Annotated in this window: 56 protein-coding genes (1 of these 56 running past the window's edge); 31 read left to right on the top strand and 25 right to left on the bottom strand. The window is 59.3% G+C overall.

All coding sequences use genetic code 11. The annotated features are described in order from the left end of the window. Positions 1–241: the 3' portion of a flagellar biosynthesis protein FliQ gene (gene fliQ, locus VBE63_RS07635; RefSeq protein WP_323682416.1), read on the top strand. Its footprint begins 29 nt before the window's first position; the window shows 241 of its 270 coding nt (coding positions 30–270); its start codon lies beyond the left edge, outside the window; its stop codon occupies positions 239–241. A 15-nt stretch (positions 242–256) separates the two neighbouring features. Further along, positions 257–1045 carry a flagellar biosynthetic protein FliR gene (gene fliR, locus VBE63_RS07630; RefSeq protein ID WP_323682415.1) on the top strand — a complete coding sequence of 263 codons (789 nt, stop codon included), beginning with the start codon at positions 257–259 and terminating at the stop codon, positions 1043–1045. 85 nt (positions 1046–1130) lie between these two features. Here the strand turns inward: fliR and flgL are convergent, their stop codons facing one another. The 12 genes from flgL to flgB all read right to left on the bottom strand — a co-directional run bounded on the left by flgL (position 1131) and on the right by flgB (position 14967). Next, positions 1131–2963, bottom strand: a complete 1833-nt coding sequence (flgL, locus tag VBE63_RS07625; protein WP_323682414.1) for a flagellar hook-associated protein FlgL — start codon at positions 2961–2963, stop codon at positions 1131–1133. Positions 2964–2981: 18 nt separating this feature from the next. Continuing rightward, the gene (gene flgK, locus VBE63_RS07620; RefSeq protein ID WP_323682413.1) at positions 2982–5000 is read right to left on the bottom strand and encodes a flagellar hook-associated protein FlgK; all 2019 of its coding nucleotides are present in this window, start codon (positions 4998–5000) and stop codon (positions 2982–2984) included. Positions 5001–5184: 184 nt separating this feature from the next. Further along, complete coding sequence (gene flgJ, locus VBE63_RS07615; RefSeq protein WP_323682412.1) at positions 5185–6651, bottom strand: flagellar assembly peptidoglycan hydrolase FlgJ; 1467 nt, start codon at positions 6649–6651, stop codon at positions 5185–5187. A 91-nt stretch (positions 6652–6742) separates the two neighbouring features. Next, a complete protein-coding gene (locus VBE63_RS07610) occupies positions 6743–7783 on the bottom strand; it encodes a CsgG/HfaB family protein (protein WP_323682411.1) in 1041 nt (346 codons plus the stop codon). A gap of 481 nt (positions 7784–8264) precedes the next feature. Then, the gene (locus VBE63_RS07605; RefSeq protein ID WP_323682410.1) at positions 8265–9419 is read right to left on the bottom strand and encodes a flagellar basal body P-ring protein FlgI; all 1155 of its coding nucleotides are present in this window, start codon (positions 9417–9419) and stop codon (positions 8265–8267) included. 30 nt (positions 9420–9449) lie between these two features. Beyond that, a complete protein-coding gene (locus tag VBE63_RS07600; RefSeq protein WP_323682409.1) occupies positions 9450–10151 on the bottom strand; it encodes a flagellar basal body L-ring protein FlgH in 702 nt (233 codons plus the stop codon). After that, the gene (gene flgG / locus VBE63_RS07595; protein WP_323682408.1) at positions 10152–10931 is read right to left on the bottom strand and encodes a flagellar basal-body rod protein FlgG; all 780 of its coding nucleotides are present in this window, start codon (positions 10929–10931) and stop codon (positions 10152–10154) included. A gap of 157 nt (positions 10932–11088) precedes the next feature. After that, the gene (locus VBE63_RS07590) at positions 11089–11847 is read right to left on the bottom strand and encodes a flagellar basal body rod protein FlgF (protein WP_323682407.1); all 759 of its coding nucleotides are present in this window, start codon (positions 11845–11847) and stop codon (positions 11089–11091) included. 109 nt (positions 11848–11956) lie between these two features. Next, on the bottom strand, positions 11957–13300 hold the full coding sequence (gene flgE, locus VBE63_RS07585) for a flagellar hook protein FlgE (RefSeq protein WP_323682406.1): 1344 nt from the start codon (positions 13298–13300) through the stop codon (positions 11957–11959). Between the two features lie 62 nt (positions 13301–13362). Then, positions 13363–14004 carry a flagellar hook assembly protein FlgD gene (locus VBE63_RS07580; protein WP_323682425.1) on the bottom strand — a complete coding sequence of 214 codons (642 nt, stop codon included), beginning with the start codon at positions 14002–14004 and terminating at the stop codon, positions 13363–13365. Between the two features lie 49 nt (positions 14005–14053). Next, positions 14054–14461 carry a flagellar basal body rod protein FlgC gene (flgC, locus tag VBE63_RS07575; protein WP_323682404.1) on the bottom strand — a complete coding sequence of 136 codons (408 nt, stop codon included), beginning with the start codon at positions 14459–14461 and terminating at the stop codon, positions 14054–14056. Positions 14462–14529: 68 nt separating this feature from the next. Then, on the bottom strand, positions 14530–14967 hold the full coding sequence (gene flgB, locus VBE63_RS07570; protein WP_323682403.1) for a flagellar basal body rod protein FlgB: 438 nt from the start codon (positions 14965–14967) through the stop codon (positions 14530–14532). Between the two features lie 300 nt (positions 14968–15267). On the opposite strand from flgB, the gene flgA reads away from it, so the two are divergent. The 20 genes from flgA to VBE63_RS07470 all read left to right on the top strand — a co-directional run bounded on the left by flgA (position 15268) and on the right by VBE63_RS07470 (position 35318). Further along, positions 15268–15936, top strand: coding sequence for a flagellar basal body P-ring formation chaperone FlgA (gene flgA / locus VBE63_RS07565; RefSeq protein ID WP_323682402.1), 669 nt, complete (start codon positions 15268–15270; stop codon positions 15934–15936). A 64-nt stretch (positions 15937–16000) separates the two neighbouring features. Next, a complete protein-coding gene (locus VBE63_RS07560; protein WP_323682401.1) occupies positions 16001–16282 on the top strand; it encodes a flagellar biosynthesis anti-sigma factor FlgM in 282 nt (93 codons plus the stop codon). A gap of 5 nt (positions 16283–16287) precedes the next feature. After that, the gene (locus tag VBE63_RS07555; RefSeq protein ID WP_323682400.1) at positions 16288–16737 is read left to right on the top strand and encodes a flagella synthesis protein FlgN; all 450 of its coding nucleotides are present in this window, start codon (positions 16288–16290) and stop codon (positions 16735–16737) included. A gap of 360 nt (positions 16738–17097) precedes the next feature. After that, positions 17098–17937, top strand: a complete 840-nt coding sequence (locus VBE63_RS07550) for a CheR family methyltransferase (RefSeq protein ID WP_323682424.1) — start codon at positions 17098–17100, stop codon at positions 17935–17937. A gap of 89 nt (positions 17938–18026) precedes the next feature. Beyond that, positions 18027–19091 (top strand): chemotaxis response regulator protein-glutamate methylesterase, encoded by a 1065-nt coding sequence (locus VBE63_RS07545; RefSeq protein ID WP_323682399.1) that lies wholly within the window; start codon positions 18027–18029, stop codon positions 19089–19091. A 46-nt stretch (positions 19092–19137) separates the two neighbouring features. Next, the gene (locus tag VBE63_RS07540; RefSeq protein ID WP_323682398.1) at positions 19138–20853 is read left to right on the top strand and encodes a methyl-accepting chemotaxis protein; all 1716 of its coding nucleotides are present in this window, start codon (positions 19138–19140) and stop codon (positions 20851–20853) included. A 37-nt stretch (positions 20854–20890) separates the two neighbouring features. Then, positions 20891–21280 carry a chemotaxis response regulator CheY gene (gene cheY, locus VBE63_RS07535; RefSeq protein WP_323682397.1) on the top strand — a complete coding sequence of 130 codons (390 nt, stop codon included), beginning with the start codon at positions 20891–20893 and terminating at the stop codon, positions 21278–21280. Positions 21281–21319: 39 nt separating this feature from the next. Next, positions 21320–21985: a protein phosphatase CheZ gene (gene cheZ / locus VBE63_RS07530; RefSeq protein WP_323682396.1), complete on the top strand. Its 666-nt coding sequence runs from the start codon at positions 21320–21322 to the stop codon at positions 21983–21985. 107 nt (positions 21986–22092) lie between these two features. Continuing rightward, positions 22093–23259 (top strand): flagellar biosynthesis protein FlhB, encoded by a 1167-nt coding sequence (gene flhB / locus VBE63_RS07525; protein WP_323682395.1) that lies wholly within the window; start codon positions 22093–22095, stop codon positions 23257–23259. A gap of 50 nt (positions 23260–23309) precedes the next feature. Continuing rightward, positions 23310–25337: a flagellar biosynthesis protein FlhA gene (gene flhA / locus VBE63_RS07520; RefSeq protein WP_323682423.1), complete on the top strand. Its 2028-nt coding sequence runs from the start codon at positions 23310–23312 to the stop codon at positions 25335–25337. Between the two features lie 51 nt (positions 25338–25388). Beyond that, the gene (locus VBE63_RS07515) at positions 25389–25826 is read left to right on the top strand and encodes a flagellar protein FlhE (protein ID WP_323682394.1); all 438 of its coding nucleotides are present in this window, start codon (positions 25389–25391) and stop codon (positions 25824–25826) included. A 108-nt stretch (positions 25827–25934) separates the two neighbouring features. Beyond that, positions 25935–26648, top strand: a complete 714-nt coding sequence (locus VBE63_RS07510; RefSeq protein WP_323682393.1) for an RNA polymerase sigma factor FliA — start codon at positions 25935–25937, stop codon at positions 26646–26648. Between the two features lie 30 nt (positions 26649–26678). Next, entirely contained in the window at positions 26679–27497 is an 819-nt protein-coding gene (locus tag VBE63_RS07505; protein WP_323682392.1) for a motility protein A, read from the top strand. Continuing rightward, positions 27490–28200, top strand: coding sequence for an OmpA/MotB family protein (locus tag VBE63_RS07500; protein ID WP_323682391.1), 711 nt, complete (start codon positions 27490–27492; stop codon positions 28198–28200). The genes VBE63_RS07505 and VBE63_RS07500 overlap by 8 nt, the downstream gene beginning before the upstream one ends. Before the next feature lie 45 nt (positions 28201–28245). Beyond that, positions 28246–30138: a methyl-accepting chemotaxis protein gene (locus tag VBE63_RS07495; protein ID WP_323682390.1), complete on the top strand. Its 1893-nt coding sequence runs from the start codon at positions 28246–28248 to the stop codon at positions 30136–30138. Positions 30139–30141: 3 nt separating this feature from the next. Further along, on the top strand, positions 30142–30471 hold the full coding sequence (gene flhD / locus VBE63_RS07490) for a flagellar transcriptional regulator FlhD (RefSeq protein ID WP_323682389.1): 330 nt from the start codon (positions 30142–30144) through the stop codon (positions 30469–30471). A gap of 3 nt (positions 30472–30474) precedes the next feature. Then, positions 30475–31023, top strand: a complete 549-nt coding sequence (flhC, locus tag VBE63_RS07485) for a flagellar transcriptional regulator FlhC (protein WP_323682388.1) — start codon at positions 30475–30477, stop codon at positions 31021–31023. 210 nt (positions 31024–31233) lie between these two features. Beyond that, the gene (cheA, locus tag VBE63_RS07480; protein ID WP_323682387.1) at positions 31234–33411 is read left to right on the top strand and encodes a chemotaxis protein CheA; all 2178 of its coding nucleotides are present in this window, start codon (positions 31234–31236) and stop codon (positions 33409–33411) included. Continuing rightward, complete coding sequence (locus VBE63_RS07475; protein ID WP_323682386.1) at positions 33408–33920, top strand: chemotaxis protein CheW; 513 nt, start codon at positions 33408–33410, stop codon at positions 33918–33920. The genes cheA and VBE63_RS07475 overlap by 4 nt, the downstream gene beginning before the upstream one ends. 111 nt (positions 33921–34031) lie before the next feature. Further along, entirely contained in the window at positions 34032–35318 is a 1287-nt protein-coding gene (locus VBE63_RS07470) for a methyl-accepting chemotaxis protein (protein ID WP_323682385.1), read from the top strand. Here the strand turns inward: VBE63_RS07470 and VBE63_RS07465 are convergent. The 7 genes from VBE63_RS07465 to VBE63_RS07435 all read right to left on the bottom strand — a co-directional run bounded on the left by VBE63_RS07465 (position 35315) and on the right by VBE63_RS07435 (position 41445). Continuing rightward, on the bottom strand, positions 35315–35602 hold the full coding sequence (locus VBE63_RS07465) for an EscU/YscU/HrcU family type III secretion system export apparatus switch protein (RefSeq protein ID WP_323682384.1): 288 nt from the start codon (positions 35600–35602) through the stop codon (positions 35315–35317). The genes VBE63_RS07470 and VBE63_RS07465 overlap by 4 nt on opposite strands. Then, on the bottom strand, positions 35599–36966 hold the full coding sequence (locus VBE63_RS07460; protein ID WP_323682383.1) for a flagellar hook-length control protein FliK: 1368 nt from the start codon (positions 36964–36966) through the stop codon (positions 35599–35601). Before VBE63_RS07460 ends, VBE63_RS07465 begins: the two co-directional genes overlap by 4 nt. Continuing rightward, on the bottom strand, positions 36963–37382 hold the full coding sequence (locus tag VBE63_RS07455; RefSeq protein ID WP_323682382.1) for a flagellar protein FliT: 420 nt from the start codon (positions 37380–37382) through the stop codon (positions 36963–36965). Before VBE63_RS07455 ends, VBE63_RS07460 begins: the two co-directional genes overlap by 4 nt. Positions 37383–37388: 6 nt before the next feature. Next, positions 37389–37817: a flagellar export chaperone FliS gene (fliS, locus tag VBE63_RS07450; protein ID WP_323682381.1), complete on the bottom strand. Its 429-nt coding sequence runs from the start codon at positions 37815–37817 to the stop codon at positions 37389–37391. Positions 37818–37854: 37 nt separating this feature from the next. Next, on the bottom strand, positions 37855–39252 hold the full coding sequence (fliD, locus tag VBE63_RS07445) for a flagellar filament capping protein FliD (RefSeq protein ID WP_323682380.1): 1398 nt from the start codon (positions 39250–39252) through the stop codon (positions 37855–37857). Between the two features lie 203 nt (positions 39253–39455). Continuing rightward, positions 39456–41138, bottom strand: a complete 1683-nt coding sequence (locus VBE63_RS07440; protein WP_323682379.1) for an HD domain-containing phosphohydrolase — start codon at positions 41136–41138, stop codon at positions 39456–39458. A 79-nt stretch (positions 41139–41217) separates the two neighbouring features. Continuing rightward, on the bottom strand, positions 41218–41445 hold the full coding sequence (locus VBE63_RS07435; protein ID WP_323682378.1) for a DUF2835 family protein: 228 nt from the start codon (positions 41443–41445) through the stop codon (positions 41218–41220). 210 nt (positions 41446–41655) lie between these two features. Between VBE63_RS07435 and VBE63_RS07430 the strand changes: the two genes are divergently transcribed. Both VBE63_RS07430 and VBE63_RS07425 read left to right on the top strand, forming a co-directional pair. Continuing rightward, complete coding sequence (locus tag VBE63_RS07430) at positions 41656–43380, top strand: methyl-accepting chemotaxis protein (protein ID WP_323682377.1); 1725 nt, start codon at positions 41656–41658, stop codon at positions 43378–43380. A 59-nt stretch (positions 43381–43439) separates the two neighbouring features. After that, positions 43440–44177, top strand: a complete 738-nt coding sequence (locus VBE63_RS07425; RefSeq protein WP_323682422.1) for a putative metalloprotease CJM1_0395 family protein — start codon at positions 43440–43442, stop codon at positions 44175–44177. 73 nt (positions 44178–44250) lie between these two features. Here the strand turns inward: VBE63_RS07425 and VBE63_RS07420 are convergent, their stop codons facing one another. Next, a complete protein-coding gene (locus tag VBE63_RS07420) occupies positions 44251–44880 on the bottom strand; it encodes a cell division protein ZipA C-terminal FtsZ-binding domain-containing protein (RefSeq protein ID WP_323682376.1) in 630 nt (209 codons plus the stop codon). A 264-nt stretch (positions 44881–45144) separates the two neighbouring features. Here VBE63_RS07420 and VBE63_RS07415 point away from each other — a divergent pair, with 264 nt between their 5' ends. Further along, a complete protein-coding gene (locus VBE63_RS07415; protein WP_323682375.1) occupies positions 45145–46143 on the top strand; it encodes a GNAT family N-acetyltransferase in 999 nt (332 codons plus the stop codon). A gap of 193 nt (positions 46144–46336) precedes the next feature. Further along, positions 46337–46660 (top strand): MarR family transcriptional regulator, encoded by a 324-nt coding sequence (locus VBE63_RS07410; protein WP_323682374.1) that lies wholly within the window; start codon positions 46337–46339, stop codon positions 46658–46660. A 69-nt stretch (positions 46661–46729) separates the two neighbouring features. On the opposite strand, the gene VBE63_RS07405 is transcribed toward VBE63_RS07410, so the two are convergent. Next, positions 46730–47662: an exopolyphosphatase gene (locus VBE63_RS07405; protein WP_323682373.1), complete on the bottom strand. Its 933-nt coding sequence runs from the start codon at positions 47660–47662 to the stop codon at positions 46730–46732. Positions 47663–47949: 287 nt separating this feature from the next. Here VBE63_RS07405 and VBE63_RS07400 point away from each other — a divergent pair, with 287 nt between their 5' ends. The 3 genes from VBE63_RS07400 (at position 47950) to VBE63_RS07390 (ending at position 49575) form a co-directional block, all read left to right on the top strand. Beyond that, on the top strand, positions 47950–48876 hold the full coding sequence (locus tag VBE63_RS07400; protein ID WP_323682372.1) for a glutathione S-transferase family protein: 927 nt from the start codon (positions 47950–47952) through the stop codon (positions 48874–48876). A gap of 110 nt (positions 48877–48986) precedes the next feature. Beyond that, positions 48987–49271, top strand: coding sequence for a BrnT family toxin (locus VBE63_RS07395; protein ID WP_323682371.1), 285 nt, complete (start codon positions 48987–48989; stop codon positions 49269–49271). After that, positions 49264–49575: a CopG family antitoxin gene (locus tag VBE63_RS07390; RefSeq protein ID WP_323682369.1), complete on the top strand. Its 312-nt coding sequence runs from the start codon at positions 49264–49266 to the stop codon at positions 49573–49575. Before VBE63_RS07395 ends, VBE63_RS07390 begins: the two co-directional genes overlap by 8 nt. Here the strand turns inward: VBE63_RS07390 and VBE63_RS07385 are convergent. From VBE63_RS07385 to VBE63_RS07370, 4 genes are all read right to left on the bottom strand, one after another. Beyond that, positions 49560–50723 carry a hypothetical protein gene (locus VBE63_RS07385; RefSeq protein ID WP_323682368.1) on the bottom strand — a complete coding sequence of 388 codons (1164 nt, stop codon included), beginning with the start codon at positions 50721–50723 and terminating at the stop codon, positions 49560–49562. The genes VBE63_RS07390 and VBE63_RS07385 overlap by 16 nt on opposite strands. Positions 50724–50812: 89 nt before the next feature. Continuing rightward, a complete protein-coding gene (locus VBE63_RS07380) occupies positions 50813–52246 on the bottom strand; it encodes a sensor domain-containing diguanylate cyclase (RefSeq protein WP_323682367.1) in 1434 nt (477 codons plus the stop codon). After that, entirely contained in the window at positions 52236–52691 is a 456-nt protein-coding gene (locus VBE63_RS07375; protein WP_323682366.1) for a YfiR/HmsC family protein, read from the bottom strand. Before VBE63_RS07375 ends, VBE63_RS07380 begins: the two co-directional genes overlap by 11 nt. Positions 52692–52822: 131 nt before the next feature. Next, entirely contained in the window at positions 52823–54886 is a 2064-nt protein-coding gene (locus VBE63_RS07370) for a TonB-dependent receptor (RefSeq protein ID WP_323682365.1), read from the bottom strand. A 272-nt stretch (positions 54887–55158) separates the two neighbouring features. Between VBE63_RS07370 and VBE63_RS07365 the strand changes: the two genes are divergently transcribed. Together VBE63_RS07365 and VBE63_RS07360 are read left to right on the top strand one after the other, a co-directional pair. Then, positions 55159–56151, top strand: coding sequence for a DNA ligase (locus tag VBE63_RS07365; RefSeq protein ID WP_323682364.1), 993 nt, complete (start codon positions 55159–55161; stop codon positions 56149–56151). Between the two features lie 280 nt (positions 56152–56431). After that, entirely contained in the window at positions 56432–57421 is a 990-nt protein-coding gene (locus VBE63_RS07360) for an adenosine kinase (protein ID WP_323682362.1), read from the top strand. Positions 57422–57671 lie beyond the last annotated feature (250 nt).

Raw genomic sequence — 57671 nt, 5'->3', positions numbered from 1 at the left:
CGCTCAAGGCATGCGCGTTGCGCTGTTCTTAGCCGGCCCGGTGCTGCTCTCAGCGCTGACCACCGGCCTTTTGATCAGCCTGTTCCAGGCCGCAACGCAGATCAACGAGATGACCCTGACCTTTATCCCGAAGGTCTTGGTCATCTTCTTCGTGCTGACCTTGGCCGGCCCCTGGTTGTTGCAACTGATCACCACCTTTACGCGCAAGCTCTTTACCGAGATTCCTTTGCTCGTCACATAAGCGCGATAAACCGCTATGATCGAGGTCAGCTTTGATCAGTTGCAGACCTGGCTGGCCATGTTTCTCTGGCCCTTTACGCGCATCACGGCGTTTTTTGCCGCATCACCGCTCTGGGGACATTCGACGGTGCCCAATCAGGTCAAGGTCGGGCTAGCCGCACTCATCACCATCGTCATTACTCCTGCCCTGCCCCCTCTGCCGCCCGTGCCCGTGATGTCTTGGGCTGGCTTAGGGATCATCGTTGAGCAGATCATCATTGGCGTGGCCATCGGCATGGTGATGCAATTCACCTTCGGCATCGTTCAGGCCGCTGGGGCCTTTATCGGACTCAAGATGGGGCTCGCCTTTGCCAACTTTTTTGACCCTGGCAGTGGCACCAACATCGCGGTGCTCTCGCGCATCCTATTTACCATCGCGCTGATCATGTTTTTGGCCCTCAATGGCCATTTGATCGCACTCGAGATCCTCGCCACCAGTTTCCAGACCTTACCCATTGGCTTAGGGGGCTTTAACCCAAATGCCTTTGAGCTCCTAGCGCGTTACAGTGGCGTCGTCTTTACCAGCGGCATGCTGCTAGCGCTGCCGGTCCTTGCACCCTTAGTGATTGTCAGCATTGGCCTCGGCATCCTGAACCGCGCTTCACCACAGTTGACGGTGTTCTCAATCGGCTTCCCGACCTCGCTGATCTTCGGGCTCGTGCTTTTGATGGTGATGATGGGGCACTACGGTGGATTTCTCGAGCGCATCTTCACCCATGCGCTCAGCATGCAACAGCGGTTGCTGGATACGCTCGCGCCGCTCTAGCCATCCATCAGCCGATCGAGTAGACAAGCAAGTAGACACAATCAGCTAGCCAACCAGCTAGCTAGCCAATCAATTATCCGATCAATCAGCGCATGAAGTCGAACAAGGACATCCCCTGGATATCGACAAAGGCCCGTTGGGCGGCTTGCAGACCGACCTGACGCAGACTGTACTCGGTGACCGCCGCACCATAGTCGAGGTCGACCAGATCCGACATCACTTGATCGTAGTTGAGCATCCGATTGCTGCTGACCGTATCCACCAGATCCAGCTCATTCAGACGAGCCCCCACCGATGCGCGTTGAGTGAGGATATTGTCTAAGCTGTTATCCAGCTCGCGCATCGCCGTGTTGATGGTGTTCGTGATATGCGCACGGGTGTCGGGGGAGCCTTCCCGGTCAAGCTCAAGGACGTCAATCGCATCCTTAAAGGTCTTGAACAGATCCTGATTCGCGGCTGGATCATCAGCGGGGCGGAGTTGGATCTGATCGCCAATTTCGGGCTCGCCTTCAAGGCCAACCGTAATACCAGCAAAATTCAGAACCTCGCCGGATTCATAGTCCTTTGGGCCGAGGAGTTCAGTGGCAGCGTTTGTAAAACTGACAGGAGGATCGCTACTAGCAGCATTTGTCAGTTCAAACGTAAAATCACTCGGCAGGCCCTCAGCAAAGTTGATGACCAAATCAGAACCATCGCCGTTCGCGCTGTTATCGAAGACGCTTAAGATCTCATCGGCTTCTTCCAATGCTGAAATGAGTGCTTCTGGAGTCGTATAAGTACCGCTGACAAAATTCGTTAAACTACCTGAAGAAACACTTACAGCTCCATCGACGAGCAAACTACTCGCGTCGACGCCTTCAACTTTCACGGCTGTGATCTGGATCGCATTAGTGAAAGCGACTGTCTCATTAGGAGTCGCATTCGTATCCGTCAGCGCAAAGGTGAAATCCTTCGCTACATCGTCAACGAAAGTGACGACAAGTTCAGAACCATCACCTGCACTGCTTCTATCGACAACGTTCTCAATCTCAGCCGCGACTTTGAGCGCATTGATCAGGGCGTCGGAATCCGCGAAAGAACCGCCCGTGAAGCCCGTTAATTCCCCCTCGGACACATCTATCGTATTGCCAGCCGAAAGCAAAGCACTCGCGTCTACAACAAGCTGACCAAATTTCAGCGTGAATGCCTCGCCAAAATTGGGGTCACTGGCATTGACGCGGTTTGGGCCGGAAAAAGTGACCGTGCCCTCATTACGCAGATAACCGGCTTGGGTACCAATCTCGTCGATAGCCTCCGCGCTCAGCCCGACCTTCTCTGCCCGAGCCACATAAACAGTTCCACCCGAAACACTCTGAAAGAGCGTCTTGCCATTGTCCGTGATAGGCATCAGCCGTTCGGAATCGACGCGTTGTTCGCGCACCTGATCATCGCCCCGGTAATCGATGCGTGCGATACCGGGACCGTCCGTATTACGGAAAAAGGGCGGCGCTTCGTCTTGGTAGCCACCAAACAGATAGTGATTGTTGCCATCGGTCGAGTTGGCTTGACCGATCAGAGTTTCGTACAGACCGCGCAGCTCGGAGGCAATCGACTTCCGGTCCGAGTCGCTCAGGATCTCGCTGGCAGCTTGGACCAGCAGGGTTTTGCCTCGGATGATTAGATCACTGGAGCCGCTCAGCACACTTTCGGTCTGGGACAGCGCATTTCTGGCGCTCACGCGCGAATCAGTATTCTGCTGCGTCGCTGTTTGGGCTTGCGACACACGCACTGCGCGCGAGGCGTCCTGGGGGTCGTCAGCCGGCGTCATCACGCGGCGACCACTGGCAATCTGTTGTCCGACCTTGAGGAACTGGCTCTGTTGCCGATTCATCGACGACAGGCTCTGCTGATACATGGTGACGGTGCTGATGCGCATCATGGCGAATAAACCTTATGATTAGTTGCGCAGGCCGAGGATGGTATCGAACAGCGTTGAAGCGGTATCGATCACTCGCGCATTGGCAGCGTAATATTGTTGGAAGCGGATGAGATTCGCGGCTTCTTCGTCGAGGTTGACGCCTGATTCCGACTGCTGCAGCGCTTCGAGTTGTTCAGTGATGCCCATGCTTGCGTCAAGATTCACCTGAACGATATTAGCCCGATTGCCGACATCGGAGACCATACCGGCATAGGCTTGTGTGAGTGTTGCGCGACCACCAACCAACTCCTCGGTCTGCAGGTTCTGCAGAGCCAGCGCGTTGCGGTTGTCGCCAGGGCCGGAGGCAGCCTCTTCGATTCTTAGCCTGGTATCTAGATCACCCGACCCTGGCAGACGATCGATCCTAAAACTGACACCGTCAACGGTGATGACGTCACCTGGTGCGAGCACAGCATCACCATCATCAGCAGAATTGCGGATCACGTTGTTGTCTACTTGACGTGTCTCACCATTCACCTGAACCTCGGTTGGAACCGTTAAAGAGGCAGGAGGAGGATCAGTAAATGTCAGCACACCCGCGTCGGAAAGCGACAGCTCATAAGCCGATGCACTGGCGGCAAAGGCATCGTCAAAGGCCCCATCGGCTGCAGTGAAGACTTGGGCATTCATGTCCCCACTGCTGGTGACGAACAGACCAGCCGCAACCTTATCCAAGTCGCTGATAACCGTTTCCATGCCACCGGCAGCGCGTCGCACTGGCTGTACTTCAAAGCGATCCCGATCAGCGAGGTTGTTAGCATCGTCAAAGGTGAGCACAACGCCGCCAAAGCTCAAGGTTGCCTCCGTGCCGTCGCCATTGGGGTCGGCGTAGCTCCATTCACTTGCTTCGAGCACTTGTCCGTTGTCTTTCCGTATTACCTCAAATCCATTTTCAAGGTCACTCGGGTCCGTCACCCGAACTGTATAATCCGTCGCCCGCAACTGGGCAAGATTAGGCTCGTCGAAACGGGCATCGGTAATCTCCGCCGTTCCGCTGTTGCGATCATTCGCGTAGGCGATGGGCTGGCCGATATTGAAAAAGTCCCCGCCTTGATCACCATTAAGGTCACGCCCTAGTCGATGCTGATCGTTGAAGCCGATCACGAGCGAGGCGGCGAGTTGGCCGATCTGGTTCTGCGTTTTATCCAGCGTCTCGCTGCGGAAGGCCATGAGCCCGCCGAGGGTGCCGCCGGTGATCAAGGATTCGTCGATCGGGATGAGGCTCGCGTTGGCGCGTTGGCTATCCTGATAAGCCAGCACGGTGCGTTGTGGATCGGTGGGTGAGTCGACCGCGTGTAATTTGAAGACACTGGTGCCTGTGACCAGTTGCTGCCCATTGGGCAGGCTGAGGTTATAGGTCTTGCCATCCTGGATGTTGAGCCGAACGTCCATGCGTTCGTTGATCTGCTTGATGACGTGATCACGTTGATCGAGCAGCCCGTTCGGCTCTCTCCCTAGGCTCGCGCGGACCTTGGAAATCTCGCCATTCAGTCTCCCAAGCTGCTCGGTGAGCGTGTTGATTTGGATGACTTCGTCTCGAATCTGGCCGTTGACACCATCCTGCATGTCCTTCAAATAGCCGTCGAAGGCGCGGAACTGGGAGGTCATGATGTCCGCGGTGCCGAGCATGCCCTGGCGCGTGGCGGGATCAGCAGGGCCTGCGGCGAGGTCTTGGATGCTGGAGAAGAAATTCTGCATCAGCGGCGAGAGCCCAGCCTCGCGGTCTGCCAGCAGATTATTGATCTGGCTCACCTCTTTCTGGTAAGCCTCTAGGCTGCGGGTGTTGCCGAGCGAGTCATTGAGCTGGTTGGCGACGAATTGATTGAACTGACGCTGAATATCCGTGACCTGCACACCACCGGAGACCCCGTTGTTGGCAAGCTGGGTGATCTCCCGATTGTAACCGGGTGTATAGACGTTGCTGATGTTGTTGCTCGTGGTCCTGAGGGCGGTCTGCGCCGCATTCAGGCCCGTGAGCGCGATGGAATAGATGCTCATAGTCTTCTCTTCCCGACCCCTGTTCTTCCCGACCGCGTTGACCCAAGCCCGGTCACTTAAGTTGATAACAAAAGATATCGGCAGAACCACGCCAAGCTTGAGGCGCTGTCGCGACTGGCTGCAGGGCGGCCGACTGAACGCGCAAGCTCAAGAGCGACGACCAAATCCGCCCGCTGCGCCAGACTTAAAAGCCTGGGATCAGCGGCGAGCGCTTGGCCTGTGCGGCCTCGGCGACCTCGCCATCAAAATGCCCCATGATCTTGATCAGTTTGTCAGCATAGGCCGGGTCCGTTGCATAACCACCAGCCTGTAAGGCGCGCGCCGCCTGGGCCGCATTCGGCGCCGTACTCACTGCTGCGTAGCGCGGGCTGCGGCTGATGAGGCGGCCATAGTCGATGAAGGCGGCTTCGTAGGAGTCGTAGACGCGAAACTGGTCCCTGATGCGCGTGCGTTGTCCGTTGAAGTACTCGTGGGTGGTGACCTCGGCGGTTGGCCCCTGCCACTGGCTGCCGGCCTTGATGCCGAACAGGTTGTGACTATTGCGGCCGTCGGCGGTGCGGATCTGATGCCGGCCCCAGCCGGTCTCCAACGCGGCTTGCGCCAGGATCAGCTCAGCGGGTACGCCGGTGCGGCGACTCGCGGCCTCTGCAGGCGCCAACAGTGGCTGCAAGAAGGCTTGCACATGCGCGGGCTGATCCCGCACATCAACAGCGGTGATCGCGCTCAGGCGCGTCGGGCGTGGGTCGAGGGAGCCACTCAAGGCATCGAGCAGCCCCCCCGGCGAAGGCGCCCAGTAATCGGCTGAGCTGCCGGTTGCCTGGTTGCTGGCCAGGGTGCCGGCCCGATTGCTGGCGCTTTGGTCGCTAACCCTATCCTGATCGCTGAGCAGATCACCCGAGTGTTGCGCTTGCGCCTTGCCAATCAGCGGGCCGGTCGAGCGGCCACCCCAGGCCTCCAGAAAAGACGCCTCGGTGCCGGCACGCTCTGCCTCGATGATCTCGCCATCACGACCCGCAACATCCGCTGTTGGCGCTGGATTGACCGTTGCAGTCGGCGCGAAAAGCGCAAAGCGGCCGCCTGCTGTTGGCACCTGGGCAGCAACCCGGGGCTGCGTCTCGGCCATTGGCCGATGCGGATCATCACTGACTGCTGCCGGACTCTCTGGCGCTGAACGCGCTGTGCTTGGTTTCGCTGCTGACTTGACGACTTCAGCGGGGGCACTGCGCTCAATCGGCGTCTTCAGTCTACGCGGCTCGCCGCGCGGGATATGGGCGAGCAGATCGTTGCGATCATCAAGCCCTGAGGTTGCCGCTGCGGCTGCTTGCTGGGTCGTCACCGGCGCTGGCTGTCGCTGGTCGGATGCAAGCTGTTCGACCAACTGATCGGCCAGTCCCATACCGCGCTCGGCCATGGTCTGCGCCCATTGGTGGTCGAGCAGCGATTGATAGAATTCCATTTGCTTGCTGTTGGTGAGATCGCTGGTCGGCACGGTCGCACGCATACTCTTGATCATCGAATGCAGAAACAGCGCCTCGAACTGCTGCGCTGCCGCGCGCAGGGCTTCCGGGCTCTGCTCGCGCGCGCGCTGCTTCAGCCGTTGCAGCCCTTGCACATCAAGGGCGAACTCATTGGCAGCGCTATCGACTGGCATCAGATGATCTCAAGTTCTGCATGCAGCGCGCCGTTAGCATTCCCAGCCCTCAAATTAATGATAACGCTTTAATCACGCAGGTGTTTTAGCTTCAGCGAAGCGATGGAGAAATGCGCATCCCGTCCTTAACGACAATATTGCGCTCCCAAACAAGATCACCATAAATAAACTTAATCGTGTGATTTCCTGAAGGAATTGATAGCGTTGCAGGCGCATTACCTGAGTAAAAACCATCAATTTCGATTTCCGCTCCAATTACCTGACCATCAATCTTTGGCTCAAAAACAACTTTTGGTAACACAGCCGGTTCAACAGACTCTCTATCGGGCGCAGTTGACTGTGAAAATCTTTCGTATATATCCGCAGCAGCAATTTTAATGGCACCTTTGAGCAAGTCATTCATGAGCTGTGTATTACTACCACCACCACTACCGGTTTTGAGTTCTTGAATGCTGTTTTGAGCGATGGTAGAAAACTGCATTTTATTTGTACTTGCTTCTACCACTTTGACTATGATTTCAATGGAATGCGTGGTATTCTTAGTTGGCACGTTATAAGCCATAGACCTTGTGACATCCCTGCCATAATCTCCAACAAGGCCATAAACAAGATGAGTGGCACCGGTCATCTGCCCAAGCTGGGTTCCGGTCTGGCGTGACACCAAACCACTGTTTTGGAAATTTATTTCGCGAACTCCTTCTTCTACAGTTCTTCGGTCCACTATACTGAACAAATCGCTGTATTGCGATAATTCAGCAGCAAGTAGGTCTGGTGCTTTTATTATTTCTCTTCCGAGTGCAGAACTAACAGTTCTAGCCCTGTGATCAGCTTTTTCTTGACGATCCAATCGATTTCTTTGCTCTAACCTCTCACGTTGCTCTTTATTACGTGCTGCGCGTTCTTGAATTTGGGCTTTAGCAATTTGGGCCAATTCTTCTTGACTTAAAAGCGCCCTTTCGGCATCCGATAATACTGGCTCATCTTCATCTAGAAACTGTTGGTCCTGGTGCTGCAAATATTTTCTAGCATCAATATCAGAGGTTGTGAAATCCATGATAGCAAATACAATATTGCTAGCTGGCGCATTAAAGCTAAACAAAGCTAAAACAGAAAACAAAATCAGCTTGGTCACTTTATCTTCCCTCACTAAACCTATCGCCCCAAACATTCACTCATACTTGCACAGTATGATCGTGCACGAGCATCGACATCGAGAAATTCAGTCCCTCCACATTGATTAGCAGGCATAACTTGGCGATCTTGGGATATAACCGTCCAGGTACTACTATTTTGCGAACCGCTACCGCCACCATATGTACGTTTTCGCACTTCTCTCTCAACGAATGTAAAGCAGCAGCAGTCTTGATCAGCAGTGCTTGATGCAGAAGAAGCCCCGCAAATCATGCTGATGTGCTCTTTACTTAAACCCTCTTTAATATAGCTATATATTTCATCCTTAGTACAGTCAGCCTCAACTGCACCAATCCTGAAAAGAGAAAAAACCGCTATCAAGGTTACTATTTTTATGTTCATTTTACGTTGCCAGTTGTTTGCGTTACGAAAAATATTAAGTAAATTTAACTCAAACTATCTGCTATGATTCCACCCTTTAATTAGATCGATTCAAGTTCAGCACTAAGCGAACCTGAAATCTTAAGTGCTTCTAAAATAGCCATCAACTCCTGAGGGCTAGCACCCAATCCGTTCAGTGCTGCGATCACCCCACCAAGGTCAGCTCCTACAACATCGCGTAGGAAAACAGGATTATCCTCGATAATTATTTCAGTTTCTGGAACTACAGCAGTTACGCCACCACCCAATGGCTGCGGCTGGCTAACCTGGAACTGAGTTGCAATTTCTACCGATAAGCTCCCGTGAGCAACTGCCGCAGGCCGTAGCGTAACAGCACGATTCATAACCACTGTACCAGTCCGCGAGTTAAAAACGACTCGTGCTGGAGCCTCATTCGGTGTAACTTCGATACTTTCAACTCGTGCCATGAAGCCAAGACGTTGGTGATCGTTCGGCGGACCATTGAGTTCAATCACTCGACCGTTGACGCCCTTCGCCATTATACAGCCGAATTCTTCATTAATTGCATCAACAATCCGCTGCGCAGTACCAAAATCTGCCTCTTTTAGCACCAGCTCAAGCAGTCCATCCCTGGCATTGAAATCAACAGGAACACCCTCTTCCACAATTGCACCGCCGGGAATACGACCGCCCCCGAGTTGGTTGATCTGCACGGCATTACCACCAGCTTCAGCGCCAGCACCCGGCACCAAAAGATTGCCCTGGGCGATAGCGTAGATTTCGCCATCAGCGCCTTTGAGGGGTGTCATCAGCAACGTGCCGCCCTTGAGACTGCGCGCGTTACCGGTCGATGAAACATTGACATCTAGACGCTGTCCCTGCCGGGAGAAGGGGGGCAAATCAGCTGTTACCATTACTGCTGCAATATTGCGCAACTGCATATTAGTACCAGGGGGAACAGTAATCCCCAATTGCCGAAGCATGTTATTTAAGCTCTGACCGGTGAATGGCGCCTGCATGGTCTGATCACCAGTCCCATCAAGCCCCACGACTAGGCCAAAGCCAATCAGAGGATTATCACGAACCCCAGCAAAGTCTGCAAGTTCACGGATACGCTCGGCGGAGGCTGGCAGTGCAATCAAAACACCAAGGAACAAACCGCTGAGCAAGCAAAGGCGAAGGCTCGAGTACCAGTGTTGTTTAGTGGGCATGATGTGATTGTCGAATTGAGTCATGATTTTAAAATAGCATTCACACCAGTCGCGTCAGATTGGTGAAATATTTAGGAAAAACCGCTGCAGCCAGCCCATATGCTGCGCTTCGCTAATATAACCATCGCCGACGTATTCGATGCGCGCATCGGCGACCGTGGTCGAAGGCACGGTATTGCGTCCGGAAATGGTCAGTGGATCGACGACCCCGGAAAAACGGATATACTCGACGCCCTGATTGATGGCGATCTGCTTCTCGCCGTGTACCCTGAGATTACCGTTCGGCATCAAATCCACCACGGTCACGGTGATGGTTCCGGTAAAGCTGTTGCGTGCCTGAGATCCCCCCCGACCACTAAAATCACTGGCTCCACTGATATCAAAGCCGAGCTGCTCGAGCTCCGAGATTCGATCCGCGAGCGGCGCAGGAAGCTGCACTAAATCGACATTGGCTGACCCGCTCCGTGACGCATTCGAACTCGAATTCTTGGTGGCACTCACTTGCTCGTCGAGCACGATGGTCAGGATATCGCCCGGCATGCGTGGCCGGCTGTCCTCAAACAAGGGCCGAACCCCGCGGCGTTGCTGATAGATCGAGCCATTGGCCACACGCATCGGCGGTTCGGGAATCTGCACCGGCTGATAGTCTGGCACAACAGATCGGCGCGGAACTTGCGCGCAGCCCGCAAGCCCCAACAAGGAGGAGCACAACAGCAGCGTCGCGATCCGCGTGATCATCAGGTCACCAAGGCTCAATTAGAGCTGCGTGAGTCGTGCCAGCATCTCATCGCTGGTCTGCACTGCCCGGCTATTGATCTCATAGGCGCGCTGGGTGGTGATCATATTGACCATCTCTTCCACCACGTTGACATTGGAGGTCTCGATATAGCCTTGGCGCAAAGTACCGGCACCGTTGAAGCCGGGAAGATTCTCATTCGGCGGACCAGAGGCGGCGGTCTCCTGGTAAAGATTATCGCCGATCGTACGCAAACCAGTCGGGTTGATAAAGGTAGAGAGTGTGATTTGGCCAATCTCTTGGTCTGGCTCGTTATTCGGCAGGATCACCGTAACGATCCCGTCCGGGGCAATCACGACATCTAATGCATTAGCGGGCTTGATGATGGCTGGCTCTAGCGGTAAGCCATTGGAGTTGACCATCTGCCCGTTCTCGTTGAAGGTGAAGGTGCCATCACGGGTATAGTTGATGGTGCCATCGGGCATTAAGACTTGGAAAAACCCCTCGCCCTGAATCGCGAGATCATTCGTGTTGCCAGCCGCCAGGCTACCTTGCGTCATCTGGCGCGCAACCGCGATCGGTAGCACACCAGTGCCGATCTGCAGCCCTGATGGCAATCGGTCCTGTGCATTGTTCAGTGCACCGGGCTGGCGCAGATTTTGGTACAGCAGGTCTGCAAACACCGCTTGCGATCGTTTGAAGCCAGCGGTACTGACATTGGCCAGATTGTTGGCAATGACATCGAGCTTGGTCTGTTGCCCCTCAAGGCCGGTCTTAGAGGTTGAGAGTGAACGGATCATCGTGGCAGTGTCCTCGGCTGATTGTCTATGAATGTCTCCGCAGCAGGGCGCAAACCAGGATTAGCCGCATTCTGTTGCAACCGCGTCGAGCATTCAGTCTATTGTGAATACGCGCTCGTTTGAATACTTGGCTTGGTGCGAATGCGCCAACTTTACATTAGCCCTGCAGCGAAAGGATACTATTGGCACGCTGATCATTCTCATCGGCCGTCGAGATCACCGACATCTGCATCTCGAAGTGGCGAGCAACTTTTATCATTGCTACCATTGCCTCTATGGGGCTGACATTACTCCCCTCAAGGCTACCGCTGACCAACGTCAGAGTTTCATCCCTTGGCAGCGGGGTGACAAGACCCTCGTCGTTTTCCGGGGGCCGAAACAGGCCGTCATCGCCACGCAGCAGCGGCTGTAACTCAGGATCGACCAGCTTGATGCGCCCGATGTCAGCAATCGCATCCGGCCCTTCTCCCGCCCCAATGGCACTGAGGGTGCCATCATTGCCAATAGACACTTGAGACTCCAAGGGCACGATGATGGGGCCGCCGTCACCAATGACCGGGCGACCGGCGATCTCCAGCACACCATTACTGTTGACCTGAAGCTCGCCGCGACGGGTATAGGCCTCGGTGCCATCCTCGGCCTGCACCGCAATCCAACCGTCTCCAGCGATAGCGACATCAAGGGGTTGGCCGGTGGTGTTGATCGGCCCGCGGGTAAAATCGCTCCCTGGGGTAGATGCGACGGTCGAGACCCGTGATGGCGTTGCGGCTTCACCATTCACCGGCACCGCGCGCGCTGCGTAGAGCTGGGCGCGAAAACCGGTGGTGGTCGCATTCGCGAGATTATTGGTCACCACCGCCTGCTTCTGCAAGCCTTGCTGGGCACCGCTCATGGCGGTGTAGAGGATGCGGTCCATTGAGTAACGTCAGGCGACTGTATGGCTTACGCCCGCATCAACGGCTGATGATGCGAGCAAATGGATCAGGTGCTTGCAAAAATGAAGCCCTGATTCAGGGACTTTCAGATTAGAGGTTGATGATCGTCTGCAGCATCTCATCCTGGGTGCCGATCGAGGACGAGTTGGCCTGATAGGCTCGCTGCGAGACGATCATGTTGACCAGCTCTTGCGCTAAATCGACGTTGGAGTTCTCGAGCACCCCGCCCTCAATGCTACCGAAGACACCGGTTTGGGCCTCGCCAAGGACAGGCTCGCCGGATGCGTTGGTCTGACGCCAGGCGTTATCGCCATCGGGCTGCAGACCTTCGGGATTAATGAAATTGCTCAGCACGATCTGACCGGCCTCACGACGCTCCTCGTTGGTATAGATACGGGTAACCGTGCCATCTTTCTCGACCTCAAGGCCGATAAGTGTGCCTGAGGTATAGCCGTCTTGCTCTAGCGTGTTCTGCACCGAGTTATTGTTGAACTGAGTCGTACCATTAAAACCAAGATTGAATTCCAAATCAGCGGCACCACCTAGATCAAAATTAGCGGCAACCAAGGTGAGCGTGACAGCTTCTGGATCATTTGGATCAACGACAACTGTAATATCACCACCACCGGCAACAATCGGAACTGTGCCATCGTCAGGGTCAAACAGATTACCATTAGCGTCAAAATTCAATGTAAAGTCTGCGGTGCCAATATCAGCTTGAGCCCTGTACCCATCGACAGCTATTTCAGCATCCCAAACGTTGTTCGCAGTTTTAATGAAATATGTCGTTATTGTTCTTTCATTTCCAAGCGAGTCAAAGATAGTATAACTTGAAGAGAAATGAAACTGAATATTAGCAGTATTACCAGGGTTGGGATTGTTAGTGACAACAGTTGCTGTCTGCAGGTCATCATTTGATACATTAGTCCCAATGGTGGATGCATTCAGATTATAGATAGCATCAACTTCTGTTGTCGCATTGGCAGGAATGTCGTCCGGCGGAATCCGAAGTCGTTGAGGCGCACCGCCGGGAATAACCTCGGAGAATGGATCATTCTGATCTGACAACCCGTAGCCGGTCAGGAATTGTCCAGTACCATTAACCAGAAAGCCCTGAGCATCACGATTGAACTGGCCGTTGCGGGAATAGACGATCGCGCCATTGGATTTCTCTAAGCGGTAGAACCCTTCACCAGCGATAGCAAGGTCCAGATTACGGCCGGTGTTCTCTAGATCGCCAGAGCGGAAATCCTGCATTATGGCGGAGATATTGACACCTAGGCCGACTTTGCTCGATGCTCCTGCGAAGACATCAGCGAAAAGCACCTTACCGGTCTTGAAGCCCACTGTCTGCGAGTTGGCAATATTGTTGCTGATGACCTTAATATTTTCAGCTTGGGCGCGCAGGCCGCTCAGTGCTTGTGAAAAGCTCATCGGGTGTTCTCCTTATCGAATCAGGTTAGTGATAAACAGTCAGCGTAAGACAATCAGAAGCACTATAGAATTTGCCGGATGGCATCAAGCCCCACCCGGCCATAAACAGCACCAAGATCCAGGCTCACCTGGCCATTTTGATCTTGCGGCGTCATGCCGAGCACGGATGCATAATTCAACACCTCACCGGCAACGGCCTCATCATCGGCATCGACAGCCTCAAGCCTCACCGAATAGGCTCCGGACGCGGCCTTTATACCCTCACTAGTCATGCCATCCCAATAGAAGGCACTGACACCCGCATCGATCGACCCCGTATTGAACTGGCTGACCACCGCGCCATTCGCGTCTGTCACCGTGACGCGAACATTCTCGGCAGGGGCTTTGAGCTCAATGCCGAACGGCGTGGTATAAACCTCACCCTCCTCATCTTGCTGCAGCATGACCTTATTGCCCGGCACCATCACCCCCTTGCCGACGAGCGCACTGGCTTGCAAGGCCTGATTGGCATCGATCTGCCCGGTAATGGCCATGAGCGTTTCGTTCAGCCGCTCAATGCCGCTGACCATGTTGATCTGGGCGATCTGCGTGGTCATCTCGGCATTTTCGAGCGGGTTGAGCGGATCTTGGTTCTGCAGCTGGGTGGTGAGCAGCAGCAAGAAATTCTCGCGCATCTCATCCGACTGACTCTTACTCAGCGGCATGCTGCCCGCGCCCGCCACCGTGCTACTTTCGAGACCGTTAATCATCGTTCTAACCCTCTCCGATGGTCAGTGTTTTCATCATGAGCTGCTTACTGGTGTTCACGACCTCGACATTGGCTTGGTAAGAGCGCGAGGCGGAGATCATGTTCACCATTTCGTGGACGGGTTCGACATTGGGGAGGCTCACATAGCCTTGCTCGTCCGCAAGCGGGTTGCCTGGCTGGTATTCCAGCCGCATTGGCGCTGGATCTTCAATGACCTCGCGCACCCGAACCCCACCGATGCCGCGCGCGTTTTGCGCCAAGCTCTCGAAGATGACCTGCTTGGCGCGATAGGGTCCGCCATCAGGCGTCGTGATACTGTCGGCGTTAGCGAGGTTGCTGGCGGTGACGTTCATGCGCTGCGATTGCGCCTGCAGGGCGGAACCGGCGATGTCGAACACAGAGAAGATGGACATTCGATCAGACCCTTGGGCGTAAGTTCAGTCGGTTCGTCGGTTCAGTCGGCTGATTCTTGGCATCGCGCCTACTCAGGCTGCATCGCACCTTTCAGCCCTTGCACCCGCCGATTGACCAGGGTCAGGCCAGTTTCGTAGCGCAGTGCGTTATCTAGGAACTGCATGCGCTCTTGGTCCATCTCAACGGTGTTGCCATCCAGGCTGGGTTGTGCTGGCATGCGGTAGAGGAGCTCGTCCTCTTGCGTTAGTGAGCTCAGGGCCGGCCCTTGGCCCGCAATATGCCGCACCGAGGTGCGTGTGAGCGCCAGCCCCTGATAGGCGTCGTCAGCCGCGCGGCGCCCCTTCTCGACCGCCTTCTTGAGCTGGCTGGCAAAGTCAAAGTCGCGGGCCTTGTAGTGGGGCGTATCGGCATTGGCGATGTTGCTGGCCAGTACCTCGTGGCGCTCTTGACGCAGCGCAACCGCCTGTTGACCAAAATTGAAGGCTGCCGCGAGTTGATCGATCATCCGCGTTCTCTCTGTAGGGCTGTTCGCTGCTTGAGGCCGCTAGCGAGCGCGAGATTCAAGTAATCAGTGTAGGACATCAGTAGAGCATAGCCTAGCGAGCGCTAGGGTTAAGATATCAATAAGCGAGCGTTTTGTGACGATATTCCCATTTTCCCGCCCAGCCAGGGTGGCTAGGTTAACGCTTTCGATGACTGTTCCGCCATGGTCAGGTTAACCCAAGGCGCGCCTAGGTTGCCGCTCCGACGTGGCCGAAGACAGCAGCAGTGGCGGACTGCGTGGCTGCGGACTGAATGGCCGCGGGTGGCCTTGGCGGCCCTGCTGGCACTCAGCCTTGCACCGACCACCCAAGCGCGGGCAGAGGAGGCGCTGATCGAGGTGGTGCAAGCTTTTCTGCACCAGCAGTTTGCAGGCGATGATGACCAGGTGATCATCGAGGTGCATCTGCCGGCGGCGCAGATGCCACCCTGCAGGGCGCCACAGCCGTTTCTGCCCAACCGCTCGCGGCTGGCGCAAGGGCGCCTCTCGGTGGGCCTGCGTTGCGGTGAACAGGGCCAGCAGGTGCGCTACTTGCAGGCGACCATCCGCCGTTATGGCACCTACCCGGTGCTGAGGCAGGAGATCGCGGCGGGCACGACCATCACCGCCGCGCTGCTCGAGCAGCGCGAGGGCAACCTGAGTGACCTGCCGCGCGAGGCGGTGCTCGAGCCGGAATCGATCATCGGCCAAGTGGCCCGACGCGCAATCGCCGCGGGTGTTCCCTTGCAACAGCGCCAGTTCGAGTCGAAACCGCTGGTGCGGCGCGGTCAGCAGGTCTCGGTTGAGGCCCGCGGCACGCATTTCCGCGTTAGCCGTGAAGGCAAAGCGCTGGATACCGGCGGACTGGGCGACTCGGTTCGGGTGCAGTTTGGCAACCGCGATTTGATTAACGCGCGGGTGGTGGGAGAAGGCAAGCTGGTGGTTGATTTTTAGATCGCTAAAGTTCGATCGCTCGGGGCCGATAAACTGAGTAAGCACCGGCAATGAGGCCAGACCCTTGAAGATTGACTCCCATCATCCGCTATTCCGCGCCAGCCAGCCCGCGCAGGAGCCCTCCGCCAAGGTGCAGGGGCCCGTGCGGGTCGATGCCGGCAAGACCACCGATCCCGCGGTGCAGACCCATCTGCATCGCGAAGCGGCGGCCACCGATCAAGATATCAACCTGGCTGCGGTCGAAGCCATTCGTGATGCGATCCGCGAAGGCCGCCTAGAGATCCGCGCAGACCGGATCGCCGAGGGTCTGATCGCGAGCATGCTCGATGATTCGATCGGGGGCTAGGCAACATGAACCTTGTAAAGCTGCTAGGCCAGCAGTCTGAGGATCTGGGCGCACTCATCCGCCTCCTAGAACAAGAGCATCAGGCACTGGCAGTGGGGCGGATCGATGGCGAACTGCTGCAACGCATCGCGGCGGATAAGCAGAACCTGCTCGAACAGCTCGAGGATGCCGAACAGCAGCGTCGGCAGCTCCAGTCTGAGCTTGGCTACCCAGACGGCGACGCCGGCGCTCGGGAGGCCGCGCGCGCTGCCGATTGCCTAGGGAGCTGGGAAGCGGTGCGGAGCGCGAGCGAGCGCGCGGCGCGGCTCAATGAACTGGCCGGCTCCATGCTGAAGATGCGCCTCACACATAACCAACGCCTGCTGAATCTGATCCATAGCGTCGCCGAAAAGACCCTCTACGACACCCGCGGGCGGACCCAAGCCCAGCCCGGACGTCTCGACGCCTCCGCCTAGTCGCAAGGCACCGCCCTGTTAAACGCGCTTGCCTTGTCGCCTTCCAGCCACCGAGGCGCCCCGCAACAGGCCTCCATCAAGTCGAGCGCGCAGGCGAGGCGCAGCGCCGGGGCGACTTTCAGCGCTCAGCATCCACAGGAACGCGCTAGTCGCCTATACTCCCTTAGATGTCCCTCGCCACGATGCCCTCTATGCAGGAATCCGTGGTGGCGCTAACCTGTCCGGATTGCCCGCGCATCGAGCCCCGGTTTGGTGCGCTGAGCGCGTTGTCGCCCGTGCCGGGACAGGGCAGGATCGTATTAGCCGGGGAATATAAGGATGGCAGTTAGTTTGAACGGGCTCGCGGAACAGCCGGCCGCCATGATCAGTGGCTGGTCCTCTTACGGGACGGTCGAGCGGGATCTCGTGCTCACGGATGCAGACTTTCACCGCATCCGCGAGCTGATCCACAAACGGGCGGGCATTGTGCTTGCGGAGCATAAGCGCGAGATGGTCTATAGCCGTCTTGCCCGACGCCTGAGGCACTATGGCCTGACCCAATTCAGTGAGTATCTGGCCCGTCTGGAGCGCCGGCCAGACGCCAAGGAATGGGAGGCCTTCACCAACGCGCTGACCACTAACCTCACCGCGTTCTTCCGCGAATCCCATCACTTCCCGCAGCTCGCCGACCATGTTCGCGACCGCAAGGGCGCGATCCGTATCTGGTGCGCCGCGGCCTCCACCGGCGAGGAGCCCTACTCGATCGCCATGACCTTAGCCGAAACCTTGGGCACCCGCACCGCCGATGCCAAGGTCACCGCCACCGACATCGATACCGAGGCCCTCGCCAAGGCGCGGGCCGGCATCTATCCCATCGAGCAAGTCCACAAGATGGACGAGGCGAGAATCAAGCGCTTTTTCCAACGCGGCACTGGCAGTCAAGCCGGGATGGCCCGCGTGCGCCCTGAGCTGCGCGCGATGGTGGACTTTCAGGAGCTGAATCTGCTCACACCCGGATGGCCCTTCAAAGGCCCTTTTGATGCGATTTTCTGTCGTAACATCATGATCTATTTCGACAAAAAAACCCAGGCACATATCCTCGAGCGCTTCGCTCCGATGATGAAGCCCGACGGCCTCTTATTCGCCGGCCACTCCGAGAACTTTACCTATATCACCCAGGCCTTCCGACTCCGCGGTCAGACGGTCTATACCGTCGCCTGATCTGTTGAGCATCGCGCTCGCGACATGGTGCCCAAGCCCAATGCGGCCGGGTCTGTCACCGACCGAGAGAGGGGTGTAGGAGGCTTATTTTGAGCTCTACGAATAAGATTAAGGTGCTTTGCGTCGATGACTCGGCGCTGATCCGCGACCTGCTGAGCGAGATCATCAACAGCCAGCCCGACATGGAGGTGGTTGCGGTGGCCTCGGACCCGATTATGGCGCGCGATCTGATCAAGCGTCATAACCCCGATGTACTCACCCTGGATGTCGAGATGCCACGGATGGATGGCCTCGATTTCCTCGAGCGCCTGATGCGGTTGCGTCCGATGCCGGTGCTGATGGTCTCCTCCTTGACCCAGGCCGGCTCGGAAGTGACCCTGCGCGCCCTCGAGCTTGGCGCCCTGGACTTCGTCTCCAAGCCCTCTATCGGCATTCGCCGCGGCATGCTGAGCTACACCGAGGAGATCACCGAGAAGATCCGGGCCGCCGCGCATTCCCGCCCCCGGCAGGCTCCGCGACGCCGCGATCCCCCCCCCGCGCGAATCAAGGCGCCGATGATCTCGAGCGAAAAGCTGCTCATCATTGGCGCCTCCACCGGTGGCACCGAGGCCATCCGCCAGGTGCTCGAGCCCTTGCCGGCCAGTAGCCCAGGTATCCTGATCACCCAACACATGCCCGGCGGCTTTACCCGCTCGTTCGCCGATCGGCTCGATCGACTCAGCCAAATCTCGGTGAAGGAGGCAGAAGAAGGCGAGCGGGTGCTGCCGGGGCATGCCTATATCGCCCCTGGTGACCAGCATCTGAAGCTAGCTCGGAGCGGTGCCAATTATGTGGTCAAGCTCGACGATGGTCCGCCCGTCAACCGCCACCGCCCCTCAGTCGATGTGCTGTTTCACTCGGCGGCCCAGAATGCAGGACGCAATGCGATCGGAGTGCTGCTCACCGGCATGGGCAAGGACGGTGCCGCCGGTCTGCTCGAGATGCGCAATGCCGGGGCTCCGACCATCGCTCAGGATGAAGCCAGCTGTGTGGTCTTTGGCATGCCGCGCGAGGCGATTGCGCTCGGCGGGGCCTGTGAGGTGATCAGGCTCGAGGAGATTGCACCGCGCATGATGGCGCTCGCGGCCGCATCCGGTCGGGCGCAGCGGGTCTAGCGGATTCGCAGACTCGGCTCAATGACAAGATGAAGGGAAAGACCAGATGTTCAAACAGATTAAGATCTCAACCCAGATCTCCCTCCTCGTCGGATTGCTCGCCGCCGCCTTGGTGGCCCTGACCGTCCTTGGGCTCAACGGTCAGCAACAAGCGGTAAAGGGACTGGATTCGGTCTACCAGGACCGGGTGGTGCCCCTGCACCAGCTCGAATCGATTGTCGAGCAGTATGCAGTCAGTGTCGTCGACAGCTCGCACAAGGTCAATGCGGGTACGCTCAGCTGGAGCAGAGGCCGCACCAATATGGCCAACGCGCTGACGGAGACTGCCTCAGACTGGCAAGCCTTTCTGGGCACTGATCTCGTCGCCGACGAAGAACGCCTGGTTGCCGCTGTCAGCCCCCGGTTAGAAGCCGCGAATCAGGGCATTCAGGAGCTGCAACAGATCATGCAGCGCGAGGACAAGGCCGCGCTCGAGGCCTTCGTCAGCAACCGGCTCTATCCGCTCATCGATCCGATCTCCGAGGGGTTTCAGGATCTGATGACGGTCCAGGTCGAGGTCGCGAAGGCGACCTATGAGGACGCCTCAGCCGCGTATCAGCGCAGCCGCACGCTGCTTATCACCGCACTGGTCGTGGTCTTGGTCGGTAGCCTGCTGCTCGCCTGGCTGATCATCGCCGGCATCAATCGCCAGCTCGGTGCCGAGCCCTATCAGGTGGCGGAGATCGCGAAACGCGTTGCAGATCAAGACTTGAGCCTGGAGATCCAGACCAAGTCGAATGACGACAGCAGCGTGTTGGTGGCCATGAAACGCATGGTCATGCACCTCGCGAGCGTGATCGCCGAGGTGCGCCAGAGCAGTGCGGCCATTCATCTGGGCGCCAGCGAGATCGCCGCCGGCAACGCCGATCTCTCATCACGCACCGAGCAGCAGGCCTCGGCACTGGAGGAAACCGCCTCGAGCATGGAAGAGCTCACGGCCACCGTTAAACAGAACGCTGATAACGCTCGCCAGGCCAGCGGCCTTGCCCTTGAGGCCTCGGCCACCGCTGAGCGCGGTGGCGAGGTGGTCGATCGGGTGGTGAAGACCATGCATGGCATCTCGAACAGTTCTCAGCAGATCGCCGAGATCACCAACGTGATCGATTCGATTGCCTTCCAAACCAATATCCTGGCGCTCAATGCCTCGGTTGAAGCCGCCCGCGCCGGCGAGCAGGGGCGCGGCTTTGCCGTGGTGGCAGGCGAGGTGCGCAACCTGGCCAGCCGCAGCGCCGAGGCTGCAAAAGAGATCAAGGAATTGATCGAAGGGGCTGTATCGCAGATCCAGGCCGGCTCATCATTAGCGGAAAATGCCGGAACCACCATGGAAGAGGTGGTTGGAGCTGTGCGTCGAGTCACTGATATCATGGACGAGATCTCAGCCGCCTCCCAAGAGCAAAGCCAGGGCATTGACCAGGTCAGCCAGGCTGTGGGCCAGATGGACGAGGTCACGCAGCAGAATGCGGCCTTGGTGCAAGAGGCATCCGCGGCCGCAGCCTCCCTGGAAGAGCAGGCGAGCCGCATGGAACAGGCGATCTCAAGGTTCCGCTTGGAGAAGACAGCGAGCCCCGCTCGCGCCTTGCCGAGCAAAGGGCACAGTAACAGCGCTCAACCGCAGGCGCGGCAGGCTGCGCTGCCTGCGTCCTACCGGCTTGAATCCTCGGACAAGTCGGAGCCGCCACAACGTCAGACAGCAACAGCCGAAGACGAGTGGGAAGCTTTCTAGAAACGAAGCCTTCTAAAACGAATAGAGAGAATTCGGGATGGTAGACAAAAGCATTAATATACTGGTCGTTGATGACTTTCCGACCATGCGGCGCATCGTGCGCAGCCTGCTGAAAGAGCTGGGCTTCACCAACGTCGAGGAGGCCGAGGATGGCCAGGACGCCTTGAACAAGCTCAAGGCCGGCGGTTTCAAGTTCGTGGTTGCGGATTGGAACATGCCCAACCTGGATGGGATGGAGATGCTCAAACAGATCCGCGCCGATCCTGACCTGAAGGATCTACCGGTGCTGATGGTGACGGCCGAGGCCAAGAAAGAAAATATCATTGCTGCCGCCCAAGCAGGTGCCAGCGGTTATGTGGTCAAACCCTTTACGGCCGCCACACTCGATGAAAAATTGAACAAGATCTTCGAGAAACTGGGCTGGTAACAGCGCCCGCCGACCGTCCAGGATTACTGGAGATAGACAATGACCACGGAACAAAAACCGCAGGATGATCAGCAAGGCATGGACATGCTGATCTCGCGCATCGGGAATCTGACGCGCCTACTGCGCGACAGCATGCGCGAGCTCGGTCTCGACAAAGAGATCGAGAAGGCCGCAGAGGCTATCCCCGATGCCCGTGACCGGCTCAACTACATTGCCAATATGACCGAGCAGGCGGCCCACCGTGCACTGAATGCCATTGATCGGGCACAACCGCTGCAGGAGGAGCTGGAGAGCCGTGCGGCGGCGCTCGATCAGCGCTGGGCGGAGTGGTTCGCGGAACCTCATGAGTTGGACGCCGCCCGCGCCATCGTCGTGGATACGCGCAGCTTTCTAGCTGAGGTGCCGGAGAAAACGCAGGCCACCAACAAAGAGCTGCTCGACATCATGATGGCGCAGGACTTCCAAGACCTGACCGGCCAGGTGATCAAGCGGATGATGGAGGTCATCAAAGAGATCGAGAATCAGCTCGTTCAAGTGTTGATCGACAGCGTGCCAGAAGGCCAGGCGCGTGACGAGATGCAGCGCCGAGCCGATAGCGGTCGCAACGAAGGCCTACTCAACGGCCCGCAGATCGACCCTCATGCTCATGATGTGGTCGGCAGCCAGGATCAGGTCGACGCCCTGCTCGACGAGCTCGGTTTCTGAACAGGCGCTCGCTTGCCCCGTCGCTCCGCCATAGGCACCATCGCTGTTGCGCAGCCTGCCTCCCGTGAAGACCGGTGGCGCTTCACCCGCATGCTCGATGACCGGCTATGGCTGAAGACCAAGGCAACGACCAAGAAAAAACCGAAGAAGCCACCCCGCGACGCTTAGAGAAGGCGCGTGAAGAGGGACAGGTTGCTCGCTCCCGCGAGCTGACGACCTTCATGCTGCTGCTGGTTGGGGTCGGAACCTTCTGGGCTGGGGGCGCCATGATCTACGATCAGCTCGGGCTGATCATGGAGCAGGCCTTCCTGTTCGAGCGGCGCGAGGTCTTCGAGGTGCCGCTGATGCTGGTCAAGACGACCGACCTCGTCAAGCGCACGCTGTTCACGATGCTGCCGGTTTTCCTCTTGCTGGCGCTCGCAGCCCTGATCGCTCCGGTCTTGCTGGGTGGATGGCTGGTCTCGGCCAAGGCGCTGCAGCCACAGCTATCCAAGCTCAATCCGATCAAAGGACTCAAGCGGGTGCTCGGCGTCCAGGCACTGGTCGAGCTCGCGAAGGCGATCGCGAAATCGGTTCTGGTTGGCAGTATTGCCGTCACCTTCCTGATGGCCAACCGCGGGCGTTACATGGACCTGATGGATCAGCCGATCCAGCAGGCGCTGGCAAATAGCTTGGAATTGGCGGTCATGGCAAGCGCCCTCATGGTGCTGGCGCTGCTGGTGGTCATTCTCATCGATATTCCTTACCAGCTCTGGAGCCACGCCAAGAAGCTGAAGATGAGCAAAGAAGAGGTCAAGCGTGAGCACAAGGAATCCGAGGGGGACCCGCAGATCAAGGCCCGCATTCGCCAGCAACAGCAGGCGATTGCACGTGGCCGTATGATGAGCAAGGTGCCAGAGGCCGATGTCATCATCACCAACCCAAGCCGCTATGCCGTTGCGCTCCGATACGAGGAACAAGGCATGTCAGCACCTCGACTGGTTGCCAAGGGCGTTGACCAGGTCGCTGCCCGCATCTGCGAGATCGGCGATGCGCATGCGGTGCCTCGGCTCGAGGCTGCCCCGCTTGCACGCGCACTCTATCGCTATGTGGATCTCGACGCCGAGATCCCGATGGCGCTCTACACCGCGGTGGCCGAGGTGATGGCCTGGGCCTTCCAGTTACGGCAATTCAACAGCGCCGGTGGTCCGCTGCCGCCACCGCCGGAAAACCTCCCGATTCCGGAGGCACTGCAGGTTCCGGCAGACAAACCGAGCCCTGAGGCGCGCCCATGACCGCTTTCAGCGCACTGCTCGAGAAGCAGCCCTGGCTCAATAATGTACAGATGAAGGTCCTTGCCGGGCCGGTGCTCATCTTGCTGATTCTCAGCATGATGATCCTGCCACTGCCGCCGTTCATCCTGGATCTGCTGTTCACCTTCAATATCGCCCTCGCCGTGCTGGTGCTGCTGGTGAGCATGTTTACCCAGAAGCCACTGGATTTTGCGGCCTTTCCGGCGGTGCTGCTGTTTACGACGCTGCTGCGCCTCTCGCTCAATGTCGCCTCGACCCGAGTCATCTTGATGGAGGGCCATCAGGGCGGTGACAGTGCCGGCAAGGTGATCCAGGCCTTCGGTGAGTTCCTGATCGGCGGTAATTTCGCCGTCGGCTTGGTGGTCTTTCTGATCTTGGTGATCATCAATTTCATGGTCATCACCAAGGGTGCCGGGCGTATCGCCGAGGTCGGCGCGCGGTTCATGCTCGACGCCATGCCAGGTAAGCAGATGGCGATTGACGCCGATCTCAACGCCGGGCTGATTGGCGAGGACGAGGCGCGCAGGCGCCGCGGCGAGGTCTCGCAAGAGGCGGACTTCTATGGCTCGATGGATGGTGCCAGCAAGTTCGTCCGCGGTGACGCGACCGCCGGCCTGGTGATCATGGTCATCAATATCATCGGTGGCCTGCTGATCGGCATGATGCAGCATGACATGAGCTTCGGTGATGCGGCGCGCACCTATACGCTGATGACCATCGGTGATGGCCTAGTCGCACAGATACCGGCGTTGGTGATCTCGACCGCCGCCGGCGTGACCGTCTCCCGGGTCAACACCGAGCAGGACGTCGGGCAGCAGATGATCAGCCAGCTGTTCATCAATCCGCAGGTGATGATCCTGGCCGCGATCGTAATGGGCATGTTGGGCATGGTCCCAGGCATGCCTAACCTGGTCTTTCTGATCTTTACCTCTCTGCTTGCCGGTCTGGCTTGGTACCTGTTGCATCAGCGGGAAAAACGGCTGGTCGAGAAGGCGATCGTCGAGCCGACGGCAACCACCAGAGAGACCCCGGAGGCGAGCTGGGACGACGTGCAACTGGTCGACACCCTCGGACTCGAGGTCGGACATCGCTTGATCCCGCTGGTCGACCAACGCCAACACGGCGAGCTCCTCGGCCGCATCAAGAGCGTGCGCAAGAAGTTTGCGCAAGATGTTGGCTTCCTGCCGCCAGTGGTGCATATCCGCGATAACTTGGAGCTTGGGCCTAACACCTATCTGGTCTCACTCAAAGATGCCGAGATCGGACGCTCGGAGGTTCTACCCGGCCAATGGCTCGCGATCGATCCCGGCCAGGTCACCGGCAAGCTCGAGGGAACCCCCACCCAGGACCCAGCCTTTGGCTTGCCCGCGGTTTGGATTGGCAGCGAGCAGCGCGAGCATGCCCAGGTCTATGGCTATACCGTGGTGGATGCCAGCACGGTTGTCGCCACCCATCTGAATCACCTCTTACACCGGCATGCTGCCGAGATGCTCGGCCGTGCTGAAGTCCAGAACCTGCTGGACAAGCTCGGGGCCGAGCAGAAGGGGCTGGTCGAAGAGGTCGTCCCGAAGCTGATCTCACTGACCGCATTGCAAAGACTCTTACAGAACCTCCTGGCCGAAGAGGTTCCGATTCGCGATCTTCGTAGCATCCTCGACACCCTGGCCGAACACGCATCACAACAGCAGGATCTGGGCGAGCTGACCGCCGCGGTGCGGATCGCGCTTGGGCGTGCCATCGTTCAGCAGTGGTTCCCGGGGGAGAAGGTGCTGCGGGTGATCGGGCTGGACACCCAGCTTGAACAAGTCTTACTGCAGGCCATGAGTGGTAACGGTGCGCTCGAGCCAGGCTTGGCTGAGACCTTGATGCAACAAACCGAGCAGGCACTGACCCGCCAGGAAGCCGCTGGCGAGCCGCCCGTGCTGGTTGTCCAACACAGCTTGAGGGCCGTGCTCGCGCGTTTCCTGCGCCGACGCTTGCGCCATCTGATGGTGATGTCCCAGGCGGAGATACCGGATGATCGCAGCCTGCGGGTGACGCAATTGATTGGAGGCAGGTAGCGGATGAGCAGGCGGACCACTAAGCGGATGCCAAGGCCGACGACAAGGCGAATGCGCAGAGCAGTATCCACAGAGGGCGTTCAGGCGACAACTCGAGCCCGCATCACCCTGTTGGCGTTATGCTGGTTAGCATCATTCAGTGGCCCGGGCGCCTGGGCCGCGGGGAGTTGGGTCGCGACGGCACCGCCGCTGCGCGTGAGCATGGCCGAGCGGGAGAGTCTCTCGGCGCCGCTGCAGCCGCCGGCGTCGGTGCCTGAAGGCGAGATCCACAGCCTGACTTGGCGATTCACTGCCCCGCCGGGCGCCCGGTTGAGGGGGCGTCTGTGTCAGGCCGATCGCTGTGTCGCGGTGGACAGCATGCGTGGCAGCAGCACCGCGCTTGCTGGATACCCGGCAACGCTGCCGCTACGGTTTCATTTCGCCCTCGCCCCCCAGCAACAGCAGGCCGTGGTCGTGGGAGGCATGCAGCTCATCGTGAATTACCAATGATCGAAGATAAGGAAAGCGAAGAGTGCAAGATGAAGGGCACAAGATGAAGGGCACAAGGTGAAGGGCACAAGGTGAAGAGAGCAAGGTGAAGAGCGCAAGGCAAACGGGATGTATACTGCGAAAGGCAAGATCGACCAGCACGAACTCGTGACGCAGTATCTGCCGCAGGTGCGCCGGCTGGCGCTTGCGCTGCAGGTCAAGCTGCCGCCCAGTATCGAGCTTGACGATCTGATCCAGGCCGGCACACTGGGACTGCTCGAGGCCCTGGGGCGTTTTGATGCGAGCCAGGGTGCGAGCTTCGCCACCTTTGCCAACCAGCGCATCCGCGGCGCGATGCTCGATGAGCTACGCAGCCGCGACTGGCTACCGCGCAGCGTCCGCCGCAACGCGCGTGCGATGGACGACGCCATACAGAAACTGGAGCAGCGGCTAGGGCGCACACCCGAGGAGCATGAGATTGCGGCTGAGATGGAGATCGACCTGACTGATTACCGGCAATTGCTCAACGATACCAACAATGGTCAGTTCCTACCCTTTGAGGAACTCATCCAAGAGGGGATCGAGCCGGGAGCGGCAAACCGACCCGCCGACCCCTCGCTCAGTGGCCTGATCGATGACGAGCAGCGTCAGCGCCTGATCGAGAGCATTGAGGCCTTACCCGAACGCGAAAAGCTCATGATGGCACTCTACTATCAAGAAGAGCTCAACCTGAAGGAGATCGGCGCCGTGCTCGGGGTCAGCGAGTCACGCGTCTGCCAACTCCACAGCCAAGCACTCAGCCGGCTCAGGGCGCGGCTTCATGAGGCTGCGGCCAGTCAATAAACTGTTGCTTAGTTCCACTCATAAGTCCCCATGAATCCCTCTACCGTCATCGGCATCTTCGCCAGCATCCTGCTGCTTGGCACCGTTCTGTTTTTCACCGCGGAATCTCCCGATAGTTTTCTCAATCTGCCCGGCCTCGCCATCGTGCTCACGGGCACCATGGCGGCCACCTTTATCAGCTATCCACTACGTGAGGTGCTGCGCGTCGTCGGCCTGGTCGGCGTGGTGTTCCGCCGCGAAAACACCTATACCCGCGACGACATCACGGAATTGGTGGATGTCGCGCGCCTTTGGTTCAAAGGCGATGTCCGCGCGGTCGAGGCGGCGCTCGACCAAATGCGCAACCCCTTCCTCCGCAGCGGTATCCAGTTGGTGATCGCCAACACCAAAGAGCAGGAGATTTTCGACCTGCTCAGCTGGCGCATTGCGCGGCTCAAAGCCCGGGAGCATGCCGAGGCGCAGATCTTTCATACCATGGCCACCTATGCGCCGGCCTTCGGCATGATCGGTACCTTGGTGGGACTGGTGAATATGCTCGAGGTCATGGAGGCTGGCGACCTGCAAGTGATTGGGCCGCGCATGGCCGTCGCCTTGCTCACTACTTTTTACGGCATCCTGCTCGCCAATCTGGTGTTCAAACCCTTTGCGGTGAAGCTCGAGCGACGCACCGAGGAGCGGCTGATCGCGATGAATATGGTGCTTGAGGGGATCTCGCTGATCACCAAGCGCCGCCTACCCTCGTTCATTGAGGAGACCCTGAACTCCTTTGTCGCCACCTATCACGACGAGATTCGTGATCCGACCAAGCCCGGCATCAGTAAAACCAAGAAGAGAACCAGAAATGCTTGATCGAGGCAATCGGCAATCGATGCCGGAGATCAAGACCGGGGGTGATAGCGATGCCTGGCTGATGAGCTATCTCGATGTCTTGACCCTGCTCATCACCCTGTTTGTGCTCCTGGTCTCGATGCTGGGAACAGGTAGTTCCGATAGCACCCAAGCGCGCAATGATGGTGGTACAGAGCAGCATCAGCAGGCCGCTATCGGCGCCGGCCAGCTGCCCGCAAATCAGGGGCTGCTGCCGCAGCATAGCGGGCTACTGCCCCAGGATCAGGCCATTCAGACACTCGAACAGCAGCAATTCAAAGGCATGGAAGGCGTTGATGGGGTGAGTATCGCCGAGGGACAGGGAGGCATCACCTTGCGTCTCGACAACAGCCTCTTGTTCGCCAGCGGCGAAGCGGAGCTGACCGCTAAGGGTCAAGAGGTCATCGGGTCGCTGGTGCCGACATTGGAGGCGTTCGATGGACAGGTCTCGGTCGAAGGCCATACCGACAATGTCCCGATCTCAACGGCACGCTTCCCGTCCAATTGGGAGCTCTCCACCTCGCGCGCCATTGCGGTCTTACGTTATCTGATTCAATCCGGAATTCCAGAAGGCAGATTACGCGCCATCGGTTATGCTGATACACAGCCGCTTGAGAGTAATGACAGTGCCGCCGGGCGCGCCACGAATCGCCGTGTTGAGCTGTTGTTGAAGCAAAGTCTCTAATCTCGATCGATAACGATCAAGCTAGTAGAAGGGTGAGTCTCCCTCATGCGTCTTGACCATTTCCCCATTGGGTTTCGGATCATCGCTGGCTTTGTCGCCATGCTGTTAGTTGCTGTCGCGATCATCGTGCCCTACCTACTCGACCGGCTCGACGGTGTGATCCAGGAAGCCGAGCAGCGGGAGTTGCGCTCGCTGCACGGCAATCTCATGGCCACCCTCGACGCGGAAGGCCGCCGCGGGAGCGCCATGAGTGCGCTGGTTGCACTGATCCCGGAGGTTCAGCAGGCCTTTGCAGAGCAACGCCGCGACCGGCTTGCCGAGCTCTTTGTGCCAGGCTTCAAGACGCTGCGTGAGCAGTACGGCATCGCCCAGTTCCAGTTTCATCTGCCCCCTGCCACCTCGTTTCTGCGCGTCCATGGCCCGGACAAGTTTGGCGATGACCTCAGCGCCATCCGCCAGACGATCATTGAGACCAACCGCTCACAGCAGCCCATCACGGGCCTTGAGCGCGGTGTGTTCGGGCTCGGTATCCGCAGCCTGCAACCGGTGCAATGGCAAGGCCAGCACATTGGCTCGCTCGAATTTGGGATGAGCTTTGGCCAGGATTTCTTCGAGCGTTTTGAGGAACAGTTCGGCGCCGGTGCGGCGCTGCGACTGCGCGAGGGAAACGGCTTTACCACCTTCGCCTCAACCTTCGGTGATCAGCCGCTGCTCAGCAAGGAAGCGCTCGAGGCAGCGCTGAACGGTGAGCAACCGATCGAAGACCACTTCTACGAGGAGACACCGGTGGCGGTGATGGGGGCGGTCGTGCGGGACTTCTCGGGTCAGCCCGTGGGGGTGCTTGAGGTAACGCTAGACCGAACCTCGTACATTGCGCGGGCGAACACCGCGCGCAACGCCGCCCTGTTCATCATCGCCGTCACCATGGGCATCGGCATCCTGCTTGCGTTCCTGATCTCGCAGACCATTACCGGCCCGATCAAGCGCACCGCCGCGGCGATGGGCGATATCGCCGAGGGTGAGGCTGATCTCACGCAGCGCCTAGATGCCAGTGGCCAGGATGAGCTGAGTGAGCTTGCACGGCAGTTCAACGCCTTCGTCTCGCGCATGCAGTTAACCCTGCAGGATGTGCGCGATAGCGCGCGCAGCGTTTACGAGACCTCAGGCTCCATTGCCCGAAGTAGTGAGGACTTGGCGAGCCGCAGCGATGAGGCTGCCGCCAATCTTCAGCAAACCTCGGCGGCGATGGAGGAGATCGCTGCCACGGTGGCACATGGGGCGGATTCCGCCCATCAGGCCACCGCGCTCTCCGCATCGGCTAGCGAGGCAGCAACTCAGGGCTCAACCGGGATGCAAGAGCTGCGCACGACCATGAAGGATATCGACCAGGCGTCGTCGCGCATTACCGATATTGTCACCTTAATCGATGGCATCGCCTTTCAGACCAACATCCTCGCGCTCAATGCCTCGGTGGAGGCTGCCCGCGCCGGCGAGCACGGTCGAGGCTTCGCCGTGGTTGCACAAGAGGTGCGAACACTCGCCGAGCGCTCTCGTCAGGCCGCGCGCGAGATCCGCGATGTCACCGAGGAATCCGTCAAGACCTCCCGCCTCGGCCTGAACAAGGTCGAGCAGGCGAGCGCGGCGATGAACAAGATCTTAGAGAGTATTAGCAACGTGAATGACGTGCTCGAAGAGATTAGCGCCAGTACCCGAGAGCAGAGCTCAGCTGTGGCCGAGGTCAATACCGCGGTGACCGAGCTCGACACTGTCACCCAGCAGAACGCCGCCATGGTCAACCAGACCTCCTCATCGGCCGCTCAGATGCGCTCGCTTGCCGAGCATCTGAACGCCCTGATCGACGCCTTCGAGCTCGGCGCCACGGCTGAGGACGATCGCAGCCAGCGGCAGGCCGCTCTACCACATCGGATGACCCACTAACAGATGGACGAAGACTGCCTGATCAACGAGATCCAAGATCTCAATCTGACCTATCTGCTGCTGGCTCATCGCATGCTTCAGAGCGATCGAGCAAGCGCAATGTTTCGGCTCAAGATCAGCGATGAAATGGCCGAGCTTCTCTTGTCGCTGAGCGCGCGACAGCTCGCTAAACTATCCAGAACCAATCAGTTACTTTGCCGCTTCGGCTACGACGATGTCGAGCAGCTCCGCACCGTGACCCATCAGCCGCGTGAACAAGACCTCTCAGGCTTCCACTCGTCGCTACTGATGGCGTCTCGCCCGCACCGCAGGACCGAAGAGACGGGGAATTGAGCCATGTCAACAAAGAGTCCGGTCACCGAGATGCATCAGGTCCAGCTCGCCATGGAGTTGATCGAGCTGGGTGCTCGCCTACAAGTGCTGGAGACCGAGACCAACCTCAGCCGCACCTGTCTCACAAAGCTCTACAAAGAGCTCCGAGGCAAGTCGCCGCCGAAGGGCATGCTGCCGTTCTCGACCGACTGGTTCATCACCTGGCTGCCGAATATCCACGCCTCGCTGTTCATCAATATCCACCAACGCTTGCAGCAAGACTTTGGCTGTGACCGCATCGACGCCTTTGTGCGGGCCTTCCGGCTGTATCAGGAGCAGGTCCAGCTCAGCGGTCAAGAGCCGGTCCTCGCCCTCACCCGTGCCTGGACGCTGATGCGATTCTTCGAGAATGATCTGCTACAGTTAACAGGTTGTACCCGTTGCGGTGGTCAATTCATTGTTCATGCCTATGCACCCATTCAGGATTATCGCTGCGGTCTCTGTCACCCACCCTCTAGGGCTGGCAAGACGATGCGGCGCGCGGCCGCGGTGGCCGAACGCAAGGCAAGCTGAGCACAGTACCCTATGAGCACAGTCACCTAGCGAAGCAACATCGCTCAGCGCCAAATACATGCGCCAGCAGCCCCTGCCCCTTTAGCACTCAGGCCGGCAGAAGCAAGCACGCCCGAGATGGCGGCCGCTAGGGAGGCGGGGCAAGATGGTCGGGCCATCAGTGACAGAATGGCCTGACTCCAGTCGATCGTTCGGGAGCCGGAAACGCGGATGGATATCACCGATTTCTACGATACCTTCTTTGAAGAAGCAGAAGAGCTTTTAGCGGACATGGAGCGCTATCTTCTCGAGCTCAATCTCGAGGAGCCTGATGCCGAGCAGCTCAACGCCATCTTCCGAACCGCCCATTCGATCAAGGGCGGCGCCGGAACCTTTGGCTTCGAGGCCTTACAGAAGACCACGCACCTCTTCGAGAACCTGCTCGACCATGCCCGGCATGGCGAACTGAACCTGCGCCGCGACATTGTCGACATCTTTCTGGAAACCAAGGATATGCTGAACGATCAGCTCACGGCCTATCGCAATGGCGAAGAGCCCGACCAAGAGGCGTTCGAGCGCATCTGCAAGACCCTGCAACAGCTCGCCGAGGAAGAGATCAAACAGCGTGGCAATGGCGGTTCCAAGGAGCCCGCAGCCCAATCTCAAGGGCAGACAGCCGACCCCCCTGTTGAGGAGCATGGGGAAGAGGCCGCAGCGGACAGTTTGCTCATCGCACTCCTCGGGATCAGCGAAGAGAATCGCGTCCTTCTGGTCGAGGAGCTCGATCAGTTCGGGAAGATTATCGCCCAGTCCGGGGATACGAGCCGATACGAGGTCCAGCTCCAGACGACGACCAGCGCAGCCGATATCGAGTCGGTCATGTGCTTCATCATCGAGCCTGAACAGATCGAGATACGGACCTTGGCCGCATCGGATATGCTGTCCGATACGGCGGCGAAAACGCCTCCATCCGAGACCGCTGAGACCGTCGAGACCATTGCCGCCGCTGAGCGCATCGCAGCGCCCGAGGCGGCCGCTGAGCCAACCGCGGCATCGAATGCCACTGAGGTCGTCAAGCAAGCGCCGCCACCAAGCCCGCCATCAGCCCCCACAGCGAGCGAGCCGAAAAAAGCCGCCGGCAAGCCCGCTGCCAAGACGAAAGGTGCAGCGGAGTCGTCCTCGATTCGAGTCTCGGTCGAGAAGGTTGATCAAATCATCAATTTGGTCGGCGAGCTCATCATCACCCAATCGATGCTGGATCAGACCGTCAGCCAGCTTGACGGCATCAGCAACAGCGCGCTCGTCAATGGCATGAGCCTACTGCAGCGCAATGCCCGCGATCTGCAAGAAGCGGTGATGTCGATCCGCATGATCCCGATGGATTTCGTCTTCAGTCGCTTCCCGCGGGTGGTTCGCGAGACCTCAGCCAAGCTGGGCAAAGAGATCGAACTGCTCACCGAAGGCGAATCGACCGAGCTTGACAAGAGCCTGACCGAACGGATCATCGACCCACTGACACATCTGGTCCGCAACAGCCTGGACCATGGGATTGAAACCCCAGCGGAACGCGAGGCCTTGGGCAAACCGCGCGTCGGCAAGCTGACCCTCTCGGCCAAACATCAGGGTGGCAACATCATCATTGAGGTGAGCGACGACGGCGCCGGCCTAAATCGCGAAAAGCTGCTCGCCAAGGCCCGTGAGAATGGTCTCAGCATCGCTGATAATATGACCGATAACGAGGTCTGGCAGTTGATCTTCGCAGCTGGATTCTCAACCGCCAAGGAGGTCACGGACGTCTCTGGACGCGGAGTTGGGATGGATGTCGTCAAGCGCAACATCCAAGGCCTCGGCGGAAACGTACAGATCATGTCGACTGCCGGGCAAGGAACGACCATCCGCATCCTGCTACCGCTGACCTTGGCGATTCTCGATGGCATGTCGATCAAGGTCGGCGACGAGATTTTCATCCTTCCGCTGTCGACGGTGCTGCAGTCGTTGCAGCCAACGAAGTCCGATCTCTACGAGATGGCCGGTGAGGATCTGGTGCTGCGGATGCGTGACGAGTACTTACCCGTGATCGCGGTGCATGATGCGCTGGACGTGGCCGGCGCTCAAACCGATCCACTGCGCTCCATTGCCGTGATCGTTCAAGGCGAAGGGCGACGCTATGCCCTCTTGGTCGATGAGCTCATCGGCCAGCAGCAGGTGGTGGTGAAGAACCTCGAGACCAACTATCGCAAAGTGCCGGGAGTATCAGCGGCGACCATTCTCGGCGATGGCCGTGTGGCGCTGATCCTCGACATTGCCGGGCTCCACCAACTGAGTCAGAGCAAGAAAGCCGTCCGTCAACCGCGCCACCACAGATCCGCCCTACCCCTGCCTAAATCAACGGAGGTTGCCCTCTCATGAGTCGTCAAACGAGCGACGCCCTAGCTGCGACTGAGGGCGAGAACCAGCAGTTTTTAGTCTTCTCACTGGGCGAGGAGGAATATGCAATCGACATCCTCAAGGTGCAGGAGATTCTCGGCTACGAGAATGTCACACGCATCGCCAACGCCCCAGAATTCATTAAGGGCGTGACCAATCTGCGCGGGGTCATCGTGCCCATCGTCGACCTGCGCATCAAATTCCACCTGGACAAGGTTGACTACGACGGCCAGACCGTCGTGATCGTGGTCAACGTGTTCGACCGCATCGTCGGTATCGTCGTCGATGGCGTTTCAGACGTGATGACGTTGACGCCGAATCAGATCAAGCCCGCCCCTGAGCTCGGCATGAGCCTGTCGTCAGACTTCCTCAAGGGGCTTGGCAGCCTGGAGAATCGCATGCTGGTGCTGGTCGATATTGACCGGCTCCTGACCAGCAAGGAGATGGCCTTGGTCGAGCAGGTCGAACAGACCGAGCAGGTCGCCGAGTGAAACCATGCCCGAGGCGCTATCCACCGCCAACCTGTCCACCGCCAACCTCACCATCGCCAACAAGGTTTGCGGAGCACGCCTAGCAAAGGCGCTGCCTGGTGGCTTGTAACCATGACCATGCGAACAAGCTGGACGCTGGTGCTTGCCGCCTTTCTCTCGCTGATCGCCGTGCTCAGCCTGATCCTGCTCTTTGTGCTCGATCAGGCCGCAAGCACCATCGGTCTACTGGCCCCGCAGGCGGGCGATGTCGGCATCCAATCGCAGCGGACCTTTGCGGCGTTGGCTGGGAATCTTCGTCTCCTCGTCGGTGCCGTGCTGACCCTGGCCCTCTTGGTCGCCGCGATCGCGCTTTGGGGGGTGACGGCAAATGTTTTGCGGCCCTTGCAAAAGGTCGTCGCCGGCTTCGACGCCATGGCCTACGGCGATCTTTCCGTCCCGCTCGAACGCTTTGGCCGGAATGAGCTTGGCCAGCTGAGCGCGGCCGTCAGAGGTCTTCAGCAACGGCTGTCGCAGACCGTCGCCCTGGTGCGAATCAGTAGCGATGCCGTCCATCGTGGTGCAAAGCATATCGCCATCGGCAACAACGACTTCTCAACCCGAACCCAACAGCAGGCCGCGAAGCTGAAACAAACAGCATCGCAGATTGCGGCCCTAACGGCCTCTGTCAGGCAGCATGCCGAGCATGCACGCCAAGCTCGCCACGTCACCGAAAGCGCAGCGCGCACGGCGAGCACCAGCAGCGAAACCGTTGGCGAGCTGGTCTCGATCATGAACGAAGTGAGTCAAGGCGTGCAACGGATGAGGGAAGCCGTCAAGCTCATCGACACCATTGCCGCCCAGGCGAATCGTGTCGCACTGCTGGCCTCCGTCGAGGCGGCGCAGGCTGGCGACGGTGGTCATGGCTTTGGTGTGATCGCCGGTGAGGTCCGAGGGCTATCCAAGCGCAGTGCCGACACGGCGCAAGCGATCCGATCGCTCATCGAGGCTTCGACAACCGGTGTCAACGCTGGACTCGAACAGGCGGGTCGGGCGGGACGCTCCATCGATGAAACGGTCTGCGCCGTCCAACAGGTCAACAGCCTCATGGATGGGATCACATCGGGGTCCCGGGACCAAAGTCAGGGTATTGAGAAGATCAAGCGGGCGATTGCACACATGGATCAGTTCACCCAGCATAATGCCGACCTGGTTCGGCAGGATGCGAAGGCAGCGGATCAGGTTGAAGCCGAGGCAGATCGCCTGAAAAAGGCGGTCTCCGTCTTCAGGCTGGCCCCCGAGGTTGAAGAGGGATTTGCCGCCAATCGCTACGACGAAGCTGCTGAATGGATGCAAACCTTGACCCCGGACGATCTCGACTCGGCGTTTCGTCGCAAAGCCAAGCGCCGACGTGCCGCCTAGGGGGCCCTCGCTGCCTGCTGATCGGCAATCTGGCGAACCCAAACCAGCAGCTCGGCGATGACCTGGTAGAGATTCGGCGGAATCCGTTCATCGAGGTCCAGGTTCATCAGCAGCCCAACCAGCTCGGGAGCATCATGGACATAGATGCCTTGTCGCTCGGCCTCTTCGATGATGCGCTCAGCGATCTCGCCATATCCCTTGGCGACTACGCGCGGCGCCTCATCACCCTCCCGATAGGCGAGCGCGACGGCACGGCGCCGTTCGTCGGGGAGCGCTTCGCTCATGTCAGCGCCTCTGAGCCTAACGCGGACTCGGACGCTGACGCGGAGTCTGACTCAGGGGCAGGCTCGGATTTGGATTCGGGCAGGTCATGGTGAAGGCGGACTTGGACATTGGCGAGGCCCAGCGCGCCAAGACGCGATTTGAGCTGCTCGACGCCTTCGGCCAACGCAAACCGAACGTCCGGATCTTGGGCCGCAAGCTCGAGCTCGAGGCGCGCCTCCCCTAGCCAGAGTTTGACGCCAACCTCGCCAAGCCCCGTCACCTGCAAGGTCATATTTGAATGCCACTCGTTCGATCCGGACTCCTCTTGGCCTTGTTGCTCCTCCTCGGATGACCCTCGCTCATCCCGTTTGGCCGGCGGCTGTATCATCAGCGCCATAAAGATCCCGGTCCAGACGTCGCCCTCCCAGCGCAGCACCGGCGTCGCCAAGAGTTCGAGCTGATGGCGGACGACACCCTGCAGGCTCTCATGGATGACTTCACCCCCACGCAGACGCGCAGACTGCGTCGCGATTTCCAGGTTCAGGGCCTGCTGTTGCGCAGCTGCACTACTGTTGTCGCGCGCTTCGGCACCTGCCAAGCCCACAGGCGCGCCGGCAGGACCTGAGGGCTGAGCCGGCCCCACGGCTGATCCCTGGCCCGGTGCGGCACCCGGTGCAGCGGGGGCTCCTGATGAGGAACCTAGGGAGAGGCTTGCCCCAGCGGGAGTCCCTGGCGCTGCCGACTGCGTGCTCGAACCGGCTTGTGGGAGACCTGCTGTTGCCTCCCCGACCCGCGATAGACCAAGCAAGAAGGCTGGCAAGCTGGTTTTTAAGGGCGTTGGCGGTAGCGCTGAGGATGCCTGAGTGAAGCTCAAGGATCGCAACATCTGCGGCTCACGCAGGAGCTGCTCGCGCGATAGCTCGCCGCGAAACCAACGCGACAGATGGGACTCGTAGAACAGTCCGCTATCGCGCACCGACGACTGTAAACGGTCGGCGACCTGTGCAGGCGGCGGATGCTCAGTGGTCGGGAACAGGGGCTGCGCGACACGAACCGCAGAGGAAGGGGCTGGAAACCGCAACATCAGATCAGCAATCGAGCGCGCCGTAGGGGTAAAGCTGGTTTGTGTCGACGAGGGTGCTGACTTGTTGCCAGCCGGCTGTCGAGCCTGGGCAGCGCGTTCGTCCTGGGGTGCTCGCGCAGTCTCTCTGACCGGGGCATTGTGGCGCGCATCGAGCCGAGAATCACTGCGAACAGCAGATGGCGCATCCGTCGGCGTCATCGGCTTGACCGGCTGGTTGAGGTCACGGGGCGGTGGCGTATCGACCCGCTTCCCCAACACTTGATGCATCAGGGTATCGATCAGGGTATTGATGCCACTCACGTCGACGTGAAGCGCTGAGCGGCCTCGATGACCTCCGAGGTCCCTTGATAGAAGCTGTAGGTACGCGACAGGGCAAGCTGATGCCTTGAGCCCAGGATCATCTGTGTGAGCGCTTCCCGGCGCTCCATTAGGCGTTTGCGGATCTCCTGATCCTGTTCGACAAGTTGCTCGAGCAGTTCGATTTTGCGGTTGTTCACCTCTTGATCGAGGATCATCTGCTCATCATCCAAACCGCGCAGCGTTTCCATCTGCTCCAGATAACGGCCCTGGAGAGCGATCAGCGCCTCCCAGTCAGCCTCGCGCGCCGCGTTGAGCATGCGCGCCGAGCAGGTTAAGAGACACTCGTAGGCCTGCAGCAGTTCTTGCTGCCGGGATGAAGCCTCTAAAGGCGTCTGGCGAGTCAGGGAGACAGTCAACTTTGTTCAGCCCGCAGCTGCCTGCGTCTGCTGATCGCCGATCTCACGCCATGCGACTGCAACACCCTCCAGTAAGGCCTCCGCCTCATCCAGACTCTTTTCATCATTATGCAAATTCGCAGCCAGCAACAGACGGCTGATGTAATCGTACAGCGATGCCAAGCGTTCGGCGATCTCCCCGCCATGCTCCGCATCCAGAGCAGCCGCTAGACCATTATTGACAATGTCAAGGGCCTTGGAGATGGCCTTGCCTTTTTCTGGAATATTCCCGCCTTGCATCTGAAGTCGGGCCGCCCGAATCGAGGCGATAGCGCCGTCGAACAGCAGCACAATGAGTTGATGCGGGCTGGCCGACATGACCCCGCTTTCGACACCAACTCGCGCATAGGCCCCGGCCCCTCGGCCGTAAGCTGTTGCTCCGCGCATCACATTCATAGTTTCAGATCCCCGGTCTTCATTTTTGGCAGACGATTTAGGCTTTCTTTCGATAGTTGGTCATCATTGAGTTGAGGGCTTCGAACTGTTGCGTCAGATAGGTGCTGGTCTGATTCATCTCGGCAATCATCGAGTCGAGTTTCCCGAATTGCGTTCGATAGCGCGCGATCTCCCGCTCAATCGAGACCTCCATGCGTGCGGAGCGTTCACTGAGGCTCGTAATCCGCGATTCCACGCCGCTTCGAGCGTTCCCTAGCAGGCCGCGATCACCGAGCATCTGGCTCAACATGTCGCTTAGACCTCCGGCGAAGCCAACGTCCTTGCTCTCGCCGGCAAAGAAGCTGGTCAAGGCCTCGCGGTTATTGACGATAGCGTCATCGAGGGCCTCTGCATCAACCTCAAGCCTGCCGTCACGCTGCAGGCTGATGCCGAGATCGGATAGGGTCCGAATCTCACCCTCAGACTGCGCGCCGCCAAGCGCAGAACGCAAGCGCGATTCGATGGTACGCAGCGCACTATCGCCGAGCAGCTCGCCAGCGGTGCTAGTGTCGCCATCGAATTTGGTCAGGTCGCTCTTGGTCGAGTGGAAGGCGTTATAGGCGTCGACGAAACCGTTGACCGCATCGCGCACGCCACGATTGTTGCGCTCGACGAGGACAGTCGAATCGCCTTCCTCGGCGATGCTCAACGTCACACCTTGGATCGCGCCTTCGACCTGATTGCTCTGGCTGCTGATGTCGATGCCATTGACGGTTAGGGCCGCATCCTCGGCAGCGACGGTTTCCCGCATGCCATCGTACGGTTCAACGTAGCCACCATCCGGCTCCTCCGTGAAGTTCAGGCGCGCATCACCACCCGTAAAATTGATCGATTGGATCGCCGCATTGGTGCCGGTATCGTTCGTCGCGAGCACAAGGCGATAGGGATTGTCCTCATCACCATCGTTGACGATGCTCGCAGTCATCCCAGAGCCTGCGGCATTGATGCTGTCGCGGATAGCCTCGAGGCTAGAGCCCTCCTCCACCGTCACGCTAAGAGGATCAGCGTCGCCGGCCTGGATCGTCATCGTTCCGGCGGAAAAGGTCTCCCCCTTGGCGAAGCCACCGGTCGCGATACTCTGGGCGCGCGCCAGCGTAGTCACGCTGACATCGTAACGCCCTGGCACGGCGTTGGAATTCGCCGCCGAGGTAATGCTGGTGCCCTTGACCGAGCTGGAGAGGCTCTGGAATAGCTTCGAATCATTCAGCTTGTCGGCGGCTGTTTGTAGCGCCGAGAGCGACCCTTGTAGCTGACCGTAAGCGGATAGCTTGGCTTCCTGCGCCGCCTTCTGTTGGGCAATCGGCTGAAGCCGACCGCGCTCGGCGTCGCGTAGCTGATCAAGCAGCCCGTTGAGATCGAGACCTGAACCGATGCCGAGTGATGTAATGGTAGACATGACGACTCCTTAACTGATGTCCTGGGAATGTGCTTAGCTGACCAAGATGCCCGCCCTGCCTGCGGGCCGCCTTATGCCCTGCGGGCCGCCTTATGCTTAGGGCTTTATGCTCAGAGCTTTATGCTTAGGTTAGTAGGATTATCGGCAGATGCCATGGGGACTTTAGGCCGAGACTGGATCATCCGATCAAACTGTGATCAGGTTCAAAGCGGCACCACGACCTCCTCCAACGGCTTGCCAAGCCGCAGCACCGCCGCGTCACGCAGCACCTCGCCGAGCGCGTCATCCGGAGGTTTGGCGGTGTCCGTGAGCTGCACCTGCACCGGCTGGCCCTTGGCATCGAGTCGCTGAATCCAAGCCAGTTGCCCTGCCTCGAAACGGACCAAGGTGCCAATCGGCAAACGTCCGAAGAGATTGAGATAACGCCGGACCCAGCGCTGATCGAAGCGGTCGGACTGGCTGACCAGGTGCGCATAGATTTGGTCCATGCTCCAGGCCGGACGATCGGGCCGATCTCGGCGCATGGCATCGATCACATCGACGACCATCGCCACACGAGATAACTCGCCCAGCTGCTCGCCCCGCAGACCCAGCGGGTAGCCGCTCCCATCGAGCCGCTCATTGATCTCCATGACCACGCTCTTCAACACGCTGCTCGCCAACCATTGGCAGCTCTCAAAGCTCGGCCTGAGCTGCTCGACATGGGTACTCAGCAAGGCGCGCTGCTCCTGATCCAGCGCTGTCGCGGCGCGGAGACCATCGGGCAGAAATACCTTGCCAAAATCATGCACCATTGCGCAAGCCGCCACCGCCTTGCAGGCATCGCGCGGCATCTTGCTAGAGACCGCGAGGTCGAGCAGGCCAACGGCAACCGCCAGGCAATGACGCACCAAAGCGGCCTCTTGAAACAGACAGCGGGCTGCGAACAAGACCGCTTCGCGATCCTCCGCATGCAGTACCAGGAGACGATCCGCGTGCCTGGACAGCTGGACCGAGTCCAACCGATGTTCATTAGGTAGCTCGAGCAGTTGCGCATCCAAGTAACCTGCCACACGCGCAAGTCGTTTGGTCATGGGAGTGGCATAGCGTTGCGCATTGCGTCTGGCTACCGGCGGCGGCGCTTTGGGATCGGTCTGGAACAGCAACGACCGCAGCAAACCCTCGGAACCACCGGCTGATTGGCGCGCCGTTTCACGTTCGATCTCACGCACAAAGAGCCACAGCTGACGCTCCTGCTCGATCGAGGGCGTATTGAACCGAAAGCCCACGCAGATGACTTGCCGCTCGACATCGATGCTGTAATGCTTTGCCTCCCCCTGGATGGCAAAACGCGAGCCGTCGGGGAAGCAGAGCTCGATCTCAAGCGGTAGGGAGGAGGCCAACATGTTCGCACTTGAGACGGGCATTTCGACCATGCAGCCGTCCAGCGAGAGATTTTTGAGATCCCCCTGAGAAGTCGTACCCTCTTCCTGGTCGCGCAGGATGGCGCCGACCTCCATCCCCAGCCGCAACTTCGCGCGGAAGTTTTCGCGCCGCTGCAAGACCTCTAAATGGAAGGGATAATCACAACGGCACCTCAGGCGTCCCTGCTGCTGCTCGCAGGACTTGCACACCAAGACCGGGGTGCGCAACATCATCCCGTTGGCCTCACCAACCAAACGAAACGGACGCCCACGCTGAAGCGGCCCTGCCAATTCGCGGATCGCGCTGATATCGAGCAGCAGATGATCCCCAAATCGTTGGTCGGCGACCAGCACCGGCAGGGCCTTGCCTTCAGAATTCTCGAAGACCAGGGACGCGCCGCCGGGCGCACTCAGTTGACCCAGCAGCGCTTCGATCTCGGACGGCTTATGCACGCTCGTGTAGCCGTCCTGCGGTTCTTTCATAAGATTTCCCACCTCGCTACGGACTGGTCGCTTGAGCAACGCGCTGTCAACGCCTGGCATCGCTGCTCTATCACTGCACTTATCGCTGCTCTAGCTGCTCTATCGACTCAAACTGCCCCGCCGGCGAAAAGCGTAATCGGTAGATACCGTGCACGCCATCACGCGTCACCACATGGCGAAGCGCGGCAGCCGGAAACACAACGCGTCGGCCATCAAGACTGCGCGTGTAAACATGCTCAGCCCGACCCTCATAGTGGCTCAGGCAGGCATCGGGAGAAAGCTCGATGATGACATCGACGCTTGGCATGGTGGCAGTTTGTTGCTTGGACTCGAGAAAGATCGCCGACCCGCCCTCATGATGATATCTTGATGCCGTTGTCGACGCGAAATGCACCGACCGATTGATCCACGTCAGCCCGTTTTGTTCAAGCGCGCCGGTGTTTGGACGATGATTGTAGAAGAAACCTCTGCTTAGGAGGTGGCATGGCAGTTGCGTTGCCCTGGAGTACAGTGCGTTATGAAACTGACGATCAAGAGCCGCTTGGCGTTGTTGATTTTTATCCTCCTCGCCTTCCTGCTCATCGTCGGCGGCTTGGGCATCAATGGCATGCAAGCGTCGAACCGTGCACTTGAGGGCGTGTACGAGCAGAATCTGGTTCGCTCGCAGGAACTTGGACAGATCGAGTCCTTGGTCCGAAACATCATGATGGAGCTTTTCCTGTCGTCCCAGCATGCGCCTGAACTGGCGGTGAGCGCACTGCACGATCACCCGGTCACCATGCACGCGGACAGCATCGAACGCGACCAGAAAACGCTCGCTGGTCTCTTGGACGACTACCGGGGGGCGATCATGAGCAGCCAAGCCCAAGCCCTCGTCGAACAGTTCGATGCCCTGTATCAAAAGCTTGACTATAACGCGGTGCAGCCAGCCGTGGAACTCTACGCGGACGGTGAGTTTGCCGGCGCTGATTTTGTCGTCTTCATCGAGGGGTTGCCGGTCTATCGTGAGCTGAGCCAAATCCTCGGTCAGATGCTCAAGCTCGAGCAGCAGACAGCTCTGACAGCCTTCCAAAGCGCCGAGGCCAACTCGCTGTCGATGCGCAACCTGATGATCGGCGGTCTTGTCGTTGCCGTGATCCTGGGCGCCCTGCTTGGTTGGCAGATCATCCTACGCATCACTCGGCCACTGGCTAACGCCCAGCAGGTGTTCCTCGAGATGTCCCATGGCAATCTGACCAACCGCATCGATAGCCATGGCAAAGACGAGGTCGGCAAGATGATGTTAGCGCTAGCCGATACCCAGGATAAGCTGCGGGATCTGATCATCAACATCCAAAGCTCGGTGGAATCGATCTCCACCGCGGCCACCCAGATCTCGACGGGCAACACCGATCTGTCGCAGCGCACCGAGCAACAGGCCTCAAGCCTCCAAGAAACCGCGAGCAGCATGGAGCAGGTGGCCTCAACCGTGAAGCACAACACGGACAATACCGCCCAAGCCAACCAGCTCGCGACTCAGGCCAACACTTCGGCCGGCGCGGGTGGTGAAAAGGCCGAGCAGGCCGTTGGGAAAATGCGTGAGCTGACCGAAAGCTCCGAGAAGATCAGTGGGATCATCTCCCTGATTGACGGAATCGCCTTCCAGACCAATATCCTGGCGTTGAATGCCTCGGTCGAGGCCGCACGCGCTGGCGAGCAAGGACGCGGCTTTGCCGTGGTTGCCCAAGAGGTGCGCAATCTCGCCCAGCGCTCAGCGGATGCCGCCAAGCAAATCCAAGATTTGATCGCACTGAATGGCGAGGTCGTCCAGCAAGGCCGAGTGCTGGTCGAGGCCGTTGGCGAGTCAATGAATGAGATCGTCACGCACAGCGCGAAAGTCTCGGAGCTCATGGACGAGGTCAACCGGGCCTCCAACGAGCAGACCATGGCCATCGACCAGGTGAGTGTTGCGATTAGCCAAATGGATGAGGTGACTCAGCAAAACGCGGCCTTGGTCGAGCAAACGGCGACCGCCTCCGCCTCGTTGGAAGAGCAATCGCGTGAGCTCGCTGATGCGGTGGCCTTCTTTAAAGTGGGCAAATCGTCCAGGACGAGCAACCCCGCCGCCGCACTTCCGTCAGCGAACCCCCCACCGAAACGCTATACTTCTTCACCTGCGGCACTCGCGGCTCCAGCGCCCAAACCCAGCCCAAAGACGCCAGAGCCCGCCACCCACAGCGAAGACGACTGGGAAAGCTTTTGATGTACCTGGAATAACACTCAGGTTCTCGATCTGGAATTGAGGATCATCCCGTGATCAACATGCCTGCTGTCAGCCCAATTTCTTCGATCCCCTCCACCGGGAACCTGGTGAACGGCAGTGTGACCCCCAATAGCCCTGGGTGGCGTCCGAGCATTGATGGGGCGAAGACAGCTCTAGGACAAAGCCAGTCAGATGGGGCAACCAGCGCCACCGAGGAAACCGCGCGCGTAGACCCTGTCGGCGAAACTGCGGCGAGCAGCAAGACGCAACCCAATGCCCTGAGCGAAGAGCTCTCGCCACAAGAGCTGCGTCTCATCGATCAAATGAAGCAAACGGATCGCGAGGTGCGGCAGCACGAACTCGCGCATCAGATTGTCGGCGGCCCCTATACTGGAAGCGCTCAGTACGAGTATCGGATTGGACCTGATGGCCAGCGTTACGCCGTGGCTGGCAAGGTCTCGGTTGACTATGGCCCTGTCACTGGCGACCCCCGGGCCACGATCGATAAGATGCAGATCGTCATCAGTGCCGCCCTCGCGCCCGCTGACCCCTCGCCGAGCGATTATCAGGTTGCGGCACGAGCCCGGCAGTACCTGCTGATGGCCCAGCTCGAACTCAGTCAACAGCAAACAGAAACCGTCAACATCGCAATCCCTGAAAGGGCCGCGGCCAATGATGACGAGTCAGAAGCTATCCCGCTGAGTCGAGACCCTCGCGTCGAAGAATACAGCCGCATTGCCACCACGACAGGCCAGGGTGCCGAGGTAGCACAGGCGATCCTACGGAGCGTCGCCTAGCGAAGATGACGCCGGGTCTGATGGCTTCAGCCTGATGCCCATCGATAGGCACCGATGGGCAGGAAAAGCTGAATCAATTCGCATCCGGACCGAGTCCCGCCAAGGTCTCCTCAGTCACTGGATTGCGCTCTACATCCAGAATGCGCCCGCCAATCCCTGCAGCCCGCCGGGTGAAGGCAACCATGGTATCGGGACTACGGGCTAAGCTGCGGGAATTGATAAATTTAATCAGGATGGATACGCCGTCAACCGGCGGATGTCCATCGGCATCCAGATGCAATGGCGGTAAGGTCCCCGGTGAGGAGGCGTTTGCGACGGTCAGTGGATAACCTTCGGGGCCGGGTGGGATATGGTAGATACCGAGTGCGGCCTCATAGAAGGCATTGGTGTCCTTGAGCAGCTGACCAAGGGCTCGATTCGTCTCAGGCCCAGGCTCATCGAAAACCACGAAGAGATAGCGTTGCGTCTTGTCGGCGTATTTCTTCTTGCGTTCTGCTCGCGTCCGTGCCTGCCCTGAATTAGCCGACTTGGCGGGTTGCGATGCCGCCGACAGCTCGCTCGCCTCCTGATCCTCGTTCTCATCCTCACCTTGGACGTCTTCATCTCGATGCTTGAGAACCGAGAAATAGAAGACCGCTAGGGCGACTAAGCCGAGAACGGCGGCGGCAGACGCCAGCAAGATGGCAAGGCTGGTTTCATTCATTCAGCTACTCCTCGAAGGATGGGCTATTGTTGCAGAAACAGGCTCCTTCCTCCATCAAAGCTTAACCCAAAAAAAACGCCTTAGCTGCCCATTTGGCGACGCGCGATGCAGGCTCGCCAACAGCAACACAGCCAGCCACCAGACAGGGATGCTTTTTCGATGCCCAGTCCGATACCCAGTACGATGCCCAGCACTCAGCGGTCCACTCAGCCTGGCGAGCCCCAAACTCCTGCACAAGTCATGCGCTGCCCTGCTCCATGGAGGGTGCATGCACTCCGACTCCTGGCTGCAACCGATGAACCGAGCAGCCTGGCGGAACTGGCAGAGGCCATCGACGCCGCCGCGCGCCGGCCAGAGACGGACTGGAGCAGCCTACTGATCATCCCTGGAGCAGCAGGCCCCGCTGCAGCAGTCTGGGTGCAGCCACAGCCAGGCAACACCGCTCGGCTTTGGCTTCCTGCTGACTCCTCTAATCAGTCTGATCAGCCCGGTCAGCCCGGCCGCTCCGAGTGGGGCCCGATCCTCTTGCGTGGTGCGAGGCAATGGGCGGCCCGCCAGGGGCTTAGCATCGTCCAAGCGGTAATCGAGACCGCTGATGAGGCTGCTGCCTTGCTGCTGCGCGAAAACGGCTTTCCGTTCTTGGTGGACCTACTCTATTTAAGGGCCGACACTCGATTATGTGCCGACATCAGCCCGCATAGCCCGCATAGCCCGCATAACCGCCAAGATGCGCCAATACCCACCAGACACCCTGATGCCTCGATCGAATCCATTGGTCAACTGCCCTCATCGCGGCTGCTCTCGCTGATGACTCGCATCGAAGACGGCTCGCTAGACTGCCCTGGTCTGCATGGCGTGCTCTCTCCTCTGCAGGCCATCGATGGGTTTCAGCAGCAGGGCCAGTTCACACCTGAGCATTGGTACATACTCGGTTACAAAGGCGAGGACGCAGGCTTACTGCTCTTGGCGCAGCATCCGCCGACGCACTGCTGGGAGCTGATCTACATGGGCATCGTCCCTGAATGGCGCGGCCATGGATTAGGCAGGCTATTGGTGGCAGAGGCACTAAGTCGAGTCCAACATCGGGGTGCTGAGCTCCTGCTCTTATCCGTGGATGTCCGCAATCAACCCGCTCGCCTGCTCTATGAAACGACTGGCTTCCAAGTCTACGCCAAGCGCAGCCTCTATGCCTGGACTCCCAACGGCGAAGAAGACCAAGGCATCAGGCTGCAGACCGGCCAACCACATCCATCACTCGACTGATCACAGGCTCTCAACCCGCTCGATGAGCCCGTCGCGATAGAGCCCCAGCAGCAGCGCGACCCGGCAGTTCATGTCCTTGAGGCTGCCGTCAGGCTTGCGCCAGTCGAGTGCCTCACACACCCGGTCGCTCAGCCGCTGGCCCCGGCATGCGTCTCAGGATGATGAATCTTGGGAGAACCTGCAATCGCGGGCCTTGGCCATCGCTCAGCAGGTCGATACCGGAGAGGGCGAGACGCTCCCCGAGGCCGACTTTCATCTGAGCTTCACGGATTCGGCACAGCTGTTCTCTGAGCTCACACTGGCGCGCCTGGCACTGCTCGAGCAGCTCAAGACGCTGGGTACAGCCTCGATCCAAACGCTGGCCGAGCAACTGCACGCCGATCAAGGCACCATTCGCGCCGATATCGATCAGCTTTTGGACTGGGAGCTGATCGCGCAAGCGCGCGACGGTCGGCTCTCTATCCCCTGGGACGAGATACAGATCCAGGTCACGCTTGGCAATGCTCAGGCAGCCTGAGCCGAATCCAGTATCGCAGCGGCACCTTCATGGACCCTAAAGCCTATCAGCGCTCCCCATTCGCCCTGGTCAACCCTCAGCAGTGATCCGCGCGATCAACTCCCCGCGCACCCGCTCGGCCTGGTCGTTGGCGACTTGGCAGGTGCCGGCGGCGTTGTGACCACCGCCGCCGTATTCCAGCATCAGGCTGCCGATGTTGGTCTTTGAGCCGCGGTCGAGGATCGACTTGCCGACTGCGAACACCGTGTTCTGCTTTTGCCGTCCCCACAGCAGGTGCATGGAGATATTGGCCTGCGGATAGAGCGCGTAGATGACGAAGCGGTTGGTTGCAAAGATCGGATCTTCGTCACGCAAATCGACCTCGATCAGATTGCCGTGCAGGGTGGAGACGCGTTTGAGCTGTGCCTGAGCCTGCTCCTGGTGATCGAAATAGAGCTCGCAGCGTTCCTGAACGTGCGGCAGCTGCAGGATCTGATCGATCTCGTGGTCGCGACAATAGTCGATCAGCTGCATCATCAGCTGATAATTGGAGATGGTGAACTCGCGAAAACGACCCAGGCCGGTGCGCGCGTCCATCAGGAAGTTCATCAGCACCCAGCCCTGGGGAGCGAGGATCTCGTCACGGCTGAAATCAGCGGAATCGCCCTTATCGACGGCCGCCATCATCTCCTCACTGACCCTGGGAAAGCGTTCTTTACCGCCATAATAGTCGTAGACGACGCGCGCCGCCGAGGGCGCCTTGGGGTCGATGATGTGATTCTCCCGGCGCTGACCACCGGCGCGCTCGATCTCACTGGCATGATGGTCGAAAGCCAGGTGAACGCCCTCCACATAGGGCAGGTTGGTGGTGATGTCGCGGTCTGTGATCTCGATCACGCCATCCTGCATGTCCTTCGGGTGGACGAAGCTGATCTCGTCCACCAGCTCCAGTTCCTTGAGCAGGACGGCACAGACCAGGCCATCAAAATCACTACGGGTCACAAGGCGGAAATGGTCGGCCATGGAGATCTCCAGAGGAGGCGCCTACTCGGCACATGAGCGGGCTGTGTGGCAAAGGGGTGGGGCAGTTTAACCCGAAATCCACCTTGCTCTCGCCTGTCCACACCGATCTAAAGGACATCGCGCGTCGCTATCCAGTCGATGAAGGTCAATGAAGCACTTGCTTCAGAGTCACAATCAATCCAACGGTCCAACGGTCCAACGGTCCAACGGTCCAACGGTCCAAGCGTTTCGTCCAGCGAACGCTCACCTGCGCCTAACGCTTTTCAACATTGTCATCAGGAGCCTGCATGCACCATAACGACAACGGCGAATTCATCCGCTGGGAATCCGGCTTTCGCCACTGGGTAACCCCAGATGGAAGCCCTGGCCCCTCCGGCGAGGGCGGCTTCCCGGCTGAGCCCGGCCGCTATCATCTCTACATCTCCCACGCCTGCCCCTGGGCGCATCGCACCCTGATCGTCCGCGCACTCAAAGGACTCGAGGATCTGATCAGCGTCTCGGTCGTGCATCCCTTGATGCCGCCCGAAAGCTGGGTCTTTGGCGAGTATCCGGGGGCGACACCCGACCCTGTGCACGGCTTCGACAAGCTGCTTCAGCTTTACCAGCAGAGCGCGCCCGATTTCGATGGCGTGGTGACGGTGCCGGTGCTCTACGATAAGCAACGCCAAACCATCGTCAACAACGAGTCCGCCGAGATCATCCGCATGCTCAACAGCGCCTTCGACACCTGGGGCAACGCCGAGCTTGATCTCTATCCGGTCGAGCTGCGCGCCGAGATCGACGCGATCAATGCGCAGGTCTATGACAAGGTCAACAATGGCGTCTACCGGACCGGCTTCGCCACCACCCAAGCCGCTTATGAAGACGCCTTCGATCAGCTCTTCGCGACCCTCGACCAGTTAGAGGCCAGGCTGGCGACGCAGCGCTATCTGGTCGGCGAGCGCATCACCGAAGCGGATTGGCGCCTGTTCACCACCCTGGTGCGCTTCGACCCGGTCTATCACGGCCACTTCAAGTGCAATCGCCAGCGTCTCGTCGACTATCCGAACCTCTGGGCCTACACTCGCGAGCTCTATCAGGTGCCTGGCATCGCAGAGACCGTGAACATGGACCACATCAAGTTCCATTACTATGCTAGCCATAAACAGGTCAACCCGACGGGCATCGTTCCCAAAGGCCCCGCGCTGGACTTCAGCCTGCCCCATGGACGGTGATCTACCCGGGCCGCTTTGACCAAACCGGTTGACAAGACCAAGGCGCTAGCCCAGAGCGAAAGCGAGCAACGGCAATTGGTCTTGCAAGCCTCCTGCTCATCGAGAATCTGATGCCATTACGGATCGAACAGCTTGTCTGGCTCGAAGACATCGCCGAGAAGCTGCGCTGGAAACATAGCGTGGAAGAGTCTGAAGTCATCGAGGTGCTCGAGAATAGGCCGCGCTTCCGTCTTAAGGAAACAGGGCATGTTGTTGGAGAAGACGTCTATGCGGCCTTCGGCCGCACCAATAGTGGCCGCTTGCTGAGTGTTTTCTTCGTTTATACAAAGGACGGGCGAGCTATTATTGTTTCAGCGCGAGATATGACCGCGAAAGAGATACAGAAATATGGGTAATCGATCATCCGTTTCGCAGGGTACAAGCTACCGCGAGATCGGCGAATTCTGGGACAAGCATGACGCTACTGAGCACGGCGCTGATAACGCCGCGGAGCTGGAGCTCGAACTTACCTCACAGCGCCACTATGTTGCAGTCGACCGCAACCTCTGTTCTAGAATTCGCTCGCTAGCCAACCAGCGAGGCGTAAGCGAGGAAACCTTGCTCAATCTATTCTTGAAAGAGCGGCTTGACCAGTGCGAGCAAGAACAGAGCGCTATTAGTGATGCGCACTCTGCCGCTCAAGGTCACCCCGGCCAATGATCAGTCGCGATCGGCTCGCCTAGATCGGCCTCAATGAGACGGGCGCGCACCTCCAGCAGGCGCTCAAGCAGCCGCGGCTCAAACTCTGCATAGGCATCGGCATCCGGCTCGCGCTTGACGACCACGCCGAGCAGCTCGGTGATGGCGTTGCCGATCGAGTTCTGGCTGATGGTCACTAGCAGGCGGTCCTCGTCGTTGCGATAGATGATCTGCTTGAAGGCTGGCTGCCAGCGGATGGCATTGGCGTACTGGGCATCGCGGATGCACTGGTCCCGAACGCGCTTGGCGGTGGCCAGGAAGGCGTTGTCGAACAGCAGCACGCTATCCACCGCGTCCGGGAAATAGACGCCGTCGGGCATCGGCGCGTTGCGGGTCGAGACCTGCGAGAAGAAGGTCCGGTAGAAATCCAAGAAACCCATCAGGATCAGGTCGTACTCGCGCCAGAAGCGGATATCTTCAAGCGCTTCAACCCCACCTTGAATCTCCCAGCACGGCAGCCCCTGCGGATACCCGGTCAGCGAGAGCTGCGAGCTGCCCTGGCTGGCCGGCTGCAGGATCTCAAGATCGAGGGCGCGCTCGAAGAAGGCGCGGTAGACCTCCTTCATGTGCGCCTGGAACAGGCAATGCTGCCCGCCGTCGGTGAGATTGGGGTTGTTCGGGTCGGCGAGCTTGGCCTGACGCAACTGATCCATCGGGAAGACGATGAAGTGGTTGTGCAGCATGCGGATGCTCGGCACCCCGGGCGCGGTGAGCGACCAGGTGGCGTCCAGGCTCGCCTCCCCGGCCAAGAGCAAGGCCTGCTCTGGGTCCGGGTATTGCTCGACCATGTAGCGGATCAGGATCTGGTTCATCCGGTTCCAGACCCGCTTGACCTGATCCGGCACCTGGGTGCGGCGCACCGGCCGGCCGAGCGGGTCCAGAATGACCCGCGAGGTGTCGTAGATGATCGAGGCGTCGAACGCGTTGCTGTGACCCAGTGCCTTGCGGTAGAGCAGCAGGTTCTCAGGATTGCGCAGCAGCCCGTTGTTGTGGGCCAGGTCGTTGAGGTTCTCGGTGCTGTTGAAGAACTCGTTGGGCTTCATCCCTTCCGGCACCGAGAGCGGGATCGGCCGATAGGGGGTCACAATCTGGCGCGGGCCGGTCGTCATGGGCTGACACCTCAGTGGTTGGACGGCTTGAAGTGGCGGTCACCAATGCCGCTGGACGGCTAGATGCGGCGGCCATCATGTGAGAGGCATCAAGACTCAGCAACGATGCGATCGCGACCTGCTCGCTTGGCCTGGTAGAGCCGCCGATCGGCCGTTTCGATCAAGACATCGATGGTGGAGTCTGCATACTCCGCAACACCGCCACTGATGGTGACGTGAAGCTCGGGCTGAGACCATCGCTCAGCCCTGATCTTGGTGCCTAAACGCTCGGCAATCCCTAGCGCGACCGCGGCTGGGGCCGACGGCAAGATGATCAGGAACTCCTCGCCGCCATAGCGCCCGCAGATATCTGATTCGCGCACGCATTGGCGCGTCAACTCAGCAATACGCACCAGTACCTCATCACCGACGGCATGGCCAAAGCTGTCATTGATCTGCTTGAAATGATCCAGATCGAACAGGATGATCGATAAGACCGAGCCCTTCCGATCAGCCTGCTCAATCTCCTGGGCGAGCCGCATGAACAGATAACGACGGTTGTAGAGCTTGGTCAGCGCGTCCGTATTGGCTGCTTGATGTAAACGCTGCTGGGTCGCCTTGAGGTCAGAGACGTCAACCAGTGAGATCAATCGATGGGGGATGCCCGAGAGGAAGACCTCCTTCACCGACACCATCGCCCAGCGCAGCTCACCTTGCGCCGTGCTGATCTGCACCTCCTGCTGGGTATTGGCGGCTACGGGCAAGCCTGCCACCCGCAGCGCCTGCCAGGTCAGGCTGTCGAGCCGACCACGCTCATCTGGCGCCAACCCAAGATAATCGGCTGCGGCCTGATTCGCGCGTTGGATGCCCGAGCCATCGGATTGCAATTGCAGGATTGGAAACGGCACCACCTCGAGCAGATTACCCAAATTGGTCTCGCTCTCGCGTAAACGATGGAGCAATCTGGCCACGCCGCCCCAGGCAAGCCCGATAAACACCAGAATGAGACCGCCAGCGCCCAGGAGCTTGAATCGAACATCGGTCAGCAGCCGCTCCAGCGAGCGGGTATTGGCGTGGAAAGTGGCCACGCCGATGAGTGCATAGTCTTGCGGATGGTAGAGCGGCACCTCGGTGATGAAACAACCTGAACAGTCGGTAAGACCGCGCGCCAAAGACATCGCCTTCAAGGGCAGCGCGACCCTGTCCGGGTCCAGCTCGAGGCGAATGTGGTTCGTCAAGGGCTCGCCACTCTCATCCTCCTTGAGCAACAAGATGGTATCGAGCCGCGTCTCGAGTGCATTTAAAAGCTGCTCTTCCTCTTGCTCGAGGACCAGAACCACCTCGATGCTCCGGGCCTGGGCTTGAGCCAAGGCGCGCGCTCGGCTCTCGGCGTCATCACGCAGTGCGGGCTCTAGGATCATCAACCAATACACGGCGATGAGCGCTTCCAGCAAGACCCCCAGCAGGGCAAAGATGAGCGCAAGATTACGCTCGAAACGCAACGAACGGGTGCCTCCACCATTAAACCTCGGGTCAGTCGGCATGGTGCGCGATCCCCAGGAAGAACGGCTTGAAGCTCAGACCAGCCCGTCGCGCCTGCTTGAGATTGATGGCCGGTAGGATGCGATCAGCAACATGGATACCGGCCACCGCACCAGCGGCGACATCGCCCTCGAAGGGGGAGAAGACGAGGACCTGATAGTGCTCAGAGAGCCGTCGCAGGAGGGCGGGCTCAAGTCCAGAATTGGCGATAAAGATGGCGGCCAACGACTGCTCTGGATTGGCCGATAACCTCTCGACCGGCAGGATAGAGACCACCAGTGCAAGCTCCTGCACCTGGCCGATCTGTTTCAAGGTACGGGCCGCCTGCTTTGCCGCCTGCTCCGAGGCCCTATAGACCACGGCGATCTCAAGCGCGCCATCGGCATTGCACTGGGCCGGCAACTCCTCCTGGGCACCCAGTATGGCCGGGAACAGGTTGAGCCCCACGCGCAGTCGCTGCTGTTCTTCCTCCCATAAGGAGGTGGCCCATCCCGGAGACAGCCAAGTCAAGAGCAGCAGGAGACAGCAGAATGTCCCAGACCGACCGCAGGAGAGCGCGCAGGGAACCGGCATCTTGATCAGAAGGCGTAGCCGACCGACAGCCACCAACGCCGACCTGGGCGCGGATAGTCATCGACATAGGTCAGAGGCACGCCCGCGAAGCTCGCAGACTGCTCCGGATAGCGCACGTCGGCATCGGTCAGGTTCTTGACGCCCAGATGGGCATAGAAGCCAGCCCCCGCGGCACTGCCGTAGCTCAGCGTCAGGTCGGCCGTGGTATAGGCGTCTACCGGGCCACGCTCATCATCAACGCGCCGCTCGCGTTCGCCGACATAGCTCAACTGGAGTGCAGCGGTCCAGGGCTCGAGCGGACGCCACAGCAGCGCCAGGTTGCCGAGCAGGTCGGTACCGCCCGGCAAGGGGCGGCCGGTGCCAAAGTCGTGGCTGTCGACATAGGAAAGATTGGCATCAAGCCGGAAATGGGCGCCAAGGCGCTGCTCATACTCGAACTCGATACCGCGCAATCGGGCATCAGCGCTGTTGATGTAGCCGCTATTTCGATCACCGAAAATGATTTGATTGGTCAAGTCGGACTGGAACAGGATGACCCGTCCCTTCCAAGTCGGCTTGCGCAAGACATAGCCCAGCTCATAGGTCGCAATCTCACCGGCCTCCAACCCGCGCCCATCGGCCGGATACTCGAGCTCATAGAAGGTCGGCGGACGAAATGCCTGAGCAAACTGCAGCTTAAGGATATGCTCGCTGTTGATGCGCCAGACCGCGGCAAGCCTGGGGCTCAGGTAGGTGTCCGCATCGCTGTAGTCGTCGACGCGCAAGGCCCCGGTCAGCGTGACTCGATCGCTGATCCGATACTCATCCTGGGCAATCAGGCTCAACACCTGCCGATTGCGGCTGTCGTCGAGCCAGGGGTAGTCGATGGCAAAGCTCGCCGGCCAATCCCAGGTCGCCTCATCGACCTCGACCTGGCTCGCCTCCAGCCCGAACAGAACCTGATGACGGTCGTTCGGCCGCCAGTGGATGTCCGCGGCGGCCAGGTAGCGGGTCTCTTGGTAGTCCTGACTCATGATGACCGGGTCATCGATGAAATAACCGGCCGGAAAGACGAAGAGGTCGTCACGGTCGCGCTGGTAGCGCAACGCCTCTAGGCGCAGCCGCGTGCTCAGCCGCTCGCCCAGCTGCAGGTTGGCGCCGAGCTGAAGCGACTGATAGCCCTGGCGCGAGGCCAGGTGGTCCTGATCAGGGGGCAAGAAATGATTGATGCCGAAGTAGTCGCCGTAGTCATCATCCAGAACCTTGAACGCGGCAAAGACATTCCCCCAGTTCAGATTGGCGAACAGCCCACGATAGCGATGGGACTCGTTGGAGGGGCCAGGCGCGTTCGAGAGCGGTGATCGACCGATCGGGTAGAGTGCATCCTCGGCAACCTCGACACCCTCATCACCGTCCAGACCCAGCACATTGAACGAGGCGCTGAGGTCGCGCTCGGGGTCTTGCCAGTACCAGCTCCCGCCACCGCCATGATCGGCGCCGTCCATCGCCTGTGCGCTGAGGTTGCGTTGGCGCTTGCGGGTGATGACATCGATGACGCCGGCAAAGGCATATTCACCATGCACCGAGGCCCCAGGGCCGCGGATCACCTCGATGCGCTCGACCTGCTCGATGGGGATGTTGAGCACCGGGTTGGCGGTGGCGTAGAGGGTCGAGTTCATCGACACGCCATCGAGCAGGATCTTGAGGTTGCCCGAGGCATAACCGTAGCCGACGCCGCGGCTCAGGATCTGGCGCTCGCCGGTCATCTCGAGCCCCTGGCTGATCCCCGGCACCAGCGTCAGCGCCTCACCGACATTGCGCAGCCCGCGCGCCATCAGATTCTCGCCGAGCAGGATGGTCGCCATGCCTGGCACAAAATCGGCGTTCATGCCGCTGCGGGTCGCCAGCTCGGTCTCTTGCTCGAGCAGGGCCATCAGATCTTGCAGCTTGGCGGCATCGGTATCAGGGCCGACCTGTGCCCTTGCGCTGCTAGCAAGCGATGCCAACAGCGCCCCAACGATGAGCCCGACCGCGGCCACCAAAGATGTGCGTGGTAGCAGGCTGCTGGATGCGATGTAACGCTTGCGCAAGAAGGGCTACCTCAAGGGATCAAATCATCCAAAGCCGGTCACTTCATCGACTGAGCTTCGTCTGCAGAGCTTCATCTGCAGAGCTTCATCTGCAGAGCTTCATCGACTGAGCAGGATAGAGCAGGATAGAGCAGGATAGCATCAGCGTTGATGGTATCAGACCTGATCACTTGAGCATGCCCTAAACTGCTGTTTCCATCGGGAGCGCCAGCCTGCTCTCCGCTGTATCGACAGACCTTGTCTGGACCATAAGACTTGCAACAGCCGCTGCAATGGATAGAGTGTTCGCTTCCTTCACGCTCGCCAACCCGGTATTCGTCATGCCGCAAGTTCGCCTGAATCGCCTCAGATTGCCGCTCTTATTAATCGCGGGCATGCGGATGCCGATGGCCCTCGCGAGCGAGCCGGAGGCCAGCCTTGCTTTGCTGGAGCCAACCGCCGGCCAAGGCCTCGATGGCGAGCATCAGGATCTCGCCTGGTCGTTACATACGCGCCCCCCAGACCTTGCGCTCGCGCAATCCTATGAGCCCGGTATCGAACTGGCGGACTATCTGGTCAGCGAGAAATTCGACGGTGTGCGTGCATTCTGGGACGGGCGTCGGCTGATTACCCGCGGTGGCCTGATCATCAACGCCCCCGCCGGTTTCACGGACGGCTTCCCAGATCACCCCTTAGACGGCGAGCTCTGGATGGGACGCGGCACCTTTGCCCGCCTCTCCGGCACGGTGCGCACCCTCAAACCGGATCTAGAAGCCTGGCAGCAGGTACGCTATGTGGTCTTCGACCTGCCCGCTGCCGAAGGTGGCTTCGAGGATCGATTCAAGGCACTCGAACAGCTGTTCGCGCAGGCGCCTAACGCCCGGCTGCAGCTGGCCCATCAGCATCCGATCGCAGACCATGCAACCCTGCAAGCAAGACTCGAGCAGATCGTCGCCGCAGGTGGCGAGGGACTCATGCTGCATCGTCGCGATGCCCTGTACCAGGCCGGTCGCAGCGCCCATCTGCTCAAGGTCAAGCCCTACCTGGAGGGTGAGGCGGTCGTGCTCGAGCATCTGCCCGGACAGGGCAAGTACGAGGGCATGCTCGGCTCGATGCTGGTCGAGGAGCCCGATGGCACCCAATTCAAGCTCGGCACCGGCTTCAGCGATGCAGAGCGCGCGAATCCGCCGCCGATTGGCAGTGTCGTCACCTTCAAGTATCACGGCCGCACCAAGTACGACCGGCCACGTTTCGCCAGCTTTCTGCGGATCGCTGAGGATTTGTAGCAGACGATTTTTATAGCCATCGCACCTGATATCCAGACACCTGATTGACGCCAACTGAAAGCTAGCGTCATATCTGAGTCTGGCAATCAGGGCTAATGGCTATAACAGCAGATTTTTTGCAGAAACAGACCCTTTCGCCACGGCAGTCCAGGCGCAGGCGCAGGCGACGACAGGCGGGGCAGCGACACTCGGGGGAACGAGACCAAATCAAGACCCGAGGTCGAAACTGATGTGCGCTTTCTGCGACAATGGGCGCTGTCACAGCAAACATAGGAAGACGATGAGTACCTACGACATCTACGCCCTCGGCAACGCATTGGTCGATATGGAATACGAGGTCAGCGCTGACGACCTCAAGCGTCTGGGGATCGACAAAGGGGTCATGACCCTGGTCGACGAGGCGCATCAGCTGCGCATCATGGAGCATCTGCGCGAACATCATCACCAGCGCGGTTCCGGTGGCTCAGCGGCGAACTCAGTGATCGCCCTGAGCCAGCTCGGCGGTTGTGGCTACTACGCCTGCAAGGTTGCCGACGACGAACTCGGTCATTTCTATATGAAGGACCTGCGCGACGGCGGCGTCGACACCACCGATAGCACCTATCTGGAGAAAGGCGACACCGGCCGCTGCGTGGTGCTGGTCACCCCGGATTCCGACCGCACCATGTGCACCTATCTTGGCATCAGCGGCAACCTCTCGGTGCATGAGGTCGAGGTCAAGGCGCTACATGCCGCTAAGTGGTTCTACACCGAAGGCTATCTGGTGACCTCAGACACCGCGCGGGTCGCGGCCATTGAGGCACGCAAGGCGGCTGAGCATGGTGGGGTGCGGACTGCGTTATCGCTCTCCGATCCGAACATGGTCAAGTTCTTCAAGGATGGACTCAAAGAGATGATCGGTGACGGCGTCGACCTGATCTTCGCCAACGAGGAAGAGGCCATGGGCATGGCCGGGAGCGACGACCTGAGCGAAGCAGTCGCCTATCTGAAGACGCTGAGCAAGGAATTCGCGATCACCCGCGGTCCCAAGGGCGCCCTGGTCTTCGATGGCAAGGAGCTGATCGAGATCGACCCGGTCAAGGTCGAGCCGGTCGATACCGTCGGGGCAGGCGACATGTTTGCCGGCGCCTTCCTCTACGGACTCACGCAGGGCTGGAGCCACAAACGGGCTGGCGACCTCGCCTCGGCGACTTCGGCGAAGCTGGTCACCAGCCTTGGACCGCGCCTACCCAAGGAAGAGACCCAGGCGATTCTGAAATCGCTGAGCTGATCAGCGAGCAATCCCGCCGGCATCGTTTCTGGCTCAAGCTTCGTCGCCACCGCCTCGTAGCCCCCAGTCTGTTGACGGGGACAAGCGACGGCTCGGAAGCCAGGGGCGATCAGCGGTCTTCACCGAAGGCGGGATGACAGCAATGACAGCAGGATGCTCGCCGAAGCAACTAAGTACGCTGTCAGCTGGCATCGCCGCGCGATCATGCGTTTGCCCCGCTGACTTCCGGTGGGGGAATCTATCTTGTCAA

Source organism: Lamprobacter sp. (assembly GCF_034860625.1).
GTDB lineage: Bacteria > Pseudomonadota > Gammaproteobacteria > Chromatiales > Chromatiaceae > Lamprobacter.
Note: the sequence above shows the minus strand (reverse complement) of the source record. Positions and strands in the feature narration are given on the sequence as shown.

Excerpts from the sequence above, each read along its gene's own strand:
- fliR (WP_323682415.1), top strand. The coding sequence starts at position 257 with ATGATCGAGGTCAGCTTTGATCAGTTGCAGACCTGGCTGGCCATGTTT.
- flgL (WP_323682414.1), bottom strand. The coding sequence starts at position 2,963 with ATGATGCGCATCAGCACCGTCACCATGTATCAGCAGAGCCTGTCGTCG.
- flgK (WP_323682413.1), bottom strand. The coding sequence starts at position 5,000 with ATGAGCATCTATTCCATCGCGCTCACGGGCCTGAATGCGGCGCAGACC.
- flgJ (WP_323682412.1), bottom strand. The coding sequence starts at position 6,651 with ATGCCAGTCGATAGCGCTGCCAATGAGTTCGCCCTTGATGTGCAAGGG.
- VBE63_RS07605 (WP_323682410.1), bottom strand. The coding sequence starts at position 9,419 with ATGACTCAATTCGACAATCACATCATGCCCACTAAACAACACTGGTAC.
- flgG (WP_323682408.1), bottom strand. The coding sequence starts at position 10,931 with ATGATCCGTTCACTCTCAACCTCTAAGACCGGCCTTGAGGGGCAACAG.
- VBE63_RS07590 (WP_323682407.1), bottom strand. The coding sequence starts at position 11,847 with ATGGACCGCATCCTCTACACCGCCATGAGCGGTGCCCAGCAAGGCTTG.
- flgE (WP_323682406.1), bottom strand. The coding sequence starts at position 13,300 with ATGAGCTTTTCACAAGCACTGAGCGGCCTGCGCGCCCAAGCTGAAAAT.
- VBE63_RS07580 (WP_323682425.1), bottom strand. The coding sequence starts at position 14,004 with ATGCCGCTGAGTAAGAGTCAGTCGGATGAGATGCGCGAGAATTTCTTG.
- flgC (WP_323682404.1), bottom strand. The coding sequence starts at position 14,461 with ATGTCCATCTTCTCTGTGTTCGACATCGCCGGTTCCGCCCTGCAGGCG.
- flgB (WP_323682403.1), bottom strand. The coding sequence starts at position 14,967 with ATGATCGATCAACTCGCGGCAGCCTTCAATTTTGGTCAACAGGCGGTT.
- VBE63_RS07555 (WP_323682400.1), top strand. The coding sequence starts at position 16,288 with ATGAACCTTGTAAAGCTGCTAGGCCAGCAGTCTGAGGATCTGGGCGCA.
- VBE63_RS07550 (WP_323682424.1), top strand. The coding sequence starts at position 17,098 with ATGATCAGTGGCTGGTCCTCTTACGGGACGGTCGAGCGGGATCTCGTG.
- VBE63_RS07540 (WP_323682398.1), top strand. The coding sequence starts at position 19,138 with ATGTTCAAACAGATTAAGATCTCAACCCAGATCTCCCTCCTCGTCGGA.
- cheY (WP_323682397.1), top strand. The coding sequence starts at position 20,891 with ATGGTAGACAAAAGCATTAATATACTGGTCGTTGATGACTTTCCGACC.
- cheZ (WP_323682396.1), top strand. The coding sequence starts at position 21,320 with ATGACCACGGAACAAAAACCGCAGGATGATCAGCAAGGCATGGACATG.
- flhB (WP_323682395.1), top strand. The coding sequence starts at position 22,093 with ATGGCTGAAGACCAAGGCAACGACCAAGAAAAAACCGAAGAAGCCACC.
- flhA (WP_323682423.1), top strand. The coding sequence starts at position 23,310 with ATGAAGGTCCTTGCCGGGCCGGTGCTCATCTTGCTGATTCTCAGCATG.
- VBE63_RS07515 (WP_323682394.1), top strand. The coding sequence starts at position 25,389 with ATGCGCAGAGCAGTATCCACAGAGGGCGTTCAGGCGACAACTCGAGCC.
- VBE63_RS07510 (WP_323682393.1), top strand. The coding sequence starts at position 25,935 with ATGTATACTGCGAAAGGCAAGATCGACCAGCACGAACTCGTGACGCAG.
- VBE63_RS07505 (WP_323682392.1), top strand. The coding sequence starts at position 26,679 with ATGAATCCCTCTACCGTCATCGGCATCTTCGCCAGCATCCTGCTGCTT.
- VBE63_RS07500 (WP_323682391.1), top strand. The coding sequence starts at position 27,490 with ATGCTTGATCGAGGCAATCGGCAATCGATGCCGGAGATCAAGACCGGG.
- VBE63_RS07495 (WP_323682390.1), top strand. The coding sequence starts at position 28,246 with ATGCGTCTTGACCATTTCCCCATTGGGTTTCGGATCATCGCTGGCTTT.
- flhD (WP_323682389.1), top strand. The coding sequence starts at position 30,142 with ATGGACGAAGACTGCCTGATCAACGAGATCCAAGATCTCAATCTGACC.
- flhC (WP_323682388.1), top strand. The coding sequence starts at position 30,475 with ATGTCAACAAAGAGTCCGGTCACCGAGATGCATCAGGTCCAGCTCGCC.
- cheA (WP_323682387.1), top strand. The coding sequence starts at position 31,234 with ATGGATATCACCGATTTCTACGATACCTTCTTTGAAGAAGCAGAAGAG.
- VBE63_RS07475 (WP_323682386.1), top strand. The coding sequence starts at position 33,408 with ATGAGTCGTCAAACGAGCGACGCCCTAGCTGCGACTGAGGGCGAGAAC.
- VBE63_RS07470 (WP_323682385.1), top strand. The coding sequence starts at position 34,032 with ATGACCATGCGAACAAGCTGGACGCTGGTGCTTGCCGCCTTTCTCTCG.
- VBE63_RS07465 (WP_323682384.1), bottom strand. The coding sequence starts at position 35,602 with ATGAGCGAAGCGCTCCCCGACGAACGGCGCCGTGCCGTCGCGCTCGCC.
- fliS (WP_323682381.1), bottom strand. The coding sequence starts at position 37,817 with ATGAATGTGATGCGCGGAGCAACAGCTTACGGCCGAGGGGCCGGGGCC.
- fliD (WP_323682380.1), bottom strand. The coding sequence starts at position 39,252 with ATGTCTACCATTACATCACTCGGCATCGGTTCAGGTCTCGATCTCAAC.
- VBE63_RS07440 (WP_323682379.1), bottom strand. The coding sequence starts at position 41,138 with ATGAAAGAACCGCAGGACGGCTACACGAGCGTGCATAAGCCGTCCGAG.
- VBE63_RS07435 (WP_323682378.1), bottom strand. The coding sequence starts at position 41,445 with ATGCCAAGCGTCGATGTCATCATCGAGCTTTCTCCCGATGCCTGCCTG.
- VBE63_RS07430 (WP_323682377.1), top strand. The coding sequence starts at position 41,656 with ATGAAACTGACGATCAAGAGCCGCTTGGCGTTGTTGATTTTTATCCTC.
- VBE63_RS07425 (WP_323682422.1), top strand. The coding sequence starts at position 43,440 with ATGCCTGCTGTCAGCCCAATTTCTTCGATCCCCTCCACCGGGAACCTG.
- VBE63_RS07420 (WP_323682376.1), bottom strand. The coding sequence starts at position 44,880 with ATGAATGAAACCAGCCTTGCCATCTTGCTGGCGTCTGCCGCCGCCGTT.
- VBE63_RS07405 (WP_323682373.1), bottom strand. The coding sequence starts at position 47,662 with ATGGCCGACCATTTCCGCCTTGTGACCCGTAGTGATTTTGATGGCCTG.
- VBE63_RS07400 (WP_323682372.1), top strand. The coding sequence starts at position 47,950 with ATGCACCATAACGACAACGGCGAATTCATCCGCTGGGAATCCGGCTTT.
- VBE63_RS07395 (WP_323682371.1), top strand. The coding sequence starts at position 48,987 with ATGCCATTACGGATCGAACAGCTTGTCTGGCTCGAAGACATCGCCGAG.
- VBE63_RS07390 (WP_323682369.1), top strand. The coding sequence starts at position 49,264 with ATGGGTAATCGATCATCCGTTTCGCAGGGTACAAGCTACCGCGAGATC.
- VBE63_RS07385 (WP_323682368.1), bottom strand. The coding sequence starts at position 50,723 with ATGACGACCGGCCCGCGCCAGATTGTGACCCCCTATCGGCCGATCCCG.
- VBE63_RS07380 (WP_323682367.1), bottom strand. The coding sequence starts at position 52,246 with ATGCCGACTGACCCGAGGTTTAATGGTGGAGGCACCCGTTCGTTGCGT.
- VBE63_RS07365 (WP_323682364.1), top strand. The coding sequence starts at position 55,159 with ATGGATAGAGTGTTCGCTTCCTTCACGCTCGCCAACCCGGTATTCGTC.
- VBE63_RS07360 (WP_323682362.1), top strand. The coding sequence starts at position 56,432 with ATGAGTACCTACGACATCTACGCCCTCGGCAACGCATTGGTCGATATG.